The sequence below is a fragment of the Bacillus sp. JKS001846 genome, assembly GCF_900176455.1.
Taxonomy (GTDB): domain Bacteria; phylum Bacillota; class Bacilli; order Bacillales; family Bacillaceae_G; genus Bacillus_A; species Bacillus_A cereus.
In genome coordinates, this window is record NZ_FWYG01000001.1 from 4460636 (window position 1) to 4518306 (window position 57671).

Sequence of the window (57671 nt, forward strand, 5' to 3'; positions counted from 1 at the left end):
TTTGCTTATAGAAATACTTTTTCTACAGCAGTTACTAGTTCTTCTCCGTAATTTGCATTACCTTCAATATTTTCAACTAAATATTCTACTTCTTCTTTTAATCCTTCTAATTCCATTTCAATGTCATTCACGCGAACGAACATAACCACATCGCTATTCATCGCTTCATGCATTGCTTCCCAGCATGTGTGCGGAATACTTACATAAATGAAAGATGATTCATTTTCTAAGATATATAAAAATGATAAATTGTCTGAGTCTACAAGTACGTGATTACGCGCACTTAACTCCTTTACCTCTATTTCACTATTTTCCGCACAAAAAATAAGAGCATTCTCTCTCTTTTCTACGCTCTTAACTTGGATTTTATTTTGCATGCTCTAACTCCTCCATCTCAACTTCCTGTCTTACTTAACAGTATTATTGTATCATAACATGGACGCAAACAAATAAAACATTGAACCAAATTTATGAAAAAGCGATAATGTGTAAAGAATTATTTTTCAAAAGGAGATTATACAATGACACAAGAAATTGAAATTGAATTCAAAAATATCGTTACAAAAGAAGAATTCGATACATTATGTAAATCGTTTTCTATTGAAGCATTTACAAAACAAGTGAATCACTACTTTGAAACACCTGACTTCTCGTTAAAAGAAGCTGGCTCTGCACTTCGTATTCGTCATAAAGGAAAAACTTATACGTTAACGTTGAAACAACCTGCAGAAATTGGTTTATTAGAAACGCATCAAGTCGTAACAGAAGACGAAGCAAAAATGATGATGGAAACAAACACAATCATTCAAGGAGCAGTAGTAGATCAATTACACAAATTACAAATTCCTGTTTCTGCTTTAACATATATGGGTAGTTTAACAACAGAAAGAGCAGAAACATTATTTAAAGGCGGAACGCTTGTCTTTGATCATAGTTTCTATTACAATCACGATGATTATGAAATTGAATTTGAAGTGCAAGATGAAGAAACAGGAAAAGCTGCATTTATTGATTTATTAACGCAACATAACATACCCGTTCGCCATACAAATAACAAAGTAAAACGCTTTTTCCTTGCCAAACAAAACAAAGCACGCTAAAGTGAAAATTCCACTAGTGAATATGTTTCACTAGTGGATACATCTCACTAAAAAAGGTTACACCCGTAGAATAAGCAAAGAATCTTTGAGAAGGCTGTTTATTTGCCCTCTCGAACATTCCATTGCTACAATAGATATACATTTCATGGAAAAAGGAGTTTATAAAGGATGAGCAAGCAACCGATGACACCATTTGAAGCAATTGGCGGTGAACAATGCATTGCAATATTAGTAGATACATTTTATTCCTATGTCAGTAAACACCCTGACTTATCTCCCATCTTCCCGGAAGATTTAACAGAAACCGCTAGGAAGCAGAAGCAATTTTTAACCCAATATTTAGGTGGTCCTAATTTGTACACTGAAGAACATGGTCATCCTATGTTAAGAGCACGCCATCTCCCGTTTGAGATTACCCCAAAACGAGCAGAGGCTTGGCTATCATGTATGGAGCAAGCAATGGATGATACTGGAGTGCATGGTCATATAAGAGAGTTTGTTTTTGAACGTTTAGCATTAACCGCTCAGCATATGGTTAATACTCCAAACGAAACAGGTGAAGTGTAATGGATAAGCAGGAAGCAAAGCATATAAATATGCCATCTCCTTCCGCATGCGAGCATAAGTCTGTAGAAGCATATTTATTTATTGATCCACTTTGTAAAGATTGCTGGGAAATTGAGCCTTTTATTATTAAACTATGGCTTGAATACGGGAAATACTTCTCTATTCGTCATATCGTAACAGGGAAAGTGGATGGAACGAACGCTTCCTCACACAAATGGAATAAACCTGCTAATATTCGATTTGTGTGGGAAAAGACAACCAGTTTACAAGGTTTTTCATGTGATGGAAAGGTACATATGCAAGAAGCATCGTCAACACCATATTTAGTTTCGATGGCAATTAAGGCAGCGGAGTTGCAAGGCCGAAAAGCAGGTTCGAAGTTTTTGCGAAAACTCCAAGAATACATTTTCCTTGAAAATGTATCAAACCCTGATTGCGAACTATTACTTGCATGTGCGAGAGATAGCAATATTGATGTAGAAGAATTTAAAAAAGATCTACATTCTGCTAGTGCAAAAAAAGCTTTCCAATGTGACTTGAAATTCACGAATGAAATGCATATTACAGAAATACCTTCCCTCGTCTTTTTTCATGCGAACTCAGATGAAGAAGGTATTAAAATCGCTGGAAATTATTCCTACGATGTATACGTACAATTATTGAAAGAACTTGTAAAATGTGAAATTGAGCCAGAACCATTACCACCTTTAGAAGTGCTACTAGAAGCAACACAATTTATATCTTCAAAAGAAGTAGCATTTATTTATGACTGTCCGCAGCAAGAAATTGAGCGCGAACTAAAAAAATTACAACTGAAACGAAAAGTACAAATGATTGAAGTAAAATGCGAACGTTATTGGAAATGGATAGCAAAAGAAAAAGACCTGGTGTAAACACCAGGTCTTCTTCTTTACGGCTTATAAAAATATTAAAGGGGATGGGAGAAATTTTCACGTTCAAACAAAGGGGTATATGTTTGTATGTGAATTCGTTCATGCTTATTATATTACAAGATTCGACGTCAGATGACAACCCCTTTTGTCGAATTTCACACTTTTGTCACATTCTAAACGTTTTCATTTTTGAATAAGCTATAAAAAAGGTCATTTAGGGGGTTTATTTATGAAAAAATCTTATATTGCTCTTCTCTTTCTAGCTGTCATCGTTTCTTTTTTCTTGTACATCCTCTCTCTACTACAAGCTTTTCCTAAAATTATTGCCTTACCTCTTTTATTCGGAATCATCGTTATCACACTCTCTTATTTCAATTATAAAAAACGATTCAAAGGGTTTTAAGTTCAAAAATCAGCCGTAAAGCTATCCTTTCAGTTAGAAAAAATAAAGAAATTCATCTTTTTTTCAACAAATATCGACATTAAATCTATTCAACAAAAAAGACGAGGATACAATCCCTCGTCTTTTTTCATTACTTTTCTTCAAATAATAATGCTTCTAATTCATTTAATTTCTCTTCAAATACTTGTAGTGCCTCTTTTACTGGTTCAGGAGATGCCATATCTACTCCTGCTTTTTTCAGCACTTCAATTGGATAATCAGAGCTTCCTGCTTTTAAGAACTCGTTAATATAACGTTCTACTGCTGGTTGTCCTTCTTCTAAAATCTGTTTAGATAGAGCTGTCGCTGCACTAAATCCTGTTGCGTATTGATATACGTAATAGTTGTAGTAGAAGTGTGGAATACGAGACCATTCTAAACCAATCTCTTCATCGATTACTAAAGCGTCACCGAAATATTTCTTATTTAAATCGTAGTAAATTTCCGTTAGCATGTCTGGCGTAACAGCATGTCCTTCTTGTACTTTCTTATGAATAATATGTTCAAACTCTGCAAACATCGTTTGACGGAATACAGTACCACGGAACCCTTCTAAATAATGATTTAATAAATATAGACGCTCTTTCTTATCTTCTGTCGTTTTTAATAAATAATCATTTAGAAGCGCTTCATTACAAGTAGATGCCACTTCTGCTACGAAGATGGAATAATCACCATATACGTGCGGTTGTGTTTTTCTTGTATAGTAACTATGCACCGAATGACCAAACTCATGAGCAAGTGTAAATAAATTATTTACATTATCATGCCAGTTCATTAAAATATACGGATTTGTTTCATATGCACCAGATGAATATGCCCCGCTTCGTTTTCCTTTATTCTCATACACATCTACCCAGCGATTTTCATATGCCTCTTTCAAAATATCAACATATTCATCACCAAGTACGTTTAAAGATTTTAATAAAAGGTCTTGCGCTTCTTCGTATTTCACATTCATTTTCACTTCTGGTACAAGTGGTGTATATAAATCATACATATGAAGCTCATCAAGTCCTAGTGCACGCTTACGAATATCGATGTAACGGTGTAATAAATGTAAGTTGTCATTTACTGTTTCAACGAGTTGATCGTATACTGCTTCCGGAATATTATTATTGCTCAATGCAGCTTGGCGAGCAGAATCATATTTACGAACACGCGCATTGAAATTATTACGTTTTACTGCTCCACTTAACGTACTTGCGAATGTGTTTTTAAATTTTCCGTACGTTTCATATACAGCTTTAAATGCATCTTTGCGAACACGAGGATCATCACTTTCTAAAAACTGAATGTAACGGCCATGTGTAATTTCTATTTCTTCTCCGTCTTCCCCTTTAATAGATGGGAATTTTAAATCCGCGTTATTCAACATACCGAATGTATTGCTTGATGAACTCATTACTTCAGATGCTTCCGCTAATAAAGCTTCCTCAGCTTCTGATAATACGTGCGGGCGTTGACGTGTAATTTCTTCTAATGCATGTTCATATACACTTAAATCTCTATTTTCCTTCAAGAATGTTTGCAGTGTATCTTCTGAAATCGATAAAATTTCAGGAACAATATACGCTGTGCTACTAGATACTTGTGAATATAAATTTGTTGCGCGATCATTTAATGCTTGATATACAGAGTTTGTTGTATCTTGATCGTAACGCATATGAGCATATGTATATAACTTACCTAATCGCATTGAAATTTCATCTTCATATTGCAATGCCTCAAGTAAATTGTCCGCAGAGTCACCAAGTTTCCCTTTAAATTCAGTTAACTTCGGCAATAGCTCTTTAATAGCTTGAAATTCTTTTTCCCATTCTGCATCCGTTTGGAAAATATCTTCTAATCGCCACGTACTTGCTTCTTCAATCTCGTTGCGATCTGGTAATGCTTTCGCTTTGTTTTGTTCAGACATTCTTTAAGCCCTCCTTTAAATATCTCTACTTAAGTACAATTCGTTTTTTTCTTATGTAATTCCTTCACAATCATTCTTTATTATATCCCCTTTTCCTCCTCTCATGTTAAAATTTGCCTCAAATAAAGATAGCGCATGTATTAAGCAAATCTCATCATGTTTTATAATCTCCTCCTCTGTTTTTAACATCATGACATCCCTTATTTTCCGGTACGTATAAGTTCCCACTTTACGCAAAACACCTATATAGCATAAAAATGTCATATATTCAGTAACTGCCACTTTCCATATATGCTTTGAAAAGTACGGAAGTATCCGCCTTTTCGTATACCTTTTTACATAACTACACACGTATTGAAGAGAAATACACTCTCCCACTGCAAGCTTCCCTATACACTTCATATATAGAAAAGCTTGCCATATAAATGGGTTTGTTTGTAAAGCAAATGCAGAAGGGAGTGGAACACCAATTTCAGAAGGAAAGCTTGCTGGGGTACATTTAAATTGATATAAGAGGCGTAATAATGACTTATAATTATAATTCCAAATCGGCAGGGCATTTTTGCGGAAGTAGTTCTTTCTCTTCTTCCACTCTTCACCCAATCTTTCTTTCCCGAAAGGAACGGGAGAAAAAAGCATTTCAAAAGTAGTCGTATCAGTTGGTAAATATATAGTATGTGAGAAAAAGACATTTGTAGAAAAGGGAGTGACAAATGCACATTTCATAAATGATTTTTGTTTCGGACAGAAGAAAATAAGAAGTGGCTGAGGATAAGATTGTAAGGAGAAAGCCATAAGTGAGGAAAATTTCATCCAATATGCAGATTGCTTTTTCAATTGATTTCCACCAACGATCCAAATGACCTGTATACCAGCTTGCCAATACGAATATGTTCTTTTGTACAGCTGCTCTATAGCGAGGTTTGCACATTGGTATTCAATTGCAATTTTTCTGCCCGCCCTCTCTACAAAAACATCTGGTCGTTGCTTAATTTCTGGAAGGTAGTACTCTATATCCACCTGAAAGTTTTGACGCTTGAACCATCTATATAACAATTCTTTACCGTGCATATGATACGTTGATTCCGCTTCATAAAAGGCAAGACATGAATCCACTTTTTTATGAGCAAAATGCCAACTTTTTGTTTCCCTAATTTCATTTGCACTTCCTTTCCACAAGCTACACAAAAGAATCGTTCTTGTTGACGCATACGGCGCAAAAGCTTTTCATTACAATTATAGAGTAAATGAATTTTCTCTCCGTTTTCTCTTTTAGCGATAAATATCGTAATCACACCCTTTCAGCTCCTTATATTCTACAATTTGTTACAAATTCCTTTTAAAAAAGAGATATCCCAATTTCGGACATCTCTTTTTATAATAAAGGTGATAATAAGCGGTATGTTGATTCAACAATTCGTCTATGAAGACGTCTTTTATGAAAATGATCAACATGAATTTCACTTGATTCTTCTAAATCATCTTTAAAGTCTTGAACAAGTTTTCGAATGCTATCTGTATCATATAAAAAGGCATTTACTTCAAAATTCAAATGAAAACTTCTCATATCCATATTAGCTGTCCCAATTGAAGCTAAATCAGAATCGACGATGACAACTTTACTATGAAGAAAACCTTTTTCATATTCATATATCTTTACACCTGCATCTAAAAGCTCTGGGAAGTAAGATCTCGATGCGTAAAAGACAGTACGCTTATCCGGTTTACTCGGCATTAATAAACGAACATCAATACCAGCAAGTGCAGCAACCTTTAATGCGGATAAAATATCATCATCCGGAATAAAATACGGCGTTGCAATCCAAATGGATTTCCGAGCAGAAGCAATCATGGCAAAATATAAATGCTTAATCGTTTCCCATTTATTATCAGGCCCACCTGCAACAAGCTGCACGCCTCCCCAATGCTCCCCCTCAACTGCTTTCGCTTGTAAATATTCAGGGGCTAGCACAGCCTCACCAGTCATATAAAACCAATCTTGAAGGAAAATAAGCTGCAAACTTTGTACAGCTTCACCACGCAAATATAAATGTGTGTCTCGCCAAAAGCCGAAGTACTTATCCTTCCCTAAATATTCATCACCAATATTTAATCCACCTACAAAGCCTTCTTTTCCATCAATAATAACGATTTTTCGATGATTTCGATAATTAATTTTATCGTTTAAAATCGGAAAGCGTACAGGGAAGAACGGAATCATTTCGACTCCTGCATCGTTTAATTCTTCAATATACGATTTTGATAATTTAAAACTTCCAACCGCATCATACAAAAAACGAACGACTACGCCCTCTTTTGATTTTTGTATTAAAATATCTTTAATTTCCGTTCCAAGCTTATCATCACGCACAATGTAATATTCCATATGAATGTGATGTTTCGCTCGTTTTAATCCATCTAAAATGGCCTGAAACGTTTCATCTCCATTTGTTAATGTTCTCGTTTCAGTTTGAAATGAAATATTTAAAGCGCCTAAGCGATCCGCTAAACGAAATAACAGCTCTTGATGCTTATGATTGCGTAAAATCCGTTCTTCGTAATCTTCATGCCCCTTATATTGTAAAAACGCTTGTTCATCGAGCAACGCCTTCTTTTGGAACATTCTCTTCCTCCGAAAGTTCTGTCCGAATAATAAATAAGCGAAGAATCCAAATACCGGAAAAATACCTAACACAATGAGCCATGTAAGTGTTTTTGACGGATGACGGTTCTCTAAGAAAATAACGCAACCAATTAAAAACGCAGATACTGTAAATAAAATACTAATAATACCTAAAACCGAAACATCTTTTATCCCAATCACATCTGAATAAAATGCTACATCAATAAACATACGTAACGAAACAAATAATGCGAACAATAGCAGTATAAAGAAAATCAGCTTTAACGTATTTTTCATCTCTTACCTCCTAACTAAGAAAGCTTTCCTATTCTTCATATAAAAAGCCGATTTCATACTACAGAAATCGGCCTACGTTTTAGCAGGAAAATTATTGCGAATCGTTTCAAGCGCATGCTCTTTCACAATTTGTTTTCCATACTCACTTACACGATGAATTGTTAAAGTTGATTCTTCTCCATATTCTAAAATAATACTTAAAATACGATCGATTTCTTCTTCATCATGTAGCACTTCATCGAATTCCACATATACATAATAGCGGTTCTCAAATGAATACAGCTCATCTTTTATATCTTCAAAGATAAGACGATGACTTAATGAAATGACATCTTCAAAATCATTAAACTTAATTAAAAAGCCAAACGTACCATCTTCATTAAAGTTTGTTCCTGTTTGTTCTTCTACCTCTTCGACTAATTCTTGCTGGAATAATGATTCGATGCCTTCATCTAGAGGAATATCTATAATTTTGTCTACCCCTATCGGTAGTTCCAGCTTTTGCCCGTCCTTTGAAAGCTCTGCTTTCGTGACAAGTACTTCAATCCCTTTATCGACTGCTTGCACTTGAATCCATAACGGCCCATCAATAAAGAAATCGTCATGATCACGAGCTTCGTCCATCATCTCCCAAAAGAGCTCTTCACTTCGTTCGCGATCATACCAAATCTCTTCACGATTAAATCCTCTATCCTCTATATCAATGTACGTAATAAAAAATTTCATCGTATGATCATTAATTCTTTCAATATCCAAAATACAACTCTCCCTTCCTGCTTAGAATTGTTATGAAGGGATTCCCCACTCATATGACAAATCAATAGATTCTTGTACTCTCATTTTATGATAAGATTCTCCAGAATGGAAATAAAATCGATTTATTTTACAAAAATAGTTATATGCCTATCTTTACTCGATCAACTACGTAAATATATTATTATAGCGATTTCTTACTTACAAAAAATTTGGACATACATTTCCACATTCCCCCGTACACTGTAATAAAGTGAAACTTCTATTAGAAGAGATTATTTAACAACAACTTTCTTCATCACATACATATAGTTCGCTTATTAAAACATCATAAATGGAGGCAGACGAATGGACTTAGAGTTTTTAACATCCGTACTAATGATTGTCGGTATCGATGTTGTATTAGGTGGTGACAATGCAATCGTCATCGCACTAGCTAGCCGAAATTTACCTGAATCGAAACGAAATAAGGCTATTTTGATCGGTACTCTTTTAGCGATTGTACTAAGAATTGTCCTTACTATACTAGCTGTCTATTTACTCGACATTCCATTTCTACAATTGATTGGCGGGGTTTTACTTACATTAATTGCAGTCAATTTATTAACCGATAATAGCAACGATCTTTCTTCTATTCAAGGAAAAACAACTTTATTTCAAGCTGTGCGGACAATTGTTTTCGCGGATCTCGTTATGGGGTTTGATAATGTTATTGCCATTGCAGGTGCAGCTCACGGGAGATTTTTACTCGTCATAATCGGCTTACTCATTTCTATCCCGATTATTATTTGGGGCAGCAAACTTATTTTAATACTTATGGAGCGATTTCCATTCCTCATTTATTGCGGTGCAGCAATTCTTGCCTATACTGCAGGAAAAATGGTTACACATGAAGACAGACTTGCAACCTTTTTTCATAACAATCCAAGTTTCACTGCAAGCATTCCTTATTTGTTCATTTTCACTATTTTATGCATCGGCTTTATTGTACAACAAGTTCGATTACGCAATGTGAAACATTAAAAAAAACCTTCTACTATATAATAGGTAGAAGGTTTTCATATTATTATAATTAATTTACAAGACGTTGTGCTTCACGTAATTGGAACGTTCTTACTGTACGTGGTAAGAAACGACGAATTTCGTCTTCGTTGTAACCAACTTGAAGGCGTTTCTCGTCAATCATAATTGGACGACGTAAAATCCCTGGATAGTCACGAATCATCTTATATAAATCTTGAAGTGGTAAAGACTCTAAGTTTACATTCAATTCTTGGAAAACTTTCGAACGAGTAGAAATAATCTCATCCGTTCCGCTTTCTGTCATACGTAAAATCTCTTTAATTTCCTCAATCGTTAATGGATCTGAGAAAATATTACGTTCTGTATAGGGAATATGATTTTCCTCTAGCCATAATTTCGCCTTTCTACAAGACGTACAGCTTGGAGAACTATATAATGTTACCATACAAAGCTCACTCTCCTTAAAGAGTACAAATTCTGTACTAAATACAGTTTTAATTTCTAACTTCAGCAATTTTTCGTGATAACTTGTCTTATTGAAAAGTACAAAAATCACATTTCATGTAAGCAACAACTTATAATAAACAACAATTACTTTTAATAAGTAACTTCTATAATCATTATACAATAGATTTTGCAAGAAATATACAGTAAATTTCCTGCTAGTTGAGAAAACTCTCCCGTGTATTTCACTGCTATGTAACATGATTACGCTCATTTCAGCTGTACTTTAACAATAACTTTCAACCCTTTTACTACTCACTTCCCATAGATTTTTCATATAATATATAGTTATTTATCTATAATCTTCCCTATGAAAAAGAGAACGTTTTCTTACTTTTTCTTGATAAATCAATTAAGAAATGTAAGACTATACAAATGAGAATAAAAAGGAACATTTGTTCTTATTTTAACAAATATCCTCCCTCCTGTCTACATGATTTCTAAAGTAAATTAAATATTTTTCTGACATTTCTTTCTTTTTCATTTTTTATCTCATACAATAAACATACAGACAGGCAAAGGGGGAGTTTTCAAATGATTGCTTTTTTTATTGATTTTATTACGGTTGCTGCCCTCATCATCGGAATAACAGCATTGATTGGTGTCATTACAAATAGCATCGGCGAAAAGCTCTTTGGTGGAAAAGAAAAAATGAAGTTTGTTAACAAAAGTTTGGATGTACAATCTGGCTGGAACCAAGTTGGCGGAAAAGGCATTTATAAGAAACGAACGTATTAAAAAAAGCAGGTGATCACCTGCTTTTTTTTCTTATTTCTCTACTGACGCCCATTTAAAGCTTAAATCGCCGCCATATTTATGGTTATACATATTTTTAATTGAATCTCTTTGTAAATATGCTCTACCACGTTGATATACTGGAACGATCGCAGCATCATCAAGTAACATTTTTTCTGCTTCTAATAAGTTCTTCCAACGAGCATTTACATCGCTTCCATCTTTTTTCGCCTTCATAATGATTTCATCGTATTTTGGATTAGAGTACTTCATCTTATTTTGTGACCCATCTGTTACAAACATATCAAGATATGTAATTGGATCTGGGAAGTCCGCACTCCATCCAGAGAATGACATGACATAATCGCCCGCATCTTCTAATTTTAGTTTTTGTGCGAATGGTTGTTGTTTAATTTTTACTGTTAAACCTGGTAAATTCTTTTCTAATTCACCTTTTAAATATTCACCAGTTTTCTTTGATAACTCTACATCTTCATTTAATAATTCTAATTCGATTTCATTTTTACCAAGTTCTTTTTTACCAGCTTCCCAATATTTCTTCGCTTCTTTCACGTTTGGTTTTACAATATCCCCGTTTACAGCACGGAAATCTTTTTTATCTGGTCCTTTAATGAAGTTATCAGGAATTAATCCTGTCGCTGGCTTAGAACCGTTATTTAATAATGTATCCACGAATGGCTTACGGTCAAAAGCAAGTGAAATTGCTTTACGAATATTTTTATTTGCTAAAGCTGGATCTTTTTGATTTAAACGAAGGAAGAATACAGATGTATCTTCTACTGTTTGGAAATCTGGTTTTCCTTTATATTTATCAATAAACTCCGCTAATAACGACGCTCGATCAATTGCATTTGTTTCATATAAGTTAATTGGCGTAGATGTATCTTTTACAATATTAAAGTTTACTTCTTCAATCTTCACTTCTTTATTGTCCCAATATGACGCGCTCTTTGTCATTTTAAAGCTACGTTCATGTTGCCAATCACTTAATGTAAATGGCCCGTTATAAAGAGTTGTATTCGCTTCCAAACCAAACTTCGTACCTTGCTCTTTCACAAACTTTTCATTCACAGGATAGAAGATTGGATATACCATTAAATCTACAAGGTATGGAATTGAATTATCTAATTCCACTTCTAATATATAATCATCAATCGCCTTTACCCCTAATTGATCCGGACTCATCTCTTTTTTATTAATTTTCTCTGCATTTTTTATATCATACATAATGTACGCTGATTTCGCAGCTGTATCTGGGTTAATCGCTCTTTGCCATGCATATACGAAATCTTTTGCCGTCACAGGCTCACCATTTGACCATTTTGCGTCTTCACGTAATTTAAATGTATATTTTTTACCATCTTCTGATTTTTTGAATTCCTTCGCTACACCAGGAACTAGCTTATCATCTTTTCCTAAACTGTATAAGCCTTCCATCGTATTAGTCATTACTCTTGAAGAAACTGCATCAGCTGATAACGCTGGATCCATCGTTGGAATTTCTTGTGTTTCAATTAAGTTAATAACTTGCTTCGCACCGCTTTTTCCGCTATCCCCTTTAGCGTTTGCTTGCGATTCATCTTTTTGATAGCTACATGCCCCTAACATCATGCTCATCGCTACTGTTGATGCTACAAAAACTGGTATCTTTTTTTTCATACTTCCACCCTCCAAAAAAATGTTAACCCTTTCATTTTCAAACAAAAAGAAATATATATATGTTCTAATAATTCATATTATACACACAAATATATTTTTTGTATATTTATATTTCTATTTCATTAAAATTTTCCGTTAAAAAATATACCTTTGTAAACGTTTCATATTGCTGATTATTCATACTAAAGTGTTAAAAATAATATTTTTTTACACTTTTCTAAATTATCAGAGAAAAACGAATTTTATATCTCATAATATTTTATGTATAATTATCCTTTTGTTTTTATCATAAAATAGCACTCTCTTCATAATAAAAATATGTAGGCTAAAATGAGTGCAAAGGTTAAGAAAGTATGTTACGATACATTTTGCTAAAAATAGATATCGGTAAAGAGGGGACGGACATGGCAGCAATTCAGGCAAAAAACGGGCCTACTGAGAAATTAAGTTTATTCTTATTAACATGGCCTATTTTTCTAGAAGTTTTTCTTTTTATGTTAATGGGGATCGCTGATACTTTCATGTTAAGTGCATTATCAGACGATGCTGTATCTGGGGTTGGTGCAGCGAATCAATATCTTCATATTGCGATTTTGGTATTAGAAGTCATCGGGAACGGCGCTGCTATCGTTGTATCTCAATACCTCGGTTCCAAACGCTTTATGGAAGCATCTAAAATATCAGCATTAGCCGTCACATTAAATTTAATAGTTGGGCTCGTTATAAGCGCTGGTTTTCTTTTATTTTCGAAACATATGATGCTCGCAATGAACTTACAAGGCGATGTACTAACGTATGCGCAAAACTACTTATCTATCGTCGGAGGAGCCATCTTCCTACAAGCTATTATTAACTCATTAGCCGCAATTATCCGTGTACACGGTTTTACAAAGCAAGCGATGTTTATTTCACTCGGAATGAATATGATTCATATCGTTGGAAACTACGTACTCATTTTCGGGAAATTTGGTTTCCCTGAGCTCGGTGTACAAGGGGCTGCAATTTCTTCCGCTATCAGTCGATTGATCGCACTTATTGTTTTCTTCTGGTTACTATACCGCGTTATGGAATATCGTGTGAAATTACAATATTACTTCACTTTATCCAAAGAATACATTGGGAAAATTTTAAAAATTGGCATTCCATCTGCATTTGAACAAGTGATGTATCAAGCTTGTCAAATCGTCTTCCTTTATTACGCAACGTACTTAGGAACGGAATCATTAGCTGCTAGACAATACGCTACTAACATTTCCATGTTCACTTATTTATTTGCAATTGCAATTGGTATGGGAACAGCCATTATTATTGGCCGCCTCGTTGGTGGTGGCGAAAAAGATGAAGCATACGAACGCTTGTGGAAAAGTGTAAAATGGGCAATTGGTGTAACTTTATGTATGGTCGCTCTCGTTATTACATTCCGTACACAATTAATGGGACTGTTTACAGATAATCCGCACATTATCGGGTTAGGCGCAAGTGTTCTTTTACTAAGTGTACTACTTGAAACGGGACGTACGATGAACATCGTCATCATTAATTCGCTTCGTGCAGCTGGTGATGCAAAATATCCTGTTTTAATCGGTGCATTCTCTATGGTGTTAATGAGTTTACCACTAGGTTACTTTTTCGCCTTTCATTTAGATATGGGGCTCGTTGGTATTTGGCTAGCAATCGCCATCGACGAATGGACACGTGCCATTATTATGTTCTTCCGCTGGAAAAGTAGAGCATGGGAGCGTTATGCACTTGTTAAACCTGAAGAACAAGAGGAGAATGTTTCTGTTCAAGTTCAGTAATTTTGCATATGGATATCACTAATGATACATGAGATTTATATCGGCGATTCTTTAAATATATCGACTGACCGACAAATGTATACAATTCTTTTATATAGTAGAAAAGAGCCATCCTTCCATAACAGAAGAATGGCTCTTTTTCTTATTGATAAATCTCTTTATATTTCTTGTACTCCGCTTCCGAACATAGTACGAAATGTCCTGGGCGAATTTCACGCATTGTTGGTGCTTCACTACCATAATTATGCTGTGATGGATCATATACGATACGTTTACGATTGCGCTCATAATCTGGATCTGGAAGTGGAATCGCTGATAATAGTGATTTCGTATATGGATGAATTGGATTCGCATATAATTCATCACTTGTTGTTAACTCAACGATTTGGCCACGGTACATTACACCAATACGGTCACTAATGTATTTTACCATTGATAAATCATGGGCGATGAATAAGTATGTTAAACCTTTTTCTTTTTGTAGCTTTTTCAGTAAGTTTACAACTTGCGCCTGAATCGATACGTCAAGTGCTGAGATCGGCTCATCGGCAATGATAAATTCTGGGTCTACAGCAAGCGCTCGAGCGATACCGATACGCTGACGTTGTCCACCTGAGAATTCGTGTGGGAAACGGTTTGCGTGCTCTTTATTTAAACCAACTGTGTTTAATAGTTCATGAACACGGTCCATGCGCTCTTTTTTACTTTTCGCTAGTCCGTGAATATCGATACCTTCTGCAATAATATCCCCTACTGTCATACGAGGGTTTAATGATGCATATGGATCTTGGAAAATCATTTGCATTTTACGGTTGAATTTCTTCAGCTCTGCGCGTGATTTTTTACCATGTACATTTTCACCATCGAATAACACTTCACCAGCAGTTGCATCATATAAACGAATAATCGTTCTTCCAGTTGTCGATTTACCACAACCTGATTCTCCTACAAGACCAAATGTTTCTCCGCGGTAAATATCAAATGAAATATCATTAACCGCTTTGACAACACCACCACTCACGTCGAAGTGCTGCTTTACATTTTTTACTTCAATTAATTTCTCACGTTGTTTAGTCATGTTGTTCACCTGCTTTCATTTGAAGAATGCGTTTTTCAACGACTGCCGGCGGTTTTACTTCTGGAGCTTGCTCGTGAAGTAACCAAGTTGCCGCATAGTGCGTATCACTTACTTTAAATAAAGGTGGGTCCATTTCAAAATCAATTTTCAGTGCCTGTGGGTTACGTGGTGCAAAAGCATCTCCCTTTGGCGGCTTCAATAAATCCGGAGGTGTTCCAGGGATTGCATATAACTCTTCTTCTGAACCATCTAAACTTGGCATAGATGCGATTAAACCCCAAGTATATGGATGTTTCGGATTGTAGAAAATTTCATCTACAGTTCCAATTTCAACAACTTTACCAGCGTACATAACTGCCACTCGGTCCGCAACGTTTGCTACTACACCTAAGTCATGCGTAATGAAAATGATTGCTGCTTCTGTTTTTTGCTGAATGTCTTTCATAAGTTCTAAAATTTGCGCCTGAATCGTAACGTCTAGCGCTGTTGTCGGCTCATCGGCAATTAATAATTTCGGGTTACAAGCTAACGCCATCGCAATAACTACACGCTGTCTCATACCACCTGAGAATTGGTGAGGATATTGTTTTAAACGAGCTTCTGGATTTGGAATACCTACAAGGTCAATTAACTCTAAAGCAACTTTACGTGCATCTGCTTTACTCATCCCTTGGTGTTTAATTAGACCTTCCATAATTTGATTTCCAATTGTCATCGTTGGGTTTAATGATGTCATTGGATCTTGGAAAATCATCGCAATATCTTTACCGCGTACTTGCTGCATTTCTTTTTCTGTTAATTTTGTTAAGTCACGACCTTCAAATACGATTTCACCATTTTTAATGCGTCCAGGAGGATTCGGAATTAATCCCATTAACGCTTTAGAAGTAACTGATTTCCCTGAACCAGATTCTCCTACAATCGCCAATGTTTCTCCTTTTTTCAAATCAAAAGTAACGCCGCGTACAGCTTGTACTTCACCTGCATGTGTATCAAAGGAGACTTGTAAATCTTTTACCTCTAACAATGTTTTCATCTTTGCCTCTCCCCTCTTTTACTTACGCATTTTTGGATCTAACGCGTCGCGTAATCCGTCTGCCATTAAGTTAAACGCTAAAATTAATATACTGATGACAACCGCAGGGATGAACATCATATGCGGATACGTTTGAATAGATTTATAACCATCATTTACAAGAGAACCTAGTGACGCAAATGGTGGCTGAATTCCTAAACCGATGAAACTTAAGAACGCTTCACCAAACACCGCTGATGGAATTGTAAACATCGTCATTACGATAATAGGTCCCATTACGTTTGGAATTAAATGTTTCACAATTAATTGTGTATTTGTTGCACCTAATGTACGAGATGCTAATACATATTCTTGGTTTTTTAACTTTAAGATTTGTCCACGAACAATACGCGACATCCCTATCCAACCTGTAATCGCCATCGCAAGTGTAATTGACCAAATACCAGATCCCATAATGATTACCATTAAAATAACGATGATTAAGTATGGAATACCGTTAATAATCTCCATAATACGTTGCATAATGTTATCTACTCTACCGCCGTAGAATGCTGAAATACCTCCGTATGCAACCCCAATTACTAAGTCAATTGCTGCCGCTAAAAGAGCGATATATAATGATACGCGTGTACCTTCCCATGTTCTTGTCCATAAGTCACGGCCAAGGTCATCTGTACCAAACCAGAAGTACTCTTTAATATCACGTTTTTCATATTGGTCAACACCATATTGATCTGTACCGTCAAATGGTAACCAATGAACATTTTCAATAACTGGAATTTTTGGTGGTAATTTCGCACGACCTAAATCTTGCTCTTTATACGAGTGTTTACTTACCATCGGTCCAAAAATCGCTAATAGCGCAATGATAACTAACAATACAAGGCCAAGCATCGCACCTTTATGTTGGAATAAACGTCTTCTTACATCTTGCCAAAACGTTAAGCTTGGACGGGCAATGACTTCATTATCAACATTATTTTGATTGGCTTGTTGAAATAAATCTGGAGATAATTTTTGTACATCTTTCATCATTTTTTCCCTCCCGCTAAACGAATACGAGGATCAATAATTCCGTATAAAATATCGACAATGAAAATAACTAAAATGAAGATCGCACTATAGAAAATCGTAGTTCCCATAATAACTGTATAGTCATTTAAAGTAATCGATTTAACGAATTGTTCCCCAAGTCCTGGTACAGCATAAATTTGCTCGATAACAAGTGTTCCTGTAATTAATGCCGCAACCATTGGTCCTAAAATTGTTACAACTGGAATTAACGCGTTACGAAGTGCATGTTTGACAATGATAACGCCTTGGCTAATTCCTTTCGCTTTCGCTGTTAAAATGTAATCGGCTTGCATAACTTCAATTAATTCTGCACGAGAGAAACGTGCGATTGTCGCGATAACTCCCATCGATAATGCAATTGTAGGCATTACAGTAAACTCTGGTCCTTTCCAGAATGCTACTGGGAACCAGCCTAGTTTTACCCCTACGAAATATTGCAGTAATGCGGCGAATACGAATGATGGTACCGACATTCCGAGTACCGAAATAACTGTTGCACTATAATCTACCCACGTATTATTACGAAGTGCGGCAACAATACCTAAAATTAAACCGATAAATGTTCCTAATATAATCGCTTGTAAACCTAATTGGGCTGATGGTCCAATACGATCCACAATCATGTCTGTTACCGGGCGGTTATCATATTGGAATGATACCCCTAAATCACCTTTTGCTAAGTTACCTAAGTAACGTGCATATTGAACTGGTACCGGATCATTCAATCCGTATTTTTCAAGAATGATTTCTTTTTGTGCCGGTGATAGCTTCTCCTGGTTTTTAAGCGGAGAACCCGGAAGTAATTTCATCAAAAAGAAAGTCATTGTAGTAATTAAAAATAATGTCAAAGCCATGTACACGAAACGTTTTAATACATAACGTCCCATAGTCAAGCACCTCCCCGTTTTTCTCAAAAGCAATAAGATAGTTTAAAATATTCTTACTTTTATTTTTTTAAAATAAGAGCATATGCCCATCATAGGCATATACCCTTGTAAACGATGGAAAAAAAAGATTATTTTTGTTCAACAGATGCCCATTTGTAAGTTAATTTACCACCATAGTTAATTGGGATAATATCTTTTACGGCACCTTTTACTACATACGCTGAACCTTTTTGGAAGATTGGAGTGATAACTGCATCCTCTTTAATTAACATCTTCTCTACTTCTAGAAGGTTGTCCCAGCGAGCTTGTAAATCTTTTGTATCTGTTTTAGCTTTTAGGATTAACTCATCATATTTCTGATTAGAATACCCTGTTTTATTTTGAGAACCATTCGTAACAAACATATCTAAATATGAGATTGGATCTGGGAAATCTGGTCCCCAAATACCAAACGCAATATCATATTGCTGAGAATCTTCTAATTTATTTTTTTGTGCGAATGGTTGCTGTTTAATTTTAATTGATAAACCTGGTAAGTTCTTTTCCATCTCACCTTTTAAGAATTCCCCAACTTTTTTAGCATCTTCATTATCAAAGTTTAAGAATTCTAGTTCGATTTTATCAGTTCCAAGCTCTTTCTTCGCTGTTTCCCAAAGCTTTTTTGCTTCTTTTGGATTTGTTTCAACTAGCTTTCCATTTTCAGCTCGGAAATCTTTTTTATTTGGACCTTCAGCGAAATCTTTTCCAACAAATCCGTAAGCTCCAATTGCGCCGTTATTTAAAATAACTTTTGCAATGTTATCACGGTCAAAGGACATTGAAATTGCTTTTCTTAAGTTTTTATTACTTAAGTACTGATTACTTTGATTAAATCTTAAGTAAGCAACCCCTGCCTCTTTTCTTGTTTGGAACTCTGGGCTTTTTCTAAACTTATCAACAAATTCAGACGTTAAAGCCGCCCGATCAATCGCGTTTGTCTCATATAAATTTACATCAGTTGCTGTATTTTTTACAATATTAAAGTTGATTTCTTCGATTTTAACCGTTTTATTATCCCAATATGAAGGATTCTTCTTGAATTGGAAACTTTGTTCATGTTTCCAATCACTCATAACGAATGGACCGTTATATAATGTTGTATTTGCCTCTAAACCAAATTTATCACCTTGTGCTTTTACAAAGTTTTCATTTAGTGGGTAAAATACTGGATAAACTGTTAAATCGATAAAGTAAGGAACGGGATTGTCTAATTCTACTTCTAATGTATAATCATCAATCGCTTTTACACCTAATTGGTCAGCAGGTAATTCTTTTTTATGAATTTTCTCTGCATTTTTAATATCGAACATAATGTATGAATACGTTGCTTTTGTATCTGGATTTACTGCTCTTTTCCATGAATACACAAAGTCTTTAGCTGTTACAGGTTCCCCATTCGACCATTTCGCATCTCTTCTTAATTTAAATATGTATTTCTTCCCATCATCTAGCTTTTCGACATCTTCTGCAACTCCAGGCATTCTCTTTTGGTCTTTGCCAATACGATATAAACCTTCCATCGTATTATTTAATGCTGTAGAAGATGAAGAATCAGATGCTAATGATGCATCCATTGACGGAATTTCAGATAACTCTGTTAAATTAAGAATCTGTTTTCCGTTACTACTACTCGTAGCGTTCTCTTTCCCTTTTGCTTTTGCGTCATCTTTTTGGTAGCTACACGCGCTAAGCAACATACTTGCAGTTAAAGTTGATGCAAGTAATAACGGTATCTTTTTCTTCATGTTGTGTTGCCTCCCCTAATTGCACTTCCTGTACCCTCACTTGTTAAAAAGTAGAATTGAAAGAATAATCTCCAAGTTTCTACAATTTTCATTATACATATAATATAACAATTGTGAATATAGTTTTTTGTTTTTTTGTTAAAATTTTTAATAAAATATTTATATTTTAAATTTTTCGTAAAGGGATACATTAACATTGCTACCATCATCTTAAAATCAGACCTTTAATTGCGTATAATTTTCAAAAAATTAATCCTAGTACTTATTATAGCTTTTATAGTATAATAATTCTAGTAATATTTTGACGGAGGGGAATATTTTGAATAAAGTTTTTTTTCATACTTGTATACTAATTTTTATAGCGATGATTGCTTCTAGTATTGGCGCATTCCTCATTTCATCTCAATTTTTGTTGAACTTTGTCAACATTTTGTTTTATATTGCACTGTTTTTTATTCTTATCGGCGGTTTTTTATACATATTTCAAAATGGTTTTTTCAATGTAACCATTTACGCATTCCAAAGAGTATTTGGTACGAACAAAAAGATTGACTCTTTAATTGAAGAAGTCGAGGAACCTACAGATAAGAAAGAACGTATTTATAAAACATATTCATTCAAATGGACATATCCAATTTGTATTACAGGTATCTTCCTTGGGTTGTTCTCGACCCTTATTAGCTTTACTATTTTGATGTAGTTTGCAAACACTATCCCATATGATATAATAATCAGCAAAACATTTTGTTATAAAACTTTAGTTCTTTCATATTAAAAGAGCTCAAGTAACAATAAATAAATTTATATGTATGCGATGATAAAGAAGAGTACATATTGAGGCAATTTCAGAGAGCTTGTGGTTGGTGTGAACAAGTAATTGTACAGTATGGAATGGGCTTTTGAGCACCAAACCGAACCGAAAGTAGTAGGCTTTGGCGTTATATCCTAACGTTATTATGGATTAGAGAGATTTCACAGTAGTGAAATAATTAGGGTGGTACCGCGGTCCATTCGTCCCTATAGTTTTTGGGATGAATGGGCTTTTTTGTTTGCCTTCTCTCCCCCCCATCACGCATTCAATTTTAGGAGGAATTACTTATGTCAGTTATCTTTTCTGGTATTCAGCCAAGTGGAACGATTACACTTGGAAACTATTTAGGCGCAATGAAGCAGTTTACAGAGCTTCAAAATGAACACGACTGTTATTTCTGTATTGTAAACCAACATGCGATTACAGTACCTCAAGATCCCGTCGGACTTCGTAAAAACATCCGCAGTCTTGCTGCACTTTATGTAGCATGCGGCATCGATCCTGAAAAAGCTACTTTATTTGTACAATCAGAAGTACCAGCACACGCTCAATTAGGATGGATCATGCAATCTGTTGCTTACGTTGGAGAATTAGAACGTATGACGCAATATAAAGATAAAGCTTCGGGTAGAGATTCAGTTCCAGCTGGATTACTTACGTATCCACCATTAATGGCTGCTGATATTTTACTTTACAACACTGAAATCGTACCAGTTGGTGATGACCAAAAGCAACATATGGAATTAACACGCGACCTAGCAGAGCGTTTCAACAAACGCTTCCGTGAAGTGTTCACAATTCCTGAAATTCGTATTCCAAAAGTAGGCGCTCGCGTTATGTCATTAACAGAACCTACGAAGAAAATGAGTAAATCTGATCCGAATCCAAAATCAATGATCAGTATGCTTGATGAACCAAAAACAATTGAAAAGAAAATTAAGAGTGCTGTTACTGACTCTGAAGGTATTGTGAAATTTGATAAAGAAAACAAACCTGGTATCTCTAACTTATTAACAATCTACTCTTCATTCTCTGGAAAAACAGTTGAAGAAATTGAAGCAATGTACGAAGGAAAAGGATACGGCGACTTCAAAGGCGACCTAGCGCAAGTAGTCGTAGAAGCAATTCGTCCAATCCAAGACAAATATAACGAACTAATCAACTCACCAGAACTAGACGAAATTCTAGACAAAGGTGCAGAAAAAGCAAACCGCGTTGCATTCAAACAACTACGCAAAGTAGAAAACGCAATGGGACTAAGCAGAAAACGTAGGTAACATATAAAGTGGAAGCGGCTCGTTCAGCTCTGACTGGCTAAGGTTCTTTCGCATAAAAGGAGCTTTTTTCCTTCTTATGCGGAAGGTTCTTAGACACGAAGAGCTTGCCGCTGGAGCTGGATTACATATAAGGTGGAGGCGGCTCGTTTAGAATGTGAGGGGGATGGAGCTCCTGACGTAGAGGCGCTTTTTGCCTCGCAGGAAGGCGCGAAGCCACCGAACATTCTTGCCGCTGGAGCTGGATTACTACAAAATTAAAAAACCGCCAATTGGCGGTTTTTTAATTTACCTTTTGCTCATTTTCCATTTCCCATAACTTTTCAAAAAATGGCTGTCCTTTTACGAGACGCTCGCATAATTGTTCATGCTTATCAGACCAGCCTGTTTTCGCTTCATCATACAGCTTAACCCAAATATCTTCAAATTCCATATGTTGAACCATTCCATATGCTGATGGATCCCACTCTGTGAACCAATAGCGAATTTCTGCTGTATTTTTCGTTGTATGTAATTGATCTAACGCCATAAATAATAATTGTTTTAGCTGTCTTTCTTTACGAGTCAAGCCATTCATAATGAAAGGCGATGGTGATAAAATGTGATGTTCTTTTTCTGTTTCTTCTACTTGGAACTCATACTTTTCTGCTTGTACGTTTTCTACCATCTCATATACCATCTGCTCTTGGCGTGGTATAAGTCTGCTTTTGCGAATTGGTACATTGTAACCAATTGTGTCAATCGCAATAATTCCTTTTCCATCTGTAACAACAAAGCAATACTCTTGCTGCAAACGTTCATGATTTTTACGAATATAAGCCTTATGATGTACGTCTTCCAGCATTTTTTGCGGAAGCTCTAACAATTCGTTCTCGATGTAATGATATAATGTGGCATCTACTTTTAATAATGGCACTTGATCTAATAGCTCAATCGTATCATCTTTCCGCCATTCGTAAAAATGACAAACGTTATACCCATTTTCTTCACCTTCAAACCAATTTACCCATACATCATGTAGATATAACATTCACTACCCCTCACTTCACTACTGTTTGTACCAATCATTATGTTCATTTTTGCTTAACTTTATTCCACTTGAGGAAATATATTCTAATTATTATTTTTTCTTCTATTAATACTAAAAAAACAGGAAATAGAACTCCTGTTTTTTTATATATGAAATGTACTTGCTTTATTCAATATTTCTTTTGCATCTATAGATAATAAAGAAAGTGTATCTTCTCCTTCCAAAGTTACACAATCTTTGACAATATGAAATCCAAGCGCATAGCCAAGCATCTTCGGATAAGAGTGAAAGCCATTTAATAAGATGTCATGTTCCCTTGTTCCTCGTTTTATACTTATTCTTTCATGTACAATATTTTTCCAATAATAAATAGCCTCTTCCTTTGAAAGATACGCCGTCCACGGTGCATTGTTTTTTTCTGTATACCTTTCTGTTACTGCTTGTTCAGCTAGCCCTTCCATAATCATCGTATCAAGTAATGTATATTCTGTTTCTTTCGTCTCAATTTGATGTAACCTGCATATGTGATGATATTCATGCGCTAATAACACTTTTAATTCTTCTACCGAATTCCGTCCACATACGAATAAGAAAATAACATGACGCATAGATAATCCAGCCCTACCGTTATACTCTTCTTGTACAGTTCGATTATAGGAATCTGATAATAAAATAAAGACAGGGACATCTGGACCTTTTAACCAGTTTTTCAGTTTATCATACTCCAGGCTCAATTCTTTCCAAATTTCCTTTTCCTCTAATTCTTTAATTTCCTTTTCTCCGCGCATAATCGGGCGATACATCCCTTTTGAAATTAAAAAGCGATACAACCTTTCTTTTGGCAACGGAATATACTTCGTAAATTTCTCACAAAGTTTTTCTGGCCGCCCATAATATAAATGTAGCCATTCAGCTGTTTCAACAATCCCCATCTTTATCCCTCCTTTTTCTTATGTATATGCTACAGGAGAAAAAGGCGTAAAAATAAATAAGGAGTTTTTTCGCAATATATTGCGAAAAAACTCCTTATTTCATCTATTATTTATACGATTTAAATACTAACACTGCGTTATGACCACCAAATCCTAATGAGTTACTTAATACTGCATTTACTTCTTGGTGTCTCGCTTGATTCGGTACGTAATCTAAGTCACATTCTGGATCTGGTGTCTCATAGTTAATTGTTGGCGGAATTACTCCGTCTGTAATTGATTTAATAGAGAAAATCGCTTCAACAGCACCAGCTGCTCCTAATAAGTGACCTGTCATTGATTTCGTTGAGCTAATCGCTACTTTATACGCGTGCTCACCGAAAGTTTCTTTAATTGCCATCGTTTCATATTTTTCATTCGCATCCGTACTTGTACCATGCGCATTAATGTAATCAATATCTTCTGGCTGTAGGCCTGCATCAGCTAAAGCTTGACGCATTGCACGCACTCCGCCTTCACCACCAGGAGCAGGCATTGTAATATGGAACGCATCTCCAGTTGCACCATAACCAGCAATTTCCGCGTAAATGTGAGCACCACGCGCTAATGCGTGCTCTAATTCTTCAAGAATTAGAATACCTGAGCCTTCACCCATTACAAAACCGCTACGGTTTTTATCAAATGGACGGCAAGCCGTTGCTGGGTCTTCATTAAATGTTAATGCTTTCGCTGAGCTAAATCCTGCGAATGCCATACTTGTTAGCGGTGCTTCTGCTCCGCCTGTAATCATTGCATCAGCATCACCACGCTGAATTGCTTTAAATGCATCACCAATTGAGTTTGCACCAGATGCACAAGCCGTTACAGAACAAGTGTTAATTCCTTTTGCTCCTGTTGCGATTGATACTTGACCTGCTGCCATATCCGGAATCATCATCGGTACGAAGAATGGGCTCACGCGGCGTGGGCCTTTCTCAGTAAAAATCTTAAATTGTTCTTCGTATGTTTCCATACCGCCAATACCTGATCCAATCCATACACCAATTCGAGGTCCGTTTTCTTCTGTAATTTCAAGCTTTGCATCTGCAACTGCCATTTTCGCTGCTGCTACTGCATATTGTGTAAAGCGGTCCATACGGCGCGCTTCTTTTTTATCAATATATTTCTCGACTTCAAAGTCGTTAATTTCTGCTGCTACTTTTGCTGGAAATAGTTCCGGATCAATTCTTGTAAGTCGTCCGATTCCAGATACACCCTTTTTAATGTTTTCCCATGCTGTTTCAACATCTGTTCCGACCGGTGTAACAGCTCCTAGTCCTGTAATTACGACCCTCTTTTTTTCCATACAAAATACACTCCTTTTTTTCTCTCAGTCCTTATTTACCCCAACGAAGAGCGACTGCTCCCCATGTTAATCCGCCACCAAAACCAACAAGTATAATTAAATCACCATCTTGAATACGTCCATTTTGCAATTCCTCTACCATTGCAATTGGAATTGAAGAAGCTGATGTATTACCAAACTTTTCAATTGTCATACTCATTTTTTCTTGTGGTAAATTTAATCTCTCTCTTGCAGATTCCATAATACGAATATTCGCTTGATGCGGTACTAAGAAATCCACATCCTCTTTTGTAAGACCAGCCTTATCCAGCACGCGAAGACAAGATTCACCAAGTTGACGAACGGCAAATTTAAAGACTTCTCTGCCATTCATCATAACATACTCGTCTTGATATAGATGCTTACCGCCGCTTCCGTCTGCTCCTAATTCGAAAGATAGAACGCCTCTTCCTTCTGAAACTGCTCCCATTACGATAGCACCGGCTCCGTCTCCAAATAATACCGCTGTATTTCGATCATTCCAGTCTACAATTTTAGATAGCTTATCACTACCAACTACTAATACGTTTTTATAAGTCCCCGTTTGAATAAATTGCTGCGCTGTAATCATTCCGTACATAAAACCAGCGCATGCTGCACCTACATCCATTGCAGCTGCATGTTTCGCTCCAATCGCTTCTTGAATGACACAAGCTACTGCTGGAAACGCACGATCTGGTGTTACTGTCGCCACTAAAATAAGATCGATATCTTCTCCGCTAACCCCTGCATCTTCAAGTGCTTTTTTTGCAGCCTCTACGGCCATATATGAAGTATCTATTGTATCATCGGCAATGCGTCTTTCTGCAATTCCCGTTCTCGTACGAATCCATTCATCGGATGTATCCATTATTTTTTCTAAATCGTGATTTGTGACTACTTTTTCTGGCACATATCTTCCGATCCCTAAAATGCCCACGTTCACATCGCAGCCCTCCGTTTTATATCAATTATTATGACTTGGTACTAATTTTAAAACATAAATGTATTTTTGTCTAGAATATATTTCGCATAAAACAGAAAGCTAACGCATTATCCACTTTATTTTTCATTAAAAGAAACAGAAACATACCTCTCAAATATAAAAAGACTCAAACCCTTCTGTTCACGGTTCGAGCCTCTCTTCCATCTAAAAAGATGTTTTTTATTCTTTATCTGCTTTTCTTCTAAACTAGAGAGTTCTCCTCACTACCTTTCCTTTATCCTCTTCATATCTCTGGTTTTCCCCCAGGCGAGAATAAAAAAGGCCCTGACCGCTTCTATCCACGGTTCGAGCCTCTCTTCCACCTTAAAAAGATGCTTTTTATTCTTTATCTGCTTTCCTTCTAAACTAGACAGTTCTCCTCACTACTTTTCCTTTATCCTCTTCATATCTCTGGTTTTCCCCCAGGCGAGAATAAAAAAGGCCCTGACCGCTTCTATCCACGGTTCGGGCCTCTCTTCCATCTTAAAAAGATGCTTTTTATTCTTTATCTGCTTTCCCAAGCTCGTAAGCTTCGTTCATAACTTTCATTAACAACTCTAACACCGGCTGTGCCTTCTCCATATCAAGTGCAATTCCATTATCATCTAAAATTGCCTTTGCTTCCGGTAAATGCTTCATTGCGATTTGTAAAAACTGCATGCTTTTTTCGTTCATATTATACTCTTCCTCTCCATTAAAACTTTCACATACAATAGTGTAACACGCGTACTACCCTTCGTATAACTCTTTATATTTTTTCATGTGTGCCAGTTGCTTATTTAAACCGTATTCTAACGGAGTATTTCTTTTTATCGAAATTACTTCGATAGCCTCATCTCTTACTTCGCTGTTATTTTTATTTACTTTATCATCCGCGCGTAAAAGATTCATACCTTTTTCCCATAATGACTGTTTACCACTAAGTAAATTGTATATACCAAGATGCGCCCCGTTCGTTCCATGTTCCCATAAGTATTCACATACATCTTCAACGTAAAGTAAATCATTCCCCTTTTCCTCAATCGTACAACGGCACTCTTTTTCAACTAATTCTGATAAAATAAGCTGATGAAACATCATAAAGGACGGTTGCCACGGTCCATATAATGTTGGAACTCGAAATACACTATATTGTAAATTCCCTTTTTTCAATCCTTCTTCTACTTTCAAAAATAGGCGCTTATTTTCGGATTCATCTGTACTGCCTACTTCAATAGAAGAAATTAAATTTAACTTCACTTTTTGTTCTTCACACATTCTTATAATTCGCTTTAAATATTGTAATATGACTCTTTCATTCCGAAATCCACTTTGCTGATTTGGCTCATATAAGCAAAAATAAACAGTATCGAATCTCTCTTCCTCAACCGATCTCCATCCATCTTCATCTCTTATCGAATAATACGTAAATAACGCATTTCGCCCAATTAATAATAACTTCTCTTCATTAATTTTGGTCATACTATCGAATTCATCAAAATCAAGACCATAGACTTCCACTTCTTCTGCAATCATTTTATTTACAAGGTGATAACCTACAAACGTAAGTGCACCTATTATCAGCACGCGTTCCATACCACCAATCCTTTCCCTCTGAAACAAATAGCTCCTCATTTATGTATATGGGAGCTTCATAATTCTTCTTCATATTTTTTAAAGAAATCAGTCGTTTGCCTAACCATTTTATATTTCACATCTTGCAGATGGAACAAGACAGAAGTATCACATTGATTTAGTTGCCTCATTTTCTCATATCTACGCAACTGCTGTTTTCTTCCTCTTTTTTCTTGTGTTGATACGAAAATTTTAACAGGTACACAAGATGGAAGAAGCGTAAATGATTTCTTATTTATTTTTGATTCTAATTCTTCTTCTTTGGCATCATACGCCAAACTTAATTCCTTCACGAGTCTCTTGTAAAAAAATTTATGCTCTTTCTCAAAACTTACATATTCTGGTAAATCTAAACACGGATTTAGCATAACAACAGAACGAATACATTCAGGATATTTGTTCATCATTTCAAGTGCTACAAGCGCTCCCATACCATCTGCCATAATGTGCATTTTCGCATTTAACGTCTCTTTTCTCAAAACAACATCATATAAACGTTTTGCCAGACGAACAGATTGATCGTTTCCCCAATGTCTTCCGTATAAATTAGAGGAAAAGACCGTGTAGCCTTGTTCAATAAGACCATGTAAAAAATAAGATTTACCCGCATGTTGTGTCCATAAACTTGTACCATTCTCAATAAAGTAGTTATAATCACCGAGGAGCATAACAGAAAATCCATTTGGCTTCTCCGGTAAATAAATGACACATGGTTCTTTTTCTAAGTAAAAAAAACGTTCCGTAATACTCATTTTTCCCCCGCCTTATTTTCTAAACATATAAAAGTACTCTTTTATAATGTATGAACGGAATGCAAATTTGCGTTGAAAAATCTACAAATATTTTTCTATATTCTTTTTTCAATTGTGTTACAATAAGGACAGATTGAACGAATAGAGGTGTAAAATATGCGTTTCATTTGGGCATTAATTTGGTCGTTCTTACTTGTACATATGATGAGCTATGTAATCGGCTCTATGACTGGCGGTACATACGACTTTAACCAAGCGTCTATTTTCTCAGTTGTTCTTGCTGTGTTAGTACTAGCAATTTCAGCTGCAATTCCAAACGAGCCAGTAGAACAACACTAAAAAAAGAGTCCGGATTTTATCCGAACTCTTTTTTATTTTTATTTCACATGAACGACTAATTCGTTATTTTCTACATCAACAACTACGTGACTATTGTCAGTAATTGTTCCTGCAATTAATTCTCGTGCTAATTTCGTTTCCACTTGACGCTGTACGTATCGTTTTAATGGACGAGCTCCGTACATTGGGTCGAAACCAGCTTCTACAACAAATTCTTTTGCTGCATCTGTTAATTCTACTGTAATGTGACGGTCAGCTAGACGACCTTGTAGTTCTTTTACAATTTTATCAACAATGCCTTTAATTTCATTCGTTGTAAGAGGTTTGAATAAAATAATTTCATCAACACGGTTTAAAAATTCAGGGCGGAAATGTCCTCTTAATTGTCCCATTACAAGATCTCTTGATTCCTCTTTAATCGAACCATCTTCTTCTAATCCATCTAGTAAATGAGCAGATCCAATATTTGAAGTCATAATAATAACTGTATTTTTAAAGTCCACTGTACGACCTTGCGAATCTGTAATGCGCCCATCATCTAACATTTGTAATAAAATGTTGAATACTTCTGGATGTGCTTTTTCAATTTCATCTAATAAAACAACGGAATATGGTTTACGTCTTACCGCTTCTGTTAATTGACCACCTTCCTCATATCCTACATATCCAGGAGGTGCACCAATTAAGCGTGACACTGCGTGTTTCTCCATATACTCAGACATGTCAATGCGAATCATTTGCTCTTCACTATCGAATAAAGACTGCGCTAACGTTTTTGCAAGTTCTGTTTTACCAACACCTGTTGGTCCTAAGAAGATGAAAGAACCAATCGGGCGGTTCGGATCTTTAATACCAGCGCGAGCACGAAGAACTGCGTCTGACACTAAGCTTACTGCTTCCTCTTGTCCGATGACACGCTCTGATAAGATTTGCTCTAAGCGTAATAATTTCTCGCGTTCACCTTCCACGAGTTTCGCAACAGGAATACCCGTCCAGCGTGAAACAATATCTGCAATTTCTTCTTCACTTACTTCCTCACGTAATAAACGATTTTCTTGTTTATTATGCGCGCCCATTTCTTCCGCTTCTTTTAACTCTTTTTCAATTGCTGGAATTTTCCCGTGACGAAGTTCGGCTGCTTTATTTAAATCGTAATTACCTTCTGCTTCTTCTAATTCACGACGCAGACGTTCTAAATGTTCACGTAAGTCACGAACTTTGTGAATGTCTTCTTTTTCTTTCTCCCACTTTGCTCTCATACCACTTGCAACTTCTTTTAAATCCGATAATTCACGTTGCAATGTTTTTAGACGCTCTTGGCTACCACGATCCGTTTCTTTTCCAAGAGCCGCTTCTTCAATTTCCAGCTGCATAATGCGGCGCGTTACTTCATCTAATTCTGTTGGCATAGAATCGATTTCTGTACGAATTGTTGCACACGCTTCATCAACAAGGTCAATTGCTTTATCAGGTAAGAATCGATCTGAAATATATCGATCTGATAAAACTGACGCTGCTACAATCGCACGGTCATGAATATTTACACCGTGATAAATTTCAAAGCGTTCTTTTAATCCACGTAAAATTGAAATTGTATCTTCAACAGTTGGTTCTTCTGCTAATACTTGTTGGAAACGTCTTTCTAGCGCTGGATCTTTCTCAATATATTTGCGATATTCATCGAGCGTCGTCGCCCCGATACAATGCAGTTCACCACGCGCAAGCATCGGTTTTAACATATTTCCTGCATCCATGGCTCCTTCTGTTTTACCAGCTCCAACTATTGTATGAAGTTCATCAATGAATAATAAAATGCGTCCTTCACTCTTTTTAATTTCATTTAATACAGCTTGCAGACGCTCTTCGAACTCACCACGGAATTTCGCACCAGCTACGAGTGCACTCATATCTAACGCAAAAATCGTTCTATCTTTCAATCCTTCAGGTACATCCTTTTTCACAATACGCTGGGCTAGCCCTTCAACGATTGCTGTTTTACCAACACCTGGCTCCCCAATTAAAACCGGATTGTTTTTCGTTTTACGTGAAAGAATACGGATTACACGTCGTATTTCACTATCACGGCCGATTACAGGATCGATTTTCCCTGCTCTCACTTCCGCCACTAAATCACGACCATATTTTTCTAACGCTTCATAAGTTGCTTCTGGATTTTGACTCGTCACTCTTTGATTCCCCCGAACTGTCATTAAAGACTGTAATAAGTTATCTTTCGTAATATGCAATCTTGTAAATAATTGATTTATATCGCCTTTTTCTTCAGAAAAAGCAAGCAACACATGTTCTACTGAAATGTAATCATCCTGCAGTTTTTCTGCTTCTTTCCCTGCTCTTACAAGCAGTTGTTGCAGAGCGCTCGTTACATACAATTTTCCAACTTCTGCACCGCTCCCCGTTACAGAAGGTTTCTTTTTAATTAAACTTTCAGCACCTTGCTTTAATGCTTCTATATCAACATTCATTTTTTGAAATATACGTACTGCTAATCCATCTTGCTCTTCTAATAATGCAAGTAATAGATGAACAGTATCCACCTCTTGGTGATGATGAGATACCGCTAAAGATTGGGCACTCATAATCGCCTCTTGTGTTTTTGTTGTCATTTGATTTAAGTCCATCTTTACAGCCCTCCAAAAGTTTGACTTTCTTTGACCTTTGATTTGATTATACGCCAACTGACTTTTTTATACAATAATTTTGCCTATGTATTTTCAAACTTATTATTTGAAAAAGAAAAAGAGAGCATTCATTATACTGCTAAAAAATACGGTAAATGAAATTACAATGTGTAACGACAAAAAAGCCGCAATAATGATTGCGGCTTCTGTTACGGTTTTCTTTTATATGTCCACTGGCGGTTATGATTCGTGTTATCCGGAAACTTTTCACCGGCAGTTAATTTCACCATTTGCGGATCTTTCACCATACTTCCCGTTTCACCAATTTCTACGTAAATGCCATCATTCGGCGCTTTTTGTCCAGAACGAAACCTGCGATTTTGTCCCATCTTCATTCTCCTTCCATGACGTCTTGCCTCATTAGTATATCCATTTTAAAAGAAAGCTTTTCTGTCATGTTTAGGAAACAGTACTACATCTCATTCTTGTACATATATATGAATGACACAAGCGTAAGCAGGGATTTCTTTCCTACTTGTAGAAAAAAAAAGAAACCAACCTACTCTAGGCTAGTTTCAAAGGAGAGTCAAACATATACGAGAAGATTACATGTTCATTATATGCCTCACCACACGAGCAATGTAACCCTTTTCACAATTTGTACATAATGAAAGAAACATTGTTTGAACTTTCTAAAAAGATGTTGACTTTTCTTAATTTCCAACGATAAATAGTAGACACCACAGCACTTTGAGACGTAAGATGGATATATAGTGAAATTTCCATCTATGGTGATTTCACCGAGCCTAACCTCTTATTTCTGCATATTAAAAACGGAAATACAGATAGATACAAAAAAATTATTATAAGAGGTGAAATTATGAACAAACAACATTTAATCGCATTAGACTTAGACGGCACTTTATTAACAGACAACAAAATAATTTCCACTCGAACGAAACATACAATTGCAAAAGCAAAGGAACAGGGACATATTGTTGTTATTTCAACAGGACGTCCATTCCGTGCTAGTTACGATTACTATAAAGAACTTGATCTTAACACACCTATCGTAAACTTTAACGGCGCTTACGTACATCATCCTCTTGATTCAAACTGGGGAACACATCACTCTCCTCTTGAGCTAGCAACAGCGCAAGAAATTGTCCGAGCTTGCTTTGATTTTGGCGTAAAAAATATATACGCGGAAGTAATGGACGATGTGTATGTTCGTGAAATTGATGAAGATAAAAAACATATTTTCGAATTCGGCTCTCCTAAGATTTTTACCGGAGACTTATTAAATATTTTAAACGATCATCCAACTTGCTTATTAATTGACGCACATGACGAGCATTCTACTGCAATTCGTCAACATTTAACGGATATGCATGCGGAAGTAATCGACCATAGAAAATGGGGCGCACCTTGGCCGATTATTGAAATTGTGAAAAGCGGATTAAATAAAGCAGTTGGATTACAAAAAATTTCTAGTCATTACAACATTCCACAAGAGCGCATTATCGCTTTCGGTGATGAAGATAATGATTTTGAAATGATTGAATTTGCTGGTCATGGCATCGCAATGGGAAATGCCATCCCTGAATTAAAATCACTCGCAAACCATACGACGTTAACGAACGAAGAAGATGGTATTGCTTTATATTTAGAAGAGGTTCTTGGGTTGTAATCTAAAAATTCCCTACTTATAGTTTCCTGCCAAATGTCCATACTATAAGTAGACGCATGAGACATTGCGTCGATTGTTTTCAGCTAAATAAAGGGGGTTTTTCGAATGGGTAAAAAGAACAAATCAAAACGTTTTATCCAACAAGGAGCCGATGCTGTTATGAAGCATGATGCAAGATTCCCGTACAGAGGTACATTAGCTGAGGCAGAAAAAGCAAGAAGTAACTCTTCTTTTGGAGGGGTTTAAATGGGGAACTTACTATTCCAACAAGCTAGAGATGCTGTTGAAAATGCCGTATCTTGTTCAAGCGGTACTGAGCAACAAGATCTCGTGTATAGAGCAAAAAATGCTTTGCAATCCGCTTACGCAAACTCTTCAACTGCTGAAAAAGTTCAGCTCCGTGAAATGCAAGAGCAATTGCAAAACATTACGAATTTACATTAAAAAAGAGGACCAACTTTGGTCCTCTTTAATCTTTCCGAAACAATCCGAACACCCCAACTGTTTGCAGTATATTTGTAAATGCACCTGGGTCCACTTGTCTAATAATCCTCTCTAATTCGTATAACTCGTAACGGGTAATAACCATCATTAACATTTCTTTATTTTCATTCGTATAAGCACCTGTTGCTGGTATCGTTGTAATCCCTCTTACTAATCGCGAGTGAATCGCCTTTCTTACGTCTGCCCCATTCTTCGTAACAATTAATGCTGTAATCTTTACATGACGAGTATGAATTGCATCAATAATTCTCGTTGATACATATAAAGTCACTAGCGTATACAACGCTTTTTCCCATCCATATACATAGCCAGCAGCGATAATGATAATTGCATTAAAAAAGAAAAAGTATGTACCGACAGGCTTATCTTTTATTTTTGATAAAATCATGGCGATAATATCTAATCCACCTGTAGAAGCACCCCACTTTAAAGCAATCCCTACTCCAATTGCCGAAATAATCCCGCCAAAAATCGCATTTAATATGATATCATTCGAAACCGCTCTAACAGGGATGATTTCTAGAAACAGAGTCATAAATATAACACAAAGAAAACTAAAAAAGGTGAAGGCCTTTCCAACCTTTTTCCACGCTAAAATAACGACAGGAATATTAAATAAGCTAAACAATACTCCCGTAGATATGTGAATCGATAAAAAATCACCTAATATTTGTGATAATAATTGAGACAATCCAGCAAAGCCGCTCGCATACACTTTTGCTGGCGTTAAAAATAAATTCATCCCAATCGCGTTTAATAAACCTGCGATGATTACAACGATTAACTTCTTTATAAGTTCAGTATAATTCAACTTCAAATCCATTTCGAATCCACCTTTACCCTTCATAAATGCACCGCTATACATAGTCTTTACGAAAAAGGAAATGATAAACGTACAACGTTTAGAAATGGAGTTGATACATATGCCACATACGAGTGATAACGACAAAAAAGCACGCGATAATAACGCAAAACGCACACAAAAAAATGAGCAAGAGCAAAAAAATATTCAGCAAGGTAAACGTGCATACTCTAAAAAGACCGATCACCTTTGATTCCATCGTACATCAACAATTATGTTGATGTACTTTTTTACATTTTAAAGGAAAAAAACATTAAAAATTCACTTCATGTTCACTTCTATATTCTACAATAGCGATAACATATTCGGATGAGGTGTTGGCATGAGAGGGAAACATATTTTCATTATTACTGCACTAATAAGTATATTGATGTTATCTGCTTGCGGACAAAAAAACGGCTCAGCTACAGTCGCTACAGCAACAGACTCGACCATTACAAAGGATAACTTCGAAAAACAATTGAAAGATCGTTACGGAAAAGACATGCTATACGAAATGATGGCACAAGACGTCATCACAAAAAAATATAAAGTATCTGATGAAGAGGTAAATAAAGAAGTAGAAAAAGTAAAAAAACAATATGGAGATCAATTCAAAAAAGTATTAGAAAATAATGGTTTAAAAGATGAAGAGGATTTCAAAAATCAAATTAAGTTCAAACTTGCTATGAATGAAGCGATTAAGAAAAGCATTACAGAGAAAGACGTAAAAGACCACTATAAGCCAGAAATTAAAGCGAGTCACATTTTAGTAAGTGACGAAAATGAAGCGAAAGAAATAAAGAGTAAACTAGATGCTGGTGCTTCATTTGAAGAATTAGCAAAACAAGAATCACAAGATCTACTATCAAAAGATAAAGGCGGAGACCTTGGATACTTCAATTCAGGTACAATGGCTCCTGAATTCGAAAGGGCTGCCTACAAACTAAATGTTGGACAAATTAGCAATCCCGTAAAATCATCAAACGGTTATCACGTTATTAAATTAACTGATAAAAAAGATTTAAAACCTTACGATGAGGTAAAAAACTCTATTCGCAAAAACTTAGAGGAAGAACGTACTGCTGATCCTGTATTCAGCAAAAAATTGTTACAAGAGGAATTAAAAAAGGCAAATATTAAAATAAATGATAGTGATTTGAAAGATACATTTACTCTTGTTTCTCCGCAAGGAAATTAAAAAAGCACAACCTTATTTTTTTAAATAAGGTTGTGCTTTTTAATCTTTCATCAATATTTCCAACTTTTTCTTCAAGCTTTTGTAATGCCAATTGATGTGATCTAATTCTATCTCCACTTCAATTAGCGCATCTATTAATTCTTCTTTAGACTGTTGTGAGTTCATAATATTTTCAAGTAATTGTTCGAATCTTTCAGTGCTCTCATATATATCATGTAAATCAACTGCTGCTATTTCGTGTTCTTTTTCAAGGGATAATACCGAGAGACTCTTTATCAATTGTTCCAGTACATTATCTTGCATTTTCGTACCTCTCTTTCAATATCTCATCATCATAAGAAATTATAAGATATACTGCGTTATAAAATTTCATATACACACCTTTTCGTCAAAGCGTATTACCCACACTTATTTTTGTTTAATAACTCAGATATCTAATCCCGGATAGCCCCTAAATATTAGGGCATTCATTCAAGCCCATTGCTAATTATCATACTTCCAATTATCCATAAAGTTTCTATTTCACGGATGCTCTCTAGTTTCTTTATACTCATCAATAATATATCCTGAATAAGCAGTAGCCTGCCTCTCATATCCAATTCTCGTTAGTCTTATATCATTAATCCATTGAAAATAATGTGTTAGTTCATGCGCAATAGTAAACAAATATCCTCCCAAAGCGTCATCTTTCCCTCTTTTCTCTAGCTCATCGTAATAATCTCCTGTCGAAATACGAATATACGGCTCATCATTTCGATCAAATGGTTCAAAGAAAGTACCATAGACCAACTCACCATCCATCGCCTTTATTTTATATGAAGATTTTACATAAATAGGTACTCTAATTGGAAAAAAATATTCTCGGCGTATCCATTTACAAAACTCTTTAATAGCTCTTCTCACTTCAGGATCAACATCTTTATCGAATTTTACTCGTAGTCCCATGCGATGACTCTTCTCTTCTAGATTATAATATTTCCGCCAATTTGTTAGTATCCAAATATGCATATAATCATCCTAATTATTTTATATTTTTAATACTGTCAGCGTTGTAAAAATTCAAAACACAGTGTAAAAGCTATCACAATTTTATACATAAAATGAAACTTTAATCAGTGATGATCTTACTGCCCGGCAAATAGCAGGATAGGCAGTACAAACACTGCGATAAATCTCTTATATTCTTTTAGCCTTTTTAATGAATCACATAAGAAATACTACAATCAAAATCTCACTTAAAAAACTACATAATAATTAACCATATATTTTTAAAACTTTATAACATACCTCTTCTATAACTTTAGTTTCCATCCTGCCTACTTCTTTCACAATATCTACCTTATAGAGCGAATACATTATTAAAAATAAAAAGAACTATCCCTTCTCTTAAAAATGGTATTATCCCCTATAGGTAGACAGTAAAAAAAGAGTCCATCTGATATGATGGACTCAATACTGTTTTATCTGGAGGGGATTTTTTTATGGCAAGAAAAGGACAATCATTTCAAAAATATACAGAAGAACTAAAGCGAGAAGCAGTTCGTCTTCGATTAGAAGAGAGAAAATCATTGCGAGAAATTCGTGAACAACTCGGTGTGAAGAGCGATGCCCAGATTATTGAGTGGGTAAAACGTGCGCAACAAGGGGAGTCCTTTGATGATCAACGTGGTGTCTGGAATCGAAAGAATTTTAATAGTCTAGAAGAAGAAAATGCTTATTTGAAGGCACAGGTTGAGTATTTAAAAAAGCGCAATCCAAATCTACACGGGAAGGAATGGTCCTAAAGAAAGAACGATTTTCTCTTATCGATTCATTACGCCAAGCCTATCCACTCCGATGGTTGCTTCAAATCGCGGAAGTTTCTAAGGCTGGCTACTATAAATGGCGGAAATATCATAACGTGCAGCGTTTACGTCAGAAAAGGGATATGTGGCATAAAGAACATATTTTATCTATTCATCGTCAGCACCCTTACTATGGGTATAAACGTATGACTCGTGCTTTGGCTCGAGAAGGAATGGTAATGAATCATAAACGTGTTCGTCGTCTTATGAGAGAGCTGGGTATTCAATCTATCATTCGAAAAAAACGTCCGTTTTATGGAAGAAAAACATCTGTGGTATTTAAAAATCATTTGAATCGAGAGTTTCAAGCTGAAAAGCAAAATCAAAAATTCGTAACAGATATTACTTATGTACGAATCGGAGAACAATTTGCCTATTTGTCAGCTGTGTTAGATTTATACAACAATGAAATTGTTGCCTGGAAGCTATCTTCAAGAAATGATTTAGATTTGGTTTTAACTACATTACGTCAATTAGAAGGGAAGTCATTAACTACTAAGCCCCTTTTCCATTCAGATCAAGGGTTTCAATATACATCTAAATCCTACGCAAAACAGTTAGAGAAATTAGGATTTGTCGGTAGTCATTCTAGACGTGGAAACTGTTTTGATAATGCGTGTATCGAATCATTCTTCTCACATTTAAAAACAGAGAAGTTGTATTTAGTGTGCCCAAAAACATATGAAATCGCCTACCGAGCAATTCAAGAATATATTCAGTTTTATAATACAGAAAGATTCCAAGAAAAACTTCACGGCCTTTCCCCGATAGAATATCGGGAAAAGGCCGTGGCATAATACTCTTTTTATTTCTGTCTACTTGACAGGGAGATGACCAAAATTCAGAGAAAGAATAGTTCTTTTTTCATCCACCTTATTTCTTAAAGTACGTCCAACCTTCTTCTTGGTAAACCTTTTCTTCTTTCATCAACTTACCAAGTGCGCGCTTAAATGCAGCTTTACTCATGTTAAAGCGTTCTTTAATATCTTCTGGATGGCTCTTATCCCAAAACGGCATTGCTCCGCCTCGTTCTTCCATATATGCATAAATTACTGCAGCATCATCTTCCATTCCTTCTTCTTTACGAGGAAGAAGTGAAATGTTAATTGTACCGTCATCTTTTACGTCAATAATACGGCCCGTTACACGCTGACCGATGCGGACTTGTTCTTTTCTTTCTGTATGGTGTAGGAAAGCACGGAAATGCTCATCCGTTAGTATGAATGAACCAACTTGAAGTGAACGATATACACGTCCGTTTACGTTTTTATTACGCATAGATGGCGTTGCATCTACGATAATTTCTTGCATATCACTGTCTCTTGCCGGAAGAGCAATTAAACGATCACGATTCGTTAATTTTAACGTACAATATAATTCGTCGCCTACTTCTGGCCATACCGGCATATAAATCGGGAACTCATCAGCTGGAATTAGTATATCTTTTGACACACCAATATCAACAAACACACCTAAACTAGGAATAACTTCTACAACCTTTACCCAGTTCCAATCATAAGTTGTAATAATTGGTTCCTTCATTGTTGCTGAAATACGATTTTGGTGATCAAGGTATAAGAATACATCAATCGTATCGCCTTCTTCAATTTCTCCAGCCACTTCGTTTTTATGTAGGAAAATTTCTTCTTCTTCATTCCCAACCATATATCCGATTTCCGTTTCGCGTAAAACAGTTACCTGTTCAATCGATCCTATTTGCAAATACATATTTTTTAATTCCCTTCTATATATATAAAATTATCTTTTTTATCATTCCAAACAAAAGTTAATTATAACATGATTTTTCCTATATTTGTCCAACTGCCCAAAATTCACTATAATAAAATGAGGTTACATGAATATAAGTACGAAAACACTTAAGTCTAGACTCGTTTTCAGCTATACTTTAGTATGTACAGTACATAAAAAGATTAGAAATTTATTTGGAGGTGCTAACTATGGCAAAAGATAGTTCTTTTGACATCGTTTCGAAAGTAGAATTACCTGAAGTAACAAACGCAATTAATATCGCATTAAAAGAAATCCAAAACCGATATGACTTTAAAGGAAGTAAAAGTGATATTAAATTAGAAAAAGAAGTACTTGTTTTAACTTCTGATGACGAGTTTAAATTAGAGCAAGTAAAAGACGTTCTTATCTCTAAACTTGTAAAACGTAACGTTCCAATTAAGAACTTAGATTACGGAAAAGTTGAAGCTGCAACTGGCAACACTGTTCGCCAACGCGCAACACTTCAACAAGGTATCGATAAAGATAACGCGAAAAAAATTAACAACATCATTAAAGAAATGAAATTAAAAGTAAAAACACAAGTACAAGATGATCAAGTACGTGTTACAGCAAAAAGCCGTGATGACTTACAAGCAGTAATCGCAGCTGTTCGTAGCGCTGATTTACCAATCGACGTACAGTTCATTAACTACCGCTAAAAAGAAAACTCCTCTTAATTAGAGGAGTTTTCTTTTTTGTCTTGTAGAGACAATATTACGAGAACAAACTATAGAAAAAAGTATATGCGGTGAAAATCGCTAAGTGAACAGGGTCTAACCATACGCATACTTTACAAGTGACCGTATGATTAAACTAGGCCTTATTGTAGAATTTGTTTTATACATGTATTTAGCAGACCTTATTGAAAATAAGAAAAAGACACCTCAAGACGTTTCCCCCTTCGATTTGAATTACTTTTCTTAGTAACTACACCCTAGACCAAAGTCATCTTAAAAATCGCTGTAACTCATAATTCCTCCCCCCGCCAAAACGTAACAATTTATGAGTATAAGAATATTTCCCAACCTTTAATGTATTGTAAAATTAATAAGGAACTTAAAAAATGTTAATTAAAAAAGAGTTAGAAGTGGTTATATGAAGAAATTAATACTATGGTTTTTATTGGCCACATTCTCCCTAAATACTGTAGGATGTTCTAATAATGCGAATTCACTAACGGATAAGTCTAACTGTATCAACAAAGCTTGGTACAAAAAAACTATGTCATGTAATCATTTAAAAAACATTAAATAGTTAATGATAAAAGTCATAAAAAAAGACACCTCAAAGCGCCTTCCTCCGACTTGAACCATCTTAATTTTAATTATATTTGGATGGAGTTAAAAAGAAGCATAAATGGTTAATAAAGATGCAGACTTCAAAATAAAAAGTACACTAAGTAAACTCTTATTCAAAAATTTATATTAAACACTAATATTTTAGAAGAAAGTTTATAAGTTTAGAACCTACAGGGATTTTCCCTGTAGGTTCTATTATATTTCAAGTAATCCCCAAATGAATTATGAGTGGCTTTTTTCATTTTGGTTTTCAAAATATTTTTCTTTAACCATTTTTATCAGATTTTCTTTTTCTGTTAGTTCAAATATAAATAATGCTTTTTTCATGTTATTTGCAATATCTTCTTCATTCTGTTGTTTAAATCTCAATAAATTCCATCCCTTTAAATAGTAAAGTTCACCTAATAAGTATAAAGTATTTAGATTAATAGCTAATTTGACTTTGTGAACATATTCCATGACATAATTCGGATTGTGATATATTTTTTTTAATTCTAAGCTCTTTAATGGTAATACCCAAATCGTAAAATTCCATTTTCCACCTACTATTTAGCACTGTATTAGTATAAGAGTATTCTCTAACTTTTAATGTAATGTAAAATCAATATAGTTACAATTATTGATTGCTTCAAAGATTCTTCCCTATCGGTGCTAACACAAAAAACAGGTTAGGAAGAACATCCCCTTCCTAACCTGGCCCTCCTCTCACTAGGGACGTTTTCATTCTCACATCGTTTCTCTTAAGAAATTTCATATCAACAGAATAAATACTATCGCGCCACCGAACAAACTTACATATACAATAAGAAGACATGAACATAGAGCCAGCAACTTCTCATCTACGTTTCCTTTTAACTGCAATTAAAAACGCAATAAATAATACATTCACACCAACGATTAAGGAGATAAATAACCAATTCACACCTGTTTCTCCGTTAACTTTATACACGTTTGATTCTTCACGCTTTAAAACGAGATAAAATTTTCCGTTTCCCTCTCTTATAATTTCATCCTGCAACAATCCTCTTAACTCTTGTTTTTCACCAATTGCACTTGCAGGTAAGGAGACTTTTTGTGTTTCTTTCGTATTATTAATTGCTACTAAAGTTACTTCATCTTTATATTTTCGTTTTAGTATGCTCATCCCGCTCTTATCATACAGAAGCTCAAACGTACCGCGTCGTAAAGACGGTCTCGCCTGCCTAAGTTCACCTAGTTTTGTTATGTGCTGCATAAATTTTTCGTCTGACTTAAAATCCATTAATCGTCTATTATCGGGTACACTTCCTCCATCTAATGCAATTTCAGTTCCGTAATAAAAATTCGGAATTCCAGGTGATGTTAACAAATAAGTAAGCGCCAGTTTTAAACGTGATGGCGGATAATACATATTTTCTTTTGCAATACGCGCATATCTTTTTGTTTCTTGATCATCTAAAAACGTAACAAATTCTCCTTCTTTTTTACTCACATCGTATAACGATTTCACCGATACATCTGCTTTAGAAAACGATTCTACTATTTTTTCGTTGTATTCACCATCCTCCTTTGTCATAATACGAAAATCTTTCTTTATCACTTGCATATCTTTTTGCGCGTTATCCCAAAAGGAACGCGGCTTTTTTTCACTATGTATAACATAGCTTCCGTCTAAATCAACTTCTTTTATCCACCATTTCATTGCGTCAATTACCTGTCGTTCGTTTTCTCCAAGTGGAAATTGAAATACAACTTTCATTCCTTTTGCATGAGCTTCTTTTACAAGTTCTTTCACATCATTGTCTGTCCCGAAATGTTCATTTACCTTTTTAAAATTTCGCACGTCTAATCCATCGTACTTTCCACTTTCAAAAAGCGGCGAAAGCATAACGGTAGTAAAACCCATTTCTTTTATGTAATCCAACCTTTTTATAATTCCTCTTATATCCCCGCCTTGATACCCTTCTAAATTACCAACTTCTAACTGCTTGTCATTTTTCGGTTCTCCATTATTGAAGCGATCAATCATAATGGAGTATATAACTTCATCTCGCCACTCTCTTTTTTCGTCTGCAAAAGTATGTATTGGTACAAACAAAACAACAGCTAAGCAAAAACAAATGAATAGTTTCCTAGTCCGTATTTTTCCCACACGCATCCCCCAAGTTCTATAATTGTAAGAATATTATACCAATTTTCTGAATGAAGCGCATATGTCGATTTTAATCCTCACAAAATAATTCATGTTAGGTTTTATTACATCATATATATAATCTTCTGAATTTTTAGTTGATTTTCGGTTTAATTTCGAATATGATATGAAACATAACAAATATATGTTATTTCTTCTAACATTACAGGAGGAGAGATCATGGATATGGGAGATACAGTTTTTATGTTTATGGCGACAGTAATGGTCATGTTGATGACACCAGGATTGGCACTTTTTTATGGAGGTATGGTTCGCAGTAAAAATGTACTCAGTACAACGATGCATAGTTATAGTGCAATGGCTATCGTTTCGATTCAATGGATTGTTATCGGCTATTCTTTATCATTCGGACCAGATTGGCACGGGCTTATCGGTACACTTGATTGGTTCGGTCTAAACGGAGTTACCTACGCACCAAATCCAGACTACTCATCTACTATTCCTCACAATTTATTCATGATGTTTCAACTCATGTTCGCCATTTTAACTCCAGCTTTAATTTCAGGTGCATTTGCTGAAAGAATGCGATTTTCTGCCTTTCTTATTTTTATCCTTCTATGGACAACAATCGTTTACAATCCTGTCGCTCATTGGGTATGGGGCGTCGGTGGGTGGCTAAGGGAACTTGGCGCCCTAGACTTCGCTGGCGGAAACGTCGTTCACATCACTTCCGGAGTTGCTGGTCTTGTATTAGCTATTTTCCTTGGAAAACGAAAAAACATAAATGGTTCTTCTCCTCACCATTTGCCATTTACAATGTTAGGCGCAGGTTTATTATGGTTTGGCTGGTTCGGCTTTAACGTCGGCAGCGCATTATCCTTAAACGACGTAGCGTTAACTGCATTTATTAATACAAATATAGCCGCCGCTGCCTCGGCTCTAACTTGGATGCTTTCTGAATGGTTCTTCCAATCAAAACCGACCGCAATGGGAGCTGCTTGCGGAGTTGTTTCTGGTCTAGTCGCTATTACACCAGCTTGCGGGTTCGTTACACCTTTCTCCGCCCTTCTTATCGGAGCAATTGGTGGTATATTATGCTTTGGCGCCGTTTTCTTCTTAAAAACAAAATTCGGGTATGACGATACACTTGATGCCTTTGGATGCCACGGCATCGGAGGAACTTGGGGCGGTATTGCAACAGGACTATTTGCAACTACTGCCGTAAACGGGGATGGTGCGAACGGATTGTTTTACGGAAACGCCGCGTTACTGTTTAAACAACTTGTAGCAATCGGGGCAACCTATGCCTTTACAATCATAATGACGTACACCATTATTAAAGTTATTAGCTTTTTCCTCCCCGTTCGAGTAGATGAGCACGAGGAACACATGGGACTTGATATTTCGATGCATGGTGAGAAAGCTTATGAGTATGTAGAAGAATCGGCAAATTAAAACGAAAAAGGTGTACTCCGTTCTAACACGGGGTACACCTTTTTCGTATATTCATAACGATACAATTATCTCAAACTATTGGTATATAAATATCCTTATCTATCTATTCATATAAACATCTTACCTTTTCATTAGTGCATTTAAAACGAGTTGTACTGCAACCGCATCATCTAAATAGCCGATTGGAAATATATAATCCGGAATTACATCGACCGATAATATAAAGTAGATCAGCGCACTTCCCATTAAAGCAAGTTCTGCAGTCGTTCCCTTCTTCTTCGTAAATCTTTCATACAATTCTTTTAAATCATTAATAAACGGGCCAATACTGCTTACCTTTTGAATCTTTTCAAGAAACCCCTTTTCAATCGTTTCTTTGCCTTCTTCTGTTTGCGAATATTGTTCATAATTCGTTAATTGCTGCTCTACATTCGATATACTAAACTTTTGATCATAGAGCTGTGCGGATTCAAGTAAATGTTCAATGTTATTAATGGAAACATGAATATCCGATTGCTCCTCCTGTTTCGTTTCAATAGAATAGCCTGCTGCCACAAACAAATCACCAACTGGAACACCAAGACTCTCCGCGAACTTTTGCAAATGCTTCGGATTTGCCTTTCGCTTACCATTTACAATCATTGAAATAGTAGCCGTATCAATTTCAGTAAGCAAACTAAGCTTTCGCATCGATAAAGACTTTTCCTTAAGTAACTTTTTCAACAACAATCCAAGATTACTTTTTTCATTATCTTGAGACATATCTCATTCCCCTTTATTCACGAGAATAACCATAGTTATTATAAGAAAAACAACTATAATCTCTATACAATTCATATTAACAAATTTTTTCGACTATTTACAAGATAGAAGTCCTTTATATGTTTACATTTTGTAAACAAAAAAGCTATCTTAAAAAATTAAGATAGCTTTTCAACTCATTTTAACCATTTCCGTAATAATAAAAATACACTACCACAAATTATGTAAGAACTCACGAATGTGACAATTGCTATAAAAAATGAATGATGCATAGAAAAGGTCAGTACCATTAATAAGAAAGATACGAAGATTAAATCCAATAAAATAAAATACCCCGAACTTAAAACACTTTCTACTAATTGTAACTCCGATTCTAATTCCGAATATTTCAGTCTTTTATACAGTAATCTCACTTTCACTCACCTTCTATGAATTAATCAAAAAATGCAGCAAAGGCAATAACTAATAATAATGTTCCACTAATCAATGTACCAAACTGACCTAAAGTGAATTTACCGATGCGAACGTGAGCTATCTTTCTTCCCAACACAACTCCGCCCCATACTGTAATAAAACTACCAACTGCAGCTGCAATACAAATAGCAATTGGATTCAAACCGAACAAACCCGCTCCTAATCCATTTGTGAGCGCATTAGCAGATAAACCAATCCCAAGAAAAATAGACTCCACAAAACCGATTTCCCCAGATTTACCGATATTTTTCGTTAAGCCATTTATTTCAGTGTCCCCCACTTCTCCTTCAATCTCTTGCACCGAAACCTTCCGAGGAATTGCTAGTAAGATGATTCGGAGACCGATTATAACTAATAAGAACGAACCGATTACAACCGGCATTATCCCAGGTAAAATTTTTGATAGCCATAAGCCAAAATATATTCCTACTACACTAAATAAAAAGCAAATTACCGAAATAATAAAATTTGATAGATGACTAATTTTTATATTTCGAATGCCATAAGAAATCCCTACCCCTAAGTTGTCAATACTTGATGAAAACGTTAGCGCTAATACCATCATCCATGCTGCCATTTCGTTCACCCCTTCGTATTGTTGAACATCCCGGAAACTAACGTGACATACATAGCATGGAATATGAATATAGGGAGAAAATAACTCCCTATATTCCTTCCACTTAACAGCTCTGTTTAAAAACGGGGTAGAGTGAACCACTTCATTATATTCATGCGATTCACTTTTCCTTTTTCACGAACGGATTGAAAGATATCTCCCGTAAAAGATCCCATTTTAGTAGCAATCTCTTTTTGCATCGCCTTATTTTCAGATGCCGCTTTTACACTCAAGTCTAGCGCCTGTTCAAAATGTACTAACGCTTTTTCTAAATGGTAATCCACATCTTGTTCAACAGCTTTATGCGTCATTTCTTACTTCCTCCTTTTCCTCAACCTTTGCAGCTGCTTCAATTATCTCTTGTTCATTAGAATGTTCTTCTTCAACATAAGAAAGTTCTTTCTCGAATTGTTTTTGCATTCTATCCATTTTCGCTTCTACAATAATATCTTCCACTTCTTCTTTAATCGTTCCAAAAGTAGACTTCACACCTTTTGCACCTGATTCAACAAGTGGACGGAGTGTATTTCTTACAACAGGTAATAAAGCGGCACTTGCTAACGCTAAAGTAGATCCAATAACAATTTTTCGTATCATTTTCATTACTCCTTTACACTGTTTTTAATAATGCTAGTTCATTAACTACCAACTTTTTCGAGTCATCATTCTTATATGAGATTAATTTAATAATAGGTTTTGAAATTTGAGATACTGTACCAGCTACAAAAAGAACAGGTACCCATTGCATAAATGTTAATGGAGCGGTATGGAATATACGAGCAAATGGCGGAACATATATAGCTGATAATAATACAAGCCAAGACGTTCCTAACGCCGTCACAAAGAAACGATCTTTTGACCAATCACGCATCGTTTCGTCCGATCCTTCTTGTCTCCAAGAGAATGTTTGAATAAGTTGACCTGCAACTAATGCTGCAAATGCTGATGTTTGCGCTACCGCAAGAGGCACGCCAGCCGCTAAGCTCATACCGAATAAAGCAAGTGACCCTGCTCCAAGCAGTATTCCTCGCGTTACAACTTTTTTGTACAACTCTTTATCAACAATGTCTTGACGTTTCGTTTGCTTCGTTTTGTTTCCAGGATTTACAGCTAAAATCATCGCTGGTAAAGCATCTGTAATAAGATTCATTAATAAAATTTGAATTGGTACTAACGGAATCGGCATTCCCGCAATAACTGCCGCACTTGTCACTAATACTTCAGCTAAATTTCCCGTCAATAAACATCCAACCGCTTTACGAATATTACCAATAATCGTTCTACCTTCTTTTACCCCTTCCACAATGGAACCGAAATGATCTTTTTTCAATATAAGATCGGCAGCTTCTTTCGTTACTTCTGTTCCTGTTTGCCCCATCGCAATACCAATGTTCGCTTTCTTTATAGCAGGTGTATCATTTACACCATCCCCAGTCATCGCTACAATTTGACAGTCCGCTTGGTATGCAGCTACTATACGTAACTTATGTGCCGGTGTTACGCGAGCAAAAACAGAAGTATTTTTTACAATTTCTTTTAATTGTTCATCTGTTACATTGTCGATTTCTACCCCTGTCAAAACACGATCATCACGATTCCAAATACCGGTCTGCTTCGCAATAGAAATTGCCGTAGTCGGATGATCCCCAGTAATCATGACAGGTTTTACACCAAGTTCAATCGCTTCACGAATACTCTCTTCCACTTCAGGTTTTGGCGGATCAATCATACCAACTAACCCAACAAAAATAAGGTCATTATTCTCAACATTACTATACGCAAAACCTAATACACGTAATGCCTGTTCTGCAAAACCTTCATTTTGTTGTAAAATGACCTCTTTTTCTTTATCACATAACGGATAGATTTCACCGTTATGTTGATACCATTTACATCTAGTAAGGATCGCCTCTACAGATCCTTTCGAAAACTTATACAATGATTCATTTTCCTTACAAACGACACTCATAATTTTCGTCTCAGAATCGAACGGTTCTTCATGATGTCGTTCAAATGATGCCATATCCTTATATGAAACACCCGCTTTAGAAGCAAAACTTAATAAAGCCCCTTCAGTTGGGTCACCTTTCACAATCCACTGATCGTCTTCATGTTCTAACTTACTATTATTACAAAGAACACTAATTTGCAGAACGCGAACAAAATCTGGATGTTCTAACGGCGTTTTTTCACTTTCATGATAAGTCGCTTCTTCTACTTCCATCTCTACAGCAGCTGCGACTTTAGACGACGTTACATCCGATATTGTACCAACTGGTTCATATCCATCACCCGATACACTCCACATACGATTTGGTGTGGCAATGACTTTAACTGTCATTTCATTCTTCGTAAGAGTACCTGTTTTATCAGAACAAATAACAGTTGTTCTACCTAACGTTTCTAAACTAGAAAGCTTCCGAACAAGTGCATTTTGCTTTTGCATACGAAAGATTCCTGCACTTAAAGCGATTGTAATCATAATCGGTAAACCTTCTGGCACAGCAGATGCTGTAAGAGCAACTGATGTTGTAATCATTTGCGTAATCGGTAAACCGCGTAGCAATCCTGCTACAAGCACAATACCGCCAGCCACAAATGCTCCTTTAATAAAGGTTTTACTAATAGACGTCACCTTTTGCTGTAGTGGTGTAGGCTCTGTTTCTTCCCCCTTCATTAAGGAAATCATATAGCCCATCTCTGTACTCATCCCGGTTTCCACTACTATAGCTCTCGCCTTGCCGCGCGTTACGGATGTGCCCATAAAGAGCATATTATTCTGCTCCGCTAACGAACATTCTTCCCCTACCGCATCCACTTTCTTTTCAACTGGTAGAGACTCACCCGTTAGCATCGCTTCATTAACTTCTAAATTCCAAGAGTCTATAATACGAAGATCCGCAGGTACGCGGTCTCCAGCTTGAAGGCAGACAACATCACCTGGGACGAGCTCACTACTTGCTACCTCTATCTCTTCCCCTTCACGGGTTACTATACAATTTGGCGCACGGAATTGATTTAAAGCTTCTACTACTTTTTCTGCTTTTCGCTCTTGAAGGGTTCCAATTACCGCATTGACGACGAGAATTGTCCCCATCGCTAATCCATCAAACACCCCACCTGATAATACAGATAATCCAGCTGCTCCAAGTAAAATAAGCGATGTAAACTCTTTAAATTGCCCCATAAATGAAACAATCCAAGGAACAGACTGCTTCGGTTCAATTCTATTCATTCCATACTTTTCTTGTCGCATTTGCACTTCTCGAGCGCTTAGCCCTTGCTGTTTCTCCACTTGTAAATCTTTTATTACATCTTCTTGCGAGAGTGCATACCATTTTGTAGAAGTTTCTCTAGCTACCGAGTGGTTCATATTCAGTAACTTTTTATTAGAAAAAATCTTCTCACTTACTCGCTTCGCTCTAGATAAAAACGTTAAAGATAGAGCATTTGCCATTAAAGCGATAATAGGTGCCGTGAATATAGACCAAACAGCCAGCATCTCCCCGGCAATATTCCATATTTTCGCTACTCGAAAATGTTCTTTCACTAATAAATCGATTTGTTTCGCATAGGCGATTGACTGAAATATATTTTTCATTTCATAATAAGATACAGACGGAAATTCAATATTATCCTCACAAACAAATAATACTTCTTCCCCATCCGAACGAATACGCTCCACACGCTCTACAACATCACTATGTTGCCAACTTGCATCAATACCGTGCTGCGAAAGAACACTATGATTTACATGTAAACTATTTTGCAAAACTGCAAACTTCCACTGATTTTCACCTAATTCTTTCATTATTTCTGTGAATTCAGGTGTAATCGTCATTTTCGATCCAACTAACAATCCTACACATTTTTTACCTTTAGCAACGAACTGAACGTTAAATCCTTCTTTGCCAAGTCCTTTCGCTTCTAACTCATAAGCACTTATATCTACACCATTTCGCTGCACAAATACTTTACTCCCGATAAAGGATGGAATGCCTTGTATGTCACCTTTTATCCCTTCGTCATCAACTTCGATTTCAAAAGCTTTCCTTAACGTTCTTCCTGTTTGCTTCGCTCGTTGCACAACTTCCTCTTTCCAATCATGCCCACTTTTCTCCAGCAGTGAGGCTGCCGTGCACCAAACTTGCCCTTCATCTTCTGAAATGCAGCTAATCTCCGCTTCTTCATGACAGAATATACGCGATATATCGTCAAATACGATTGTTCTCGTTCGGGACAGTTGAGATAACGATCCTTCATTTGGAATAAGATATCCTCTTTCCCTCGCAACGAGATCTCCTTGTCGCCATGCATACTCAGCAGACGAAACTGCAGGTTTCGGATTCGCAGCTAATAAAACCGCCATTCCGCGTAGTGGATTTCTCGTAAAGGCCCATGTTGCTCCCCCAAAAAGCATGCCCCATTTCGATTGCTTTTCACTGTATGCTTTAATCTCCGGGGATAAAATTCTTTCTTTATACGAATCTTTCTCTTCATTTATGTTCGCTTGACTACGCTTCCAATTTAAATAATTTAATAGACTAAGTCCCGCTAGTACGACGATATTTTCCCGCGCTAGTGCGAGTGCAAGCGTTCCTATGCCAAGCACTAGATCAGAATTCACTTTTTTGCTAGCAACCATTTTTTTGAATCCTCGTTTTAAAAACGGGTATCCCGTCAAAACAGATAAAGCCCCCGACAAGTAAAAAAGCCCTGGACTTCTAGCTAAAGCTGATCTTCCCATAAATAGTTGCTTTATACCGAACGCACCTAATCCAGCGACAGAAAGCGCTAGTGGCAATGGAACACCTTCACCTTTTTTCTCGTAAGAAATTACACTAGATGAAGAATCTTCTGCTTTCTTCGTTTCTTCAATATTGTTAAAGTTAGTATTCTTTGTAGTTTGTTCTTCTAGGAGTTTAATTATTTCACAAACGGTATGTAGAGAGGTCTTGTTGATATCGTAAGTAATCAGGGCTCTTCCTGTAGAGATAGAGGGACTCACTTGATAAATACCTTCCACGTCACGAAAACGTTCTACTATCAAGTTCGCCATGTCCAAGTTGTATTTTAGTTTATATATTTCAATTCGAATTCTTCCAGGTAACGATCGTATAAATCTCGTTTTTAATAATTTACTCTGCATCATCATCCTCCTTATCCTTGTAAAGGAAGTAAAATCACTTACTATCTAAGGAGTAACAGGTATGCTTTCGTAATCTACACTCTGCTCAGAATGATATGCATTTACACGAGACGCCCATTTTTCCTGGAATTTAGAAATAGTTGTCGGTACAGCTTCTACTGCTCCAATAATTGGCGATACTGTTTTTACTGCCACTTTACGTGCCGCTTCTTTTACTTTCGGTAAAGCTTCTTCCATTTCTGAACTAGCATTTTGAATTTGTTCTTTTGCACCGAGAAAAGCAGATACTGTTTTTACCGCTAGCTTTCTTAGCCCCTTTCTCGCTTTTGGTGACGCTAATATAACCGCTGCTACTCCAACCGCTATACCGATTGGTGATTTCATAAATTGAAACATGTACATTTCTCCTCACTTAATTTTTTCGAATTTGTAAAATGAATCAATCTTATCCTACCAAGTAAACATGTAATTCATTTCATCACATCCTTTTTTTGTAAAAAGTATATATAGAGTATATATTTACGTTTGTATTATTTCAACAATTTATTAGTTTTTTGTAAATTTTATGTTAATTCAAAAAATATTTTTGTAAACACTCCTATTCCTATGCAATTAAACAGGTAATATATTCCATGTTTTATTACTCAATTGTTGAAATTATATTGAGAATTTATTTTGTTTTTTCGCAAATCACAAACTAAGACACGCACTTTTACGAAACAAATTTTATATACTATAAAAAATGCTACAAGGAGTGATTTTCATGAGCTTATCTTATTGGAAATACGCGATTCTTACTCATATCACTGCAAATTTCCGTACCTTTTTATTCAATATCATTGTCGCTATTTTAGGAGAAATCGCCCTCTTTCTTGTCCTCAGTTTTATTCCAAAAAGATTTCATAAATTTTTTGCATAAAAAAGCCTGAGTTCCTATCTATCGTAGAACTCAGGCCACTTAGCCTTATTAAATAATGGGAACTTGTTACATAGATTTCTCAATACCCAATCTGGTATTAGGGAGAATATATCAGCGATTTTTTGAATATATCAACGATTTTTCAAATATATCGATTGTTTCTTTCAATATATCAACGGTTCGACACAACATATCGATTTACCAACAAATTGCGACATGTTTTACATGCGAAATACCCCACATAACTTTATACAAAAAAGACGACCGGGCTTCGGTCGTCTTTTCCTATTTATTTCGGAGCATTTCCTACATATTGCGTAATATCAACATTTAATGCCTGTGCTAAACGCATACCGTATTCTTGATCTGCACGGAAGAAGTTACAAACAGCTAATAATTTTGTGCGTTCATTTACGTCTTTTAGATCATTTGTTAAGTTTGCAATTAAGTTATCTTGCTCTTCTTTAGAGAATGAACGGTAACGCTCACCTGCTTGTTTGAAGTCATTTGGTTTCTCAATTTTTTCACGAGATACATAGCCTTCTACTTTCATAGTTGAATCGCGGTAAGCTTTGTCTTCAACTGGATTCTCTGCATGACGACTCGGTTCGTAGTTGATTGTAGATGGGTTTTGATTCACTTGCATCGCACCATCACGTTGTTGATTATGAACAGCTGCGTATGGGCAGTTTACAGGAATTTGTAAGTAATTTGCACCAAGACGATAACGCTGTGTATCTGGGTAAGAGAATAAACGACCTTGTAATAATTTATCTTCCGATGGCTCAATACCATTTACAGTTGCACTTGGAGAGAACGCTACTTGCTCTACTTCTGCAAAGAAGTTTTTCGGATTACGATTTAACGTCATTGTCCCTACTTCCATTAATGGGAAGCGATCTTCTGGCCATACTTTCGTTGGATCTAGTGGATCAAAGTCTAAAGAGTCCATTTCATCTAATTGCATAACTTGTACGTGTAAATCCCATTTTGGGTAATTTCCTTTTTCGATTGCATCGAACAAGTCACGAGTTGCATGATTGAAGTCTTTCCCTTGTACTTCTTGCACTTCTTTCGCATTTAAGTTACGCACACCTTGCTGTGGTTTCCAGTGGTATTTAATATAAACAATTTTGCCTTCTTCATTAATCCATTTAAATGAATGGACGCCGAAACCTTCCATTTCACGATAGCTTGCTGGTGTACCGTAATCAGAAAATACCCATGTCATCATATGTGTAGATTCTGGACTTAACGTCATGAAATCCCAATAACGATCTGGCGTTTGAATATTCGTATCAGGTGCTGGTTTTAAGGAATGTACCATATCAGGGAATTTAATTGCATCACGAATGAAGAAAACTGGTAAATGATTACCTACGATATCGTAGTTTCCTTCTTCTGTATAAAATTTAACAGCAAACCCACGTGGGTCACGTGCTGTTTCAGGAGAACCTTGACCATGAATAACCGTTGAAAAACGAACAAATACAGGCGTTTCAGTTCCTTCATTTTGTAAAAATGCTGCTTTCGTATATTGCTTCATACTATTTTTCGTTACGAATACACCGTGAGCACCTGCACCACGTGCATGCACAACACGCTCCGGAATACGTTCACGATCAAAGTGCGCAAGTTTTTCTACTAAATGATAGTCTTCTAATAATACTGGTCCACGACGACCAGCTGTACGAGAATTTTGGTTGTCTCCAACTGGAGCACCTTGGTTTGTTGTTAAGCGATTATTTGGATTCATCTAGGGGGATCCTCCTCTTTCTTTCGTAGTAATCATTATTTATTTAAAATTATTATAAATTAATTATTATTCAAAACTAAATCTTTGTCAACTATTTCCTTCACTTTTTTGGAAACAATTTCAGCCAAACAGTCGATAAATGCAGATTGTGCATTCGGCATATTTGATCTGAAATATTTGGCATTTAATTCATCCGTTACAACTTTACATTCATAATCGTTGTCATATAAAACTTCTAAATGCTCCGCTACAAAACCAACTGGGCAATATACGAAAGATTCGTACCCATGCTCTTCATATAAATCTTTCGTTAAATCTTGCACATCTGGACCAATCCACGGATCTGGAGTATTCCCAGCACTTTGCCAACCGATTGTATAGTTTTGAATATTTGCAGCTTCTGCAATTAAATCTGCCGTATGCTTTAGTTGTTCTACATATGGGTCTCCTGTTGCAATAATTTTTTCTGGCAAACTATGCGCTGAAAAAATTACGACTGCTTTCTCTTTATTATCAATTTCTGTAAACGTCTCTTTTATTTGGTCTGCCCAATACGAAATAAATTTCGGTTCATCATACCATTGTTCAATTGGTTCAATAACAGGACCACCAATTTCTTGCGAAAGACGAATAGCACGGTCATTATACGCTTTAATGCTAAATGTAGAGTAATGTGGCGCTAATACGATACTAATCGCTTGCTCAATCCCATCACGCTTCATTTCTTCTACCGCATCTTCTATAAATGGTGCAATATGTTTTAAACCTAAGTAACAAGTAAATTCATACTCTGTAAATATGTTATTCATTGAATCTGTTAATTTATGCGCCTGTTCTTTCGTAATTTTTGCAAGCGGTGAAATTCCACCAATCGCTTTATAGCGCCCAATTAAATCTTCAAGCGCTTCTTCTGATGGCGTACGCCCGTGACGGATATGTGTATAATATGCCTCTACATCGTCTAATGATTCTGGTGTTCCATACGCCATTACGAGTAAACCTATTTTTTTCTTTGTCATCTATATAACACCTCAATTTTATAAATGAGAATCTTTTTCAAGAACGTTTGTTTCCAATTATAACAAGTAATAATAAGTACGTCAAAATAATAATTCTATTTAAGTATTATTTATAAGGTGATTTTGAATTTTATATGACAATTTCTTTAATAAAAAGCGACTTACATAATTGTAAGCCGCTTTTCCCTTATTCCTTAATATTTACCCCATATTCTTTAAACCAAACATGAATTTGTGCTAAATGAGCTAAAAGCTGTGGCCCAGTCATCAATTGACCAAACCATGGTGTTTGAAATGCACTGCCGCCAGACTGAATCAATCCGCTCAACTGCTCTTTATCAAACAGTTCGTGTAAAATTGAACCTTTATCCGTTAATAGATTTTGAAGCCATACTGTTACTGCGTTTGTATAGTGTGGATTGTGCGTTTTCGGATACGGACTCTTCTTTCTATATAAGATGTCATGCGGAAGTACATCTTCTAACGCTTTACGTAATAGACCTTTTTCGCGGTTTTTATACATTTTCATTTCCCAAGGAATATTCCACGCATATTCGACAAGACGATGATCTGCAAATGGAACACGTACTTCTAAACTTGCCCCCATACTCATGCGGTCTTTTCTGTCTAATAATGTTGTCATAAACCATACCATATTTAAATAAAATAATTGGCGTCTTTTTGCTTCTAGCGGACTTTCCCCCTCTAAAATAGGAACTTCTTGAATCGACTCTTCATAACGCCTTTGTACATATTGTTGTAAATTTAATTTATTTCTCCATTCTTTTTTTAGAAGTTGTTCACGTGCCTCTGTAGAACGCATCCATGGAAATGCACTCGATTGTAAATCATCTTCTCTATAAAACCACGGATATCCACCAAATATTTCATCTGCACATTCTCCAGATAAGCCAACGACAAAATCTTGTTTAATTTCTCGGCAAAACCATAATAATGACGAATCGATATCTGCCATACCAGGCAAATCACGAACAAGTACTGCTTCAGTTAAATACTCTGCTAATTTTTCATTCGAAATGACGCAGCGATGATGGGTTGTTTGAAATGTCTCAGTCATTAAATTAATAAACGGAGCATCTGAATTTGGCTGGAATGCATTTGCTTTAAAGTATTTGTCATTATCTTCGTAATCAATAGAATACGTGTGCAATTGCCCTTTTCCCGATCTCTCATATTCTTTCGCTGCAATAGCTGTAATAGCGCTCGAATCTACACCACCTGATAAAAAAGTACATAGTGGTACATCAGAAACAAGCTGTCTTGTAATAGCATCTTGTAATAAAAAGCGCGTTTTCTCTACTGTTTCTTCAAAAGAGTCTTCATGTTTTTTACTTTCTACATTCCAATATCTCCATATACATAAACCGTTCTTTGAAAATGTCATCGCATGACCTGGACGTAATTCTTTTATACCAGCATAAATACCGTGGCCAGGCGTTCTTGACGGTCCGAGTCCGAATATTTCTGATAACCCTTCTAATGTTACTTCCGCCTTCACATCTGGATGCGACAATATCGCTTTTAACTCCGAACCAAATAATAAGCGTCCGCTATCATATTTATAAAAAAGTGGCTTTACACCTAATCGATCTCTCGCAATAAATACTTGTTCTTTCTGTTCGTCCCATACTGCAAACGCATATATACCGTTTAAATGATCGACACATTCTTCTTTCCATTCAATATAAGAAGCTAATAATACTTCTGTATCAGAATGACCTTTGAACGTATACCCTCTTCTTAATAATTCCTTTCGAATGTCTTCTGTGTTATAAAGTTCACCGTTATAGCAAATGGCATAATTCGTTTCATCTTTTAAACAAGTCATTGGTTGTTTCCCCCCCTCAGGATCAACAACAATTAACCGTTTATGCCCAAATGCGACATTTCCTTTAATCCAAACTTTATTATCATCCGGCCCCCGCTTCGCTAACGTCTCAGCCATCTTCGTAACGACATCTCTTTCTCCTTCTAATGAGCGTTTATAATCCACCCATCCTGTAATCCCGCACATATAAATCATCCTTCCATCTTATTTCTTTTCTTGAACGTGCAGTAATCCCCACCCTAAGAGTGCGGATCAAAAAATGAAAAACTTGACGATAACCTACTATCCACATATGGAATAGCATTCTCACTCAGTAAAACGTGTTTTATTGTATGCCCACCTATGTCTAGATGTGTCTAGTTATAAAGAACGCACGAACTGTCTATAACAGGAATAACTACTTTTCATAAAGGAGAAATCGTATATGATACAACGTAAAC

55 protein-coding genes, 2 pseudogenes and 1 other annotated feature (1 of these 58 cut by a window edge) are annotated in these 57671 nt (G+C 36.0%); of the genes and pseudogenes, 20 read left to right on the forward strand and 37 right to left on the reverse strand.

The window, feature by feature from the left end:
- Window positions 1-5: 5 nt before the first annotated feature.
- Complete coding sequence (locus tag B9A45_RS23815) at window positions 6-377, reverse strand: UPF0738 family protein (protein WP_001180006.1); 372 nt, start codon at window positions 375-377, stop codon at window positions 6-8.
- 144 nt (window positions 378-521) lie between these two features.
- On the opposite strand from B9A45_RS23815, the gene B9A45_RS23820 reads away from it, so the two are divergent.
- The 4 genes from B9A45_RS23820 to B9A45_RS32310 all read left to right on the forward strand — a co-directional run bounded on the left by B9A45_RS23820 (window position 522) and on the right by B9A45_RS32310 (window position 2963).
- Entirely contained in the window at window positions 522-1100 is a 579-nt protein-coding gene (locus tag B9A45_RS23820; protein ID WP_000191125.1) for a CYTH domain-containing protein, read from the forward strand.
- 168 nt (window positions 1101-1268) lie between these two features.
- Window positions 1269-1667, forward strand: a complete 399-nt coding sequence (locus B9A45_RS23825; protein WP_000043386.1) for a globin domain-containing protein — start codon at window positions 1269-1271, stop codon at window positions 1665-1667.
- Window positions 1667-2560 (forward strand): ClpXP adapter SpxH family protein, encoded by an 894-nt coding sequence (locus B9A45_RS23830; protein WP_000360656.1) that lies wholly within the window; start codon window positions 1667-1669, stop codon window positions 2558-2560. The genes B9A45_RS23825 and B9A45_RS23830 overlap by 1 nt, the downstream gene beginning before the upstream one ends.
- A gap of 229 nt (window positions 2561-2789) precedes the next feature.
- The gene (locus B9A45_RS32310; protein ID WP_000750355.1) at window positions 2790-2963 is read left to right on the forward strand and encodes a hypothetical protein; all 174 of its coding nucleotides are present in this window, start codon (window positions 2790-2792) and stop codon (window positions 2961-2963) included.
- Between the two features lie 130 nt (window positions 2964-3093).
- Here the strand turns inward: B9A45_RS32310 and pepF are convergent, their stop codons facing one another.
- The 4 genes and pseudogenes from pepF to mecA form a co-directional block, all read right to left on the reverse strand.
- The gene (gene pepF, locus B9A45_RS23840) at window positions 3094-4920 is read right to left on the reverse strand and encodes an oligoendopeptidase F (protein ID WP_084065212.1); all 1827 of its coding nucleotides are present in this window, start codon (window positions 4918-4920) and stop codon (window positions 3094-3096) included.
- A gap of 51 nt (window positions 4921-4971) precedes the next feature.
- Window positions 4972-6215, reverse strand: a pseudogene (locus tag B9A45_RS23845) (competence protein CoiA family protein).
- A gap of 80 nt (window positions 6216-6295) precedes the next feature.
- Window positions 6296-7840, reverse strand: a complete 1545-nt coding sequence (locus B9A45_RS23850; protein ID WP_000799197.1) for a cardiolipin synthase — start codon at window positions 7838-7840, stop codon at window positions 6296-6298.
- Between the two features lie 72 nt (window positions 7841-7912).
- On the reverse strand, window positions 7913-8596 hold the full coding sequence (mecA, locus tag B9A45_RS23855) for an adaptor protein MecA (RefSeq protein ID WP_000350716.1): 684 nt from the start codon (window positions 8594-8596) through the stop codon (window positions 7913-7915).
- A 345-nt stretch (window positions 8597-8941) separates the two neighbouring features.
- On the opposite strand from mecA, the gene B9A45_RS23860 reads away from it, so the two are divergent.
- Window positions 8942-9616, forward strand: coding sequence for a TerC family protein (locus B9A45_RS23860; protein ID WP_000362615.1), 675 nt, complete (start codon window positions 8942-8944; stop codon window positions 9614-9616).
- 49 nt (window positions 9617-9665) lie between these two features.
- Here B9A45_RS23860 and spx read toward each other — a convergent pair whose 3' ends face one another.
- Entirely contained in the window at window positions 9666-10061 is a 396-nt protein-coding gene (spx, locus tag B9A45_RS23865; protein WP_000258267.1) for a transcriptional regulator Spx, read from the reverse strand.
- A gap of 593 nt (window positions 10062-10654) precedes the next feature.
- On the opposite strand from spx, the gene B9A45_RS23875 reads away from it, so the two are divergent.
- Window positions 10655-10858, forward strand: coding sequence for a hypothetical protein (locus tag B9A45_RS23875; protein WP_000559971.1), 204 nt, complete (start codon window positions 10655-10657; stop codon window positions 10856-10858).
- Between the two features lie 30 nt (window positions 10859-10888).
- On the opposite strand, the gene B9A45_RS23880 is transcribed toward B9A45_RS23875, so the two are convergent.
- On the reverse strand, window positions 10889-12535 hold the full coding sequence (locus B9A45_RS23880) for a peptide ABC transporter substrate-binding protein (protein ID WP_000727248.1): 1647 nt from the start codon (window positions 12533-12535) through the stop codon (window positions 10889-10891).
- Window positions 12536-12888: 353 nt separating this feature from the next.
- On the opposite strand from B9A45_RS23880, the gene B9A45_RS23885 reads away from it, so the two are divergent.
- Entirely contained in the window at window positions 12889-14334 is a 1446-nt protein-coding gene (locus B9A45_RS23885; protein WP_002100828.1) for an MATE family efflux transporter, read from the forward strand.
- Between the two features lie 142 nt (window positions 14335-14476).
- Here B9A45_RS23885 and B9A45_RS23890 read toward each other — a convergent pair whose 3' ends face one another.
- From B9A45_RS23890 to B9A45_RS23910, 5 genes are all read right to left on the reverse strand, one after another.
- Window positions 14477-15412 carry an ABC transporter ATP-binding protein gene (locus B9A45_RS23890; RefSeq protein ID WP_000166348.1) on the reverse strand — a complete coding sequence of 312 codons (936 nt, stop codon included), beginning with the start codon at window positions 15410-15412 and terminating at the stop codon, window positions 14477-14479.
- Window positions 15405-16448: an ABC transporter ATP-binding protein gene (locus B9A45_RS23895; protein WP_000854346.1), complete on the reverse strand. Its 1044-nt coding sequence runs from the start codon at window positions 16446-16448 to the stop codon at window positions 15405-15407. The genes B9A45_RS23890 and B9A45_RS23895 overlap by 8 nt, the downstream gene beginning before the upstream one ends.
- Before the next feature lie 18 nt (window positions 16449-16466).
- On the reverse strand, window positions 16467-17483 hold the full coding sequence (gene opp3C / locus B9A45_RS23900) for an oligopeptide ABC transporter permease (RefSeq protein ID WP_000974106.1): 1017 nt from the start codon (window positions 17481-17483) through the stop codon (window positions 16467-16469).
- The gene (gene opp3b / locus B9A45_RS23905; protein WP_000534172.1) at window positions 17480-18409 is read right to left on the reverse strand and encodes an oligopeptide ABC transporter permease; all 930 of its coding nucleotides are present in this window, start codon (window positions 18407-18409) and stop codon (window positions 17480-17482) included. The genes opp3C and opp3b overlap by 4 nt, the downstream gene beginning before the upstream one ends.
- A 128-nt stretch (window positions 18410-18537) precedes the next feature.
- Window positions 18538-20193, reverse strand: coding sequence for a peptide ABC transporter substrate-binding protein (locus tag B9A45_RS23910; protein WP_000727219.1), 1656 nt, complete (start codon window positions 20191-20193; stop codon window positions 18538-18540).
- A gap of 319 nt (window positions 20194-20512) precedes the next feature.
- On the opposite strand from B9A45_RS23910, the gene B9A45_RS23920 reads away from it, so the two are divergent.
- The 3 genes from B9A45_RS23920 to B9A45_RS32865 all read left to right on the forward strand — a co-directional run bounded on the left by B9A45_RS23920 (window position 20513) and on the right by B9A45_RS32865 (window position 22539).
- Window positions 20513-20893 carry a DUF3899 domain-containing protein gene (locus tag B9A45_RS23920; protein WP_001044997.1) on the forward strand — a complete coding sequence of 127 codons (381 nt, stop codon included), beginning with the start codon at window positions 20513-20515 and terminating at the stop codon, window positions 20891-20893.
- 105 nt (window positions 20894-20998) lie between these two features.
- Window positions 20999-21215 (forward strand) — a binding site (T-box leader).
- A 76-nt stretch (window positions 21216-21291) separates the two neighbouring features.
- A complete protein-coding gene (gene trpS, locus B9A45_RS23925; protein WP_000110985.1) occupies window positions 21292-22281 on the forward strand; it encodes a tryptophan--tRNA ligase in 990 nt (329 codons plus the stop codon).
- 132 nt (window positions 22282-22413) lie between these two features.
- The gene (locus B9A45_RS32865; protein WP_000386957.1) at window positions 22414-22539 is read left to right on the forward strand and encodes a hypothetical protein; all 126 of its coding nucleotides are present in this window, start codon (window positions 22414-22416) and stop codon (window positions 22537-22539) included.
- A gap of 22 nt (window positions 22540-22561) precedes the next feature.
- Here the strand turns inward: B9A45_RS32865 and B9A45_RS23935 are convergent, their stop codons facing one another.
- From B9A45_RS23935 to B9A45_RS23965, 7 genes are all read right to left on the reverse strand, one after another.
- Window positions 22562-23308 (reverse strand): YjbA family protein, encoded by a 747-nt coding sequence (locus tag B9A45_RS23935; RefSeq protein WP_000966128.1) that lies wholly within the window; start codon window positions 23306-23308, stop codon window positions 22562-22564.
- 143 nt (window positions 23309-23451) lie between these two features.
- Window positions 23452-24240, reverse strand: a complete 789-nt coding sequence (locus B9A45_RS23940) for a DUF2268 domain-containing putative Zn-dependent protease (protein WP_000513275.1) — start codon at window positions 24238-24240, stop codon at window positions 23452-23454.
- Window positions 24241-24346: 106 nt separating this feature from the next.
- Window positions 24347-25585 (reverse strand): beta-ketoacyl-ACP synthase II, encoded by a 1239-nt coding sequence (gene fabF, locus B9A45_RS23945; RefSeq protein ID WP_000412656.1) that lies wholly within the window; start codon window positions 25583-25585, stop codon window positions 24347-24349.
- A 31-nt stretch (window positions 25586-25616) separates the two neighbouring features.
- The gene (fabH, locus tag B9A45_RS23950) at window positions 25617-26549 is read right to left on the reverse strand and encodes a beta-ketoacyl-ACP synthase III (protein WP_001100533.1); all 933 of its coding nucleotides are present in this window, start codon (window positions 26547-26549) and stop codon (window positions 25617-25619) included.
- A 537-nt stretch (window positions 26550-27086) separates the two neighbouring features.
- Complete coding sequence (locus tag B9A45_RS23955; protein WP_001986215.1) at window positions 27087-27263, reverse strand: ComZ family protein; 177 nt, start codon at window positions 27261-27263, stop codon at window positions 27087-27089.
- A 54-nt stretch (window positions 27264-27317) separates the two neighbouring features.
- Window positions 27318-28190, reverse strand: a complete 873-nt coding sequence (locus B9A45_RS23960; protein ID WP_000487722.1) for an NAD-dependent epimerase/dehydratase family protein — start codon at window positions 28188-28190, stop codon at window positions 27318-27320.
- 29 nt (window positions 28191-28219) lie between these two features.
- Window positions 28220-28954, reverse strand: a complete 735-nt coding sequence (locus tag B9A45_RS23965; RefSeq protein ID WP_000028691.1) for a lipase family protein — start codon at window positions 28952-28954, stop codon at window positions 28220-28222.
- 156 nt (window positions 28955-29110) lie between these two features.
- Here B9A45_RS23965 and B9A45_RS23970 point away from each other — a divergent pair, with 156 nt between their 5' ends.
- Complete coding sequence (locus B9A45_RS23970) at window positions 29111-29293, forward strand: YjzD family protein (RefSeq protein ID WP_001211116.1); 183 nt, start codon at window positions 29111-29113, stop codon at window positions 29291-29293.
- A 38-nt stretch (window positions 29294-29331) separates the two neighbouring features.
- Here B9A45_RS23970 and clpB read toward each other — a convergent pair whose 3' ends face one another.
- A complete protein-coding gene (gene clpB / locus B9A45_RS23975) occupies window positions 29332-31932 on the reverse strand; it encodes an ATP-dependent chaperone ClpB (RefSeq protein ID WP_000365401.1) in 2601 nt (866 codons plus the stop codon).
- Window positions 31933-32141: 209 nt separating this feature from the next.
- Window positions 32142-32321 (reverse strand): YjzC family protein, encoded by a 180-nt coding sequence (locus tag B9A45_RS23980; RefSeq protein WP_000531421.1) that lies wholly within the window; start codon window positions 32319-32321, stop codon window positions 32142-32144.
- 491 nt (window positions 32322-32812) lie between these two features.
- On the opposite strand from B9A45_RS23980, the gene B9A45_RS23990 reads away from it, so the two are divergent.
- From B9A45_RS23990 to B9A45_RS24000, 3 genes are all read left to right on the forward strand, one after another.
- Window positions 32813-33622, forward strand: a complete 810-nt coding sequence (locus B9A45_RS23990; RefSeq protein WP_001041232.1) for a Cof-type HAD-IIB family hydrolase — start codon at window positions 32813-32815, stop codon at window positions 33620-33622.
- 105 nt (window positions 33623-33727) lie between these two features.
- Window positions 33728-33868, forward strand: a complete 141-nt coding sequence (locus B9A45_RS23995) for a hypothetical protein (RefSeq protein WP_000516816.1) — start codon at window positions 33728-33730, stop codon at window positions 33866-33868.
- On the forward strand, window positions 33869-34066 hold the full coding sequence (locus B9A45_RS24000) for a DUF3813 domain-containing protein (RefSeq protein WP_000527407.1): 198 nt from the start codon (window positions 33869-33871) through the stop codon (window positions 34064-34066).
- A 25-nt stretch (window positions 34067-34091) separates the two neighbouring features.
- Here B9A45_RS24000 and B9A45_RS24005 read toward each other — a convergent pair whose 3' ends face one another.
- Window positions 34092-34949 (reverse strand): YitT family protein, encoded by an 858-nt coding sequence (locus tag B9A45_RS24005; RefSeq protein ID WP_000364432.1) that lies wholly within the window; start codon window positions 34947-34949, stop codon window positions 34092-34094.
- 100 nt (window positions 34950-35049) lie between these two features.
- Between B9A45_RS24005 and B9A45_RS24010 the strand changes: the two genes are divergently transcribed.
- Complete coding sequence (locus B9A45_RS24010; RefSeq protein ID WP_001120851.1) at window positions 35050-35181, forward strand: DUF3941 domain-containing protein; 132 nt, start codon at window positions 35050-35052, stop codon at window positions 35179-35181.
- A gap of 129 nt (window positions 35182-35310) precedes the next feature.
- A complete protein-coding gene (gene prsA, locus B9A45_RS24015) occupies window positions 35311-36168 on the forward strand; it encodes a peptidylprolyl isomerase PrsA (protein WP_001214215.1) in 858 nt (285 codons plus the stop codon).
- A 39-nt stretch (window positions 36169-36207) separates the two neighbouring features.
- On the opposite strand, the gene B9A45_RS24020 is transcribed toward prsA, so the two are convergent.
- Both B9A45_RS24020 and B9A45_RS24025 read right to left on the reverse strand, forming a co-directional pair.
- Window positions 36208-36471, reverse strand: a complete 264-nt coding sequence (locus B9A45_RS24020; RefSeq protein ID WP_001153798.1) for a hypothetical protein — start codon at window positions 36469-36471, stop codon at window positions 36208-36210.
- A gap of 219 nt (window positions 36472-36690) precedes the next feature.
- Window positions 36691-37176: a hypothetical protein gene (locus tag B9A45_RS24025; RefSeq protein WP_000548429.1), complete on the reverse strand. Its 486-nt coding sequence runs from the start codon at window positions 37174-37176 to the stop codon at window positions 36691-36693.
- A 473-nt stretch (window positions 37177-37649) separates the two neighbouring features.
- Here B9A45_RS24025 and B9A45_RS24030 point away from each other — a divergent pair.
- A protein-coding gene (locus B9A45_RS24030) for an IS3-like element ISBth8 family transposase (RefSeq protein ID WP_142263085.1) occupies window positions 37650-38809 on the forward strand; the annotation gives its coding sequence in 2 pieces (ribosomal slippage) (window positions 37650-37908 and window positions 37908-38809; 1161 coding nt in all).
- A 76-nt stretch (window positions 38810-38885) separates the two neighbouring features.
- Here the strand turns inward: B9A45_RS24030 and B9A45_RS24035 are convergent.
- On the reverse strand, window positions 38886-39740 hold the full coding sequence (locus B9A45_RS24035) for a CvfB family protein (RefSeq protein ID WP_000281260.1): 855 nt from the start codon (window positions 39738-39740) through the stop codon (window positions 38886-38888).
- A gap of 230 nt (window positions 39741-39970) precedes the next feature.
- On the opposite strand from B9A45_RS24035, the gene B9A45_RS24040 reads away from it, so the two are divergent.
- Complete coding sequence (locus B9A45_RS24040; protein ID WP_001040149.1) at window positions 39971-40462, forward strand: YajQ family cyclic di-GMP-binding protein; 492 nt, start codon at window positions 39971-39973, stop codon at window positions 40460-40462.
- An 861-nt stretch (window positions 40463-41323) separates the two neighbouring features.
- Here the strand turns inward: B9A45_RS24040 and B9A45_RS24045 are convergent.
- Window positions 41324-41554, reverse strand: a pseudogene (locus B9A45_RS24045) (hypothetical protein); the annotation flags it as partial.
- Between the two features lie 382 nt (window positions 41555-41936).
- A complete protein-coding gene (locus tag B9A45_RS24050) occupies window positions 41937-43238 on the reverse strand; it encodes an alpha-amylase family glycosyl hydrolase (RefSeq protein WP_044129256.1) in 1302 nt (433 codons plus the stop codon).
- Between the two features lie 213 nt (window positions 43239-43451).
- On the opposite strand from B9A45_RS24050, the gene B9A45_RS24055 reads away from it, so the two are divergent.
- The gene (locus B9A45_RS24055; protein ID WP_000367127.1) at window positions 43452-44687 is read left to right on the forward strand and encodes an ammonium transporter; all 1236 of its coding nucleotides are present in this window, start codon (window positions 43452-43454) and stop codon (window positions 44685-44687) included.
- A gap of 120 nt (window positions 44688-44807) precedes the next feature.
- Here B9A45_RS24055 and B9A45_RS24060 read toward each other — a convergent pair whose 3' ends face one another.
- From B9A45_RS24060 to asnB, 10 genes are all read right to left on the reverse strand, one after another.
- Window positions 44808-45449 carry a DUF1232 domain-containing protein gene (locus B9A45_RS24060; protein WP_000076219.1) on the reverse strand — a complete coding sequence of 214 codons (642 nt, stop codon included), beginning with the start codon at window positions 45447-45449 and terminating at the stop codon, window positions 44808-44810.
- Between the two features lie 176 nt (window positions 45450-45625).
- Complete coding sequence (locus tag B9A45_RS24065) at window positions 45626-45862, reverse strand: hypothetical protein (protein ID WP_001238640.1); 237 nt, start codon at window positions 45860-45862, stop codon at window positions 45626-45628.
- Between the two features lie 20 nt (window positions 45863-45882).
- A complete protein-coding gene (gene ytaF / locus B9A45_RS24070) occupies window positions 45883-46563 on the reverse strand; it encodes a sporulation membrane protein YtaF (protein ID WP_228161142.1) in 681 nt (226 codons plus the stop codon).
- Window positions 46564-46616: 53 nt separating this feature from the next.
- The gene (locus B9A45_RS24075; RefSeq protein ID WP_000148974.1) at window positions 46617-46850 is read right to left on the reverse strand and encodes a hypothetical protein; all 234 of its coding nucleotides are present in this window, start codon (window positions 46848-46850) and stop codon (window positions 46617-46619) included.
- The gene (locus tag B9A45_RS24080) at window positions 46840-47136 is read right to left on the reverse strand and encodes a hypothetical protein (RefSeq protein ID WP_084065214.1); all 297 of its coding nucleotides are present in this window, start codon (window positions 47134-47136) and stop codon (window positions 46840-46842) included. The genes B9A45_RS24075 and B9A45_RS24080 overlap by 11 nt, the downstream gene beginning before the upstream one ends.
- 13 nt (window positions 47137-47149) lie before the next feature.
- Complete coding sequence (locus tag B9A45_RS24085) at window positions 47150-51688, reverse strand: cation-translocating P-type ATPase (RefSeq protein WP_084065217.1); 4539 nt, start codon at window positions 51686-51688, stop codon at window positions 47150-47152.
- A gap of 45 nt (window positions 51689-51733) precedes the next feature.
- Complete coding sequence (locus tag B9A45_RS24090) at window positions 51734-52084, reverse strand: YtxH domain-containing protein (protein ID WP_000486133.1); 351 nt, start codon at window positions 52082-52084, stop codon at window positions 51734-51736.
- An 812-nt stretch (window positions 52085-52896) separates the two neighbouring features.
- Window positions 52897-54363, reverse strand: a complete 1467-nt coding sequence (gene katB, locus B9A45_RS24095; protein WP_001069180.1) for a catalase KatB — start codon at window positions 54361-54363, stop codon at window positions 52897-52899.
- A gap of 59 nt (window positions 54364-54422) precedes the next feature.
- Window positions 54423-55382, reverse strand: coding sequence for a ferrochelatase (hemH, locus tag B9A45_RS24100; RefSeq protein WP_084065219.1), 960 nt, complete (start codon window positions 55380-55382; stop codon window positions 54423-54425).
- Window positions 55383-55569: 187 nt separating this feature from the next.
- Window positions 55570-57417: an asparagine synthase (glutamine-hydrolyzing) gene (gene asnB / locus B9A45_RS24105; RefSeq protein ID WP_000334004.1), complete on the reverse strand. Its 1848-nt coding sequence runs from the start codon at window positions 57415-57417 to the stop codon at window positions 55570-55572.
- A 238-nt stretch (window positions 57418-57655) separates the two neighbouring features.
- Between asnB and B9A45_RS24110 the strand changes: the two genes are divergently transcribed.
- A protein-coding gene (locus B9A45_RS24110; RefSeq protein ID WP_000616049.1) for a DUF2777 domain-containing protein crosses the window boundary here: on the forward strand, window positions 57656-57671 show its start. Its footprint extends 539 nt past the window's final position; the window shows 16 of its 555 coding nt (coding positions 1-16); the start codon lies at window positions 57656-57658; its stop codon lies off the right edge, out of view.

What these genes read in the sequence shown, in the direction of transcription:
- B9A45_RS23815 (WP_001180006.1), bottom strand. Translation starts at nt 377, where the DNA reads ATGCAAAATAAAATCCAAGTTAAGAGCGTAGAAAAGAGAGAGAATGCT.
- B9A45_RS23820 (WP_000191125.1), top strand. Translation starts at nt 522, where the DNA reads ATGACACAAGAAATTGAAATTGAATTCAAAAATATCGTTACAAAAGAA.
- B9A45_RS23825 (WP_000043386.1), top strand. Translation starts at nt 1,269, where the DNA reads ATGAGCAAGCAACCGATGACACCATTTGAAGCAATTGGCGGTGAACAA.
- B9A45_RS23830 (WP_000360656.1), top strand. Translation starts at nt 1,667, where the DNA reads ATGGATAAGCAGGAAGCAAAGCATATAAATATGCCATCTCCTTCCGCA.
- B9A45_RS32310 (WP_000750355.1), top strand. Translation starts at nt 2,790, where the DNA reads ATGAAAAAATCTTATATTGCTCTTCTCTTTCTAGCTGTCATCGTTTCT.
- pepF (WP_084065212.1), bottom strand. Translation starts at nt 4,920, where the DNA reads ATGTCTGAACAAAACAAAGCGAAAGCATTACCAGATCGCAACGAGATT.
- B9A45_RS23850 (WP_000799197.1), bottom strand. Translation starts at nt 7,840, where the DNA reads ATGAAAAATACGTTAAAGCTGATTTTCTTTATACTGCTATTGTTCGCA.
- B9A45_RS23860 (WP_000362615.1), top strand. Translation starts at nt 8,942, where the DNA reads ATGGACTTAGAGTTTTTAACATCCGTACTAATGATTGTCGGTATCGAT.
- spx (WP_000258267.1), bottom strand. Translation starts at nt 10,061, where the DNA reads ATGGTAACATTATATAGTTCTCCAAGCTGTACGTCTTGTAGAAAGGCG.
- B9A45_RS23875 (WP_000559971.1), top strand. Translation starts at nt 10,655, where the DNA reads ATGATTGCTTTTTTTATTGATTTTATTACGGTTGCTGCCCTCATCATC.
- B9A45_RS23880 (WP_000727248.1), bottom strand. Translation starts at nt 12,535, where the DNA reads ATGAAAAAAAAGATACCAGTTTTTGTAGCATCAACAGTAGCGATGAGC.
- B9A45_RS23885 (WP_002100828.1), top strand. Translation starts at nt 12,889, where the DNA reads ATGTTACGATACATTTTGCTAAAAATAGATATCGGTAAAGAGGGGACG.
- B9A45_RS23890 (WP_000166348.1), bottom strand. Translation starts at nt 15,412, where the DNA reads ATGACTAAACAACGTGAGAAATTAATTGAAGTAAAAAATGTAAAGCAG.
- B9A45_RS23895 (WP_000854346.1), bottom strand. Translation starts at nt 16,448, where the DNA reads ATGAAAACATTGTTAGAGGTAAAAGATTTACAAGTCTCCTTTGATACA.
- opp3C (WP_000974106.1), bottom strand. Translation starts at nt 17,483, where the DNA reads ATGATGAAAGATGTACAAAAATTATCTCCAGATTTATTTCAACAAGCC.
- opp3b (WP_000534172.1), bottom strand. Translation starts at nt 18,409, where the DNA reads ATGGGACGTTATGTATTAAAACGTTTCGTGTACATGGCTTTGACATTA.
- B9A45_RS23910 (WP_000727219.1), bottom strand. Translation starts at nt 20,193, where the DNA reads ATGAAGAAAAAGATACCGTTATTACTTGCATCAACTTTAACTGCAAGT.
- trpS (WP_000110985.1), top strand. Translation starts at nt 21,292, where the DNA reads ATGTCAGTTATCTTTTCTGGTATTCAGCCAAGTGGAACGATTACACTT.
- B9A45_RS23935 (WP_000966128.1), bottom strand. Translation starts at nt 23,308, where the DNA reads ATGTTATATCTACATGATGTATGGGTAAATTGGTTTGAAGGTGAAGAA.
- B9A45_RS23940 (WP_000513275.1), bottom strand. Translation starts at nt 24,240, where the DNA reads ATGGGGATTGTTGAAACAGCTGAATGGCTACATTTATATTATGGGCGG.
- fabF (WP_000412656.1), bottom strand. Translation starts at nt 25,585, where the DNA reads ATGGAAAAAAAGAGGGTCGTAATTACAGGACTAGGAGCTGTTACACCG.
- B9A45_RS23955 (WP_001986215.1), bottom strand. Translation starts at nt 27,263, where the DNA reads ATGAACGAAAAAAGCATGCAGTTTTTACAAATCGCAATGAAGCATTTA.
- B9A45_RS23965 (WP_000028691.1), bottom strand. Translation starts at nt 28,954, where the DNA reads ATGAGTATTACGGAACGTTTTTTTTACTTAGAAAAAGAACCATGTGTC.
- B9A45_RS23970 (WP_001211116.1), top strand. Translation starts at nt 29,111, where the DNA reads ATGCGTTTCATTTGGGCATTAATTTGGTCGTTCTTACTTGTACATATG.
- clpB (WP_000365401.1), bottom strand. Translation starts at nt 31,932, where the DNA reads ATGGACTTAAATCAAATGACAACAAAAACACAAGAGGCGATTATGAGT.
- B9A45_RS23980 (WP_000531421.1), bottom strand. Translation starts at nt 32,321, where the DNA reads ATGGGACAAAATCGCAGGTTTCGTTCTGGACAAAAAGCGCCGAATGAT.
- B9A45_RS23990 (WP_001041232.1), top strand. Translation starts at nt 32,813, where the DNA reads ATGAACAAACAACATTTAATCGCATTAGACTTAGACGGCACTTTATTA.
- B9A45_RS23995 (WP_000516816.1), top strand. Translation starts at nt 33,728, where the DNA reads ATGGGTAAAAAGAACAAATCAAAACGTTTTATCCAACAAGGAGCCGAT.
- B9A45_RS24000 (WP_000527407.1), top strand. Translation starts at nt 33,869, where the DNA reads ATGGGGAACTTACTATTCCAACAAGCTAGAGATGCTGTTGAAAATGCC.
- B9A45_RS24005 (WP_000364432.1), bottom strand. Translation starts at nt 34,949, where the DNA reads ATGGATTTGAAGTTGAATTATACTGAACTTATAAAGAAGTTAATCGTT.
- B9A45_RS24010 (WP_001120851.1), top strand. Translation starts at nt 35,050, where the DNA reads ATGCCACATACGAGTGATAACGACAAAAAAGCACGCGATAATAACGCA.
- prsA (WP_001214215.1), top strand. Translation starts at nt 35,311, where the DNA reads ATGAGAGGGAAACATATTTTCATTATTACTGCACTAATAAGTATATTG.
- B9A45_RS24020 (WP_001153798.1), bottom strand. Translation starts at nt 36,471, where the DNA reads ATGCAAGATAATGTACTGGAACAATTGATAAAGAGTCTCTCGGTATTA.
- B9A45_RS24025 (WP_000548429.1), bottom strand. Translation starts at nt 37,176, where the DNA reads ATGCATATTTGGATACTAACAAATTGGCGGAAATATTATAATCTAGAA.
- B9A45_RS24035 (WP_000281260.1), bottom strand. Translation starts at nt 39,740, where the DNA reads ATGTATTTGCAAATAGGATCGATTGAACAGGTAACTGTTTTACGCGAA.
- B9A45_RS24040 (WP_001040149.1), top strand. Translation starts at nt 39,971, where the DNA reads ATGGCAAAAGATAGTTCTTTTGACATCGTTTCGAAAGTAGAATTACCT.
- B9A45_RS24050 (WP_044129256.1), bottom strand. Translation starts at nt 43,238, where the DNA reads ATGCGTGTGGGAAAAATACGGACTAGGAAACTATTCATTTGTTTTTGC.
- B9A45_RS24055 (WP_000367127.1), top strand. Translation starts at nt 43,452, where the DNA reads ATGGATATGGGAGATACAGTTTTTATGTTTATGGCGACAGTAATGGTC.
- B9A45_RS24060 (WP_000076219.1), bottom strand. Translation starts at nt 45,449, where the DNA reads ATGTCTCAAGATAATGAAAAAAGTAATCTTGGATTGTTGTTGAAAAAG.
- B9A45_RS24075 (WP_000148974.1), bottom strand. Translation starts at nt 46,850, where the DNA reads ATGACGCATAAAGCTGTTGAACAAGATGTGGATTACCATTTAGAAAAA.
- B9A45_RS24080 (WP_084065214.1), bottom strand. Translation starts at nt 47,136, where the DNA reads ATGATACGAAAAATTGTTATTGGATCTACTTTAGCGTTAGCAAGTGCC.
- B9A45_RS24085 (WP_084065217.1), bottom strand. Translation starts at nt 51,688, where the DNA reads ATGCAGAGTAAATTATTAAAAACGAGATTTATACGATCGTTACCTGGA.
- B9A45_RS24090 (WP_000486133.1), bottom strand. Translation starts at nt 52,084, where the DNA reads ATGTTTCAATTTATGAAATCACCAATCGGTATAGCGGTTGGAGTAGCA.
- katB (WP_001069180.1), bottom strand. Translation starts at nt 54,363, where the DNA reads ATGAATCCAAATAATCGCTTAACAACAAACCAAGGTGCTCCAGTTGGA.
- hemH (WP_084065219.1), bottom strand. Translation starts at nt 55,382, where the DNA reads ATGACAAAGAAAAAAATAGGTTTACTCGTAATGGCGTATGGAACACCA.
- asnB (WP_000334004.1), bottom strand. Translation starts at nt 57,417, where the DNA reads ATGTGCGGGATTACAGGATGGGTGGATTATAAACGCTCATTAGAAGGA.